Here is a 57,671-nt window from a genome sequence, read left to right on the forward strand (position 1 = left end):
TTCTTCGTCCTTCTTGACGCCGTCGGCCACGACGAACTCCCTTGGTCATATTCAATGCGTAGGGTGGGCAAAGCGAAGCGTGCCCACCATGTCGCGCTGTGGTCGGAATGGTGGGCACGCATCAGCCTGCGCGCTTCGCGCTCAGGCCGACGCTTTGCCCACCCTACGAGACCTGCGTCAATGGCGCGGCTCGTTGGCGTATTTCTTCATCTCGAGCCGGGCGATGGCGCGGTTGTGCACCTCGTCGGGACCGTCGGCCAGACGCAGAGTGCGGATGTTGGCGTAGTCCTTGGCGAGACCCGCCTCGTCCGAGACGCCGGCGCCGCCGAACGCCTGGATCGCGTCGTCGATGATCTTCAGCGCCATGTTGGGGGCTGCGACCTTGATCATCGCGATCTCGCCCTGCGCGGTCTTGTTGCCGACCTTGTCCATCATGTCGGCGGCCTTGAGGCACAGGAGCCGGCACATCTCGATGTTGGTGCGGGCCTCGCCGATGCGCTGCTCCCACACCGAATGCTCGATGATCTTCTTGCCGAACGCCTGACGCGTCATCAGCCGGCGCACCATCTTCTCCAGCGACTCCTCGGCCTTGCCGATGGTGCGCATGCAGTGATGAATGCGGCCCGGGCCGAGCCGGCCCTGCGCGATCTCGAAGCCGCGGCCCTCGCCGAGCAGGATGTTTTCCGCAGGCACCCGGACGTTCTCGAGCAGCACCTGGGCGTGGCCGTGCGGCGCGTCGTCGAAGCCGAACACCGGCAGCATCTTCTCGACCTTGATGCCGGGGGTATCGAGCGGCACCAGGATCTGCGACTGCTGCTGATGTTTGGCGGCCGTGAGATCGGTCTTGCCCATCAGGATCGCGATCTTGCAGCGGGGATCGCCGACGCCCGACGACCACCATTTGCGGCCGTTGATGACGTAATGATCGCCGTCACGCACGATGCGGGTCTCGATGTTGGTGGCATCCGACGAGGCCACCGCCGGCTCGGTCATCAGGAACGCCGAGCGGATCTCGCCGTCCATCAGCGGGCGCAGCCATTTGCGCTTCTGCTCCTTGCTGCCGTAGCGGATGAACACCTCCATGTTGCCGGTGTCCGGCGCCGAGCAGTTGAACACCTCCGAGGCCCAGGAGATGCGGCCCATCTCCTCCGACAGCAGCGCATATTCGAGATTGGTCAGGCCGGCGCCGCGGAACTCGTCGTCCTCGTGCGGCGACGGCGGCATGAACATGTTCCACAGGCCCTCTGCTTTTGCCTTGGCCTTGAGGTCCTCCAGGATCGGGATCACCTTCCAGCGGTCGCCCTCGGCGTCCTGCTGCTTGTAGATCGGCACCGCCGGGCGGACATGCTTGGTCATGAAGCTGCGCACGCGCTCCAGCCATTCCTGCTGCTTCGCCGACATCGTGAAGTCCATGGGACTCTCCTTGAGCGTTTCCTCGAGATTGTTTTGCCGCAGTGTCGGCCCGCCGGCCGCGCCCGTGCAAGAGTGATCTTGCGCGACACGACCGCGCGAAGCGTCGCTGCAGCGCCGAAATGTCGTCCCGCGGAAGCCCGCGATTGACATTCCTGCCGTCTCAAACAATAGTTTCATACAATTGTTTGAAACGCAACCGGCAGCGAGCATGGCGACCGACCAGACCCGCAACTCGATCCTGATCGCCGCCGAGCGGCTCTATGCCGAGCGCGGCTTCTCCGACGTCACTTTGCGCGACATCGTGGCGGAGGCGAACGTCAACCTCGCCGCGGTGAACTATCATTTCGGCTCCAAGGACGAGCTCATCGCCGAATTGTTCGTGACGCGCTCGATCGCGCTCAACCGCGAGCGGCTGCGTGAACTGCGCGCCGCGGAGGATGCCGGCGGCGGCCGCGCCGACATCGGCGACATTCTGCGCGCGCTGGTCGGCCCGATCCTGCGCGGCTGCCTGGGACCGGAGAACCAGCGCTCGCCGGTGGCGCGCTTCATGATCCGCGCCTCGATCGAATCGGTGCCGCCGATCCGCCGCATCAAGACCAAGGAGATCGACCATTTGCGCAAATTCGCCGCGGCGATGAAGCGCGCGCTGCCGGACAGTTCCGAGGTCGATCTGTTCTGGGGCCTGCACTTCGCGCTCGCGATGGCGCATCACACGATCCGCGAGAGCGAACGCCTCACCAAGCTGTCCGATGGCCAATGCGACCTCGACGATGTCGAGGATGTGATCGACCGCGTGGTGCGCGGTGCCGTGCTCGGCTTGACCACGCGCGATCCGACGTCAAAGTCAGCGGCCAAGGTCGCGGCGCGCGAGGCGCGTTAGATCTCGCGCCGCGCGCGATGAGAAGGAAGTCCGCCTGATGACGCAGCCTGTGCGATTGATCATGGCCGCCGCCGCCACGGCGCTTGCGATGGTCTCGGCGAGCGAGCCGGTGCTGGCGCGCGGCGCCGCCGCCAGCATCATGAACTCCCCCGGCTATCAGCGCCGCCTGCAGGAATCCCGGCAGCAACTCGGCGCGCCGCCTGCGCCTTTCGTCGCGGAGCAGCGCTATTACCGGCCCAAGGCGAAGCGGCACCGGCATCACCACGCCCACTGATCTGAGGGTGGGCAAAGCAGCCGCCGTCAGGCGGCAGCGTGCCCACCATCCATCAGCGCGTCGCGCCGTGAGATGGTGGGCACGGCGCCACCGCGATCTCGCCTGTAGGAATAGCACGGCAGCGCCTTTGCCCACCCTACGGCAGGCGTGCGCGTGGCGCCTACACCACGCCCTGCTGCTTCAGCGCCGCGATCTTCGCCTCGTCGTAGCCGAGGCCCGACAGCACCTCCGTCGTATGCTCGCCGAGCAGCGGCGGGGCGCGATAGTCGGTGATCGGCGTGCCCGAGAAGGTCAGCGCGTTGCGGATCACCGACAGCTGCGGCTCGAATGGATGGCTGACCTTCACCTCCATGCCGCGCGAGCGGACATGCGGATCGGCGAACACATGGGCGAAATCGTTGACGGGGCCGCAGGGCACGCCGGCCTTTTCCAGCGCCTCGAGCCAATGCGCGACCGAGTTCGTCAGGAACAGGCGGGCGAAGATCGCCATGATCTCGCGGCCGTTGACGACGCGGTTGTTGTTCTTGACGAATTTCGGGTCGGTGGCGAGCTCGGGCGCGCCGAGCACGGCGCAGGTGCGCGCGAACTGCGCGTCGTTGCCGACCACCAGCATCAGCTCGCCATCGGTGCAGCGGAACACGCCGGCCGGCATGCCGCCATTGCCCCAGGTGCCGCGGCGCGGCGGCGATTGGCCGTTGATCAGGAAGATCTGCGCGTAGTGCGACAGCGAGGCGATCACGGTGTCGAACAGGCAGACGTCGACATGCTGGCCGCCGCCACCATTGACGTCGCGGTGATACAGCGCCGAGAGAATGCCGATCGAGGTGTTCATCCCGGTCATGTAGTCGACGATCGACGGGCCGACCTTCATCGGCCCCGCCCCGGGCTCGCCGTCCATGTGGCCGGTGACGCTCATCAGCCCGCCCATCGCCTGGAAGATCGCGTCATAGCCGGCGCGCGGCGCATACGGCCCGGTCTGGCCGAAACCGGTGACGGAGCAGTAGATCACGTCCGGATTGACGGCGCGGATCGCCTCATAGTCCAGGCCATAGCGCTTGAGATCGCCGACCTTGTAGTTCTCCATGAACACGTCGCAGTCCTTCGCGAGCGCGCGGATGATCTCCTGGCCCTCGGGGCTCGCGATGTTGACCGTGACCGACTGCTTGTTGCGGTTGGCGCAGATGTAGAACGAGTTGTTGTTGTTGGCCTTGCCGTCCGGGTCCTGGAGGTAGGGCGGGCCGAAGGCGCGGGCGTCGTCGCCGGTACCGGGCCGCTCGATCTTGATCACCTCGGCGCCGAGATCGGCCAGCATCTGGGCGGACAGCGGTCCGGCCAGAACGCGGGTCAGATCGAGAATCTTGATGCCAGACAGCGGCAGGGCCGACATGGATGTTCCTCCGGGAGCTTATTCCTTGTGGCGGACTGCCCTCGAGGTGCCCGCCTTGTCATCAGCGGATACACCATTTCGCGCGCCGGAGCACTGCGCTGACGACATGCCGCCCTCGCCGTCGCAGGGGCCACGTCGCCCGGGCTGTGCCGAGACGAACCCGCAAACCGACGGCAATCTGCGAACTTTCTTGCTTCGTTTTGTGTTCGGCCTGCGGCAGGACACATCCGGAAACACGCAACAAGGAGCTGTTAAGCGTTACAAATGCACCTGGACGCAGGTTTGATGTCACAACCCGGAGCACGCCATGACGTCGATCTCTGCATCCTCCATGAGCGGGTACTCGCCGCTCGACCTGCTCAAGCAGGAACTGACCAAGGAAGTCTCGGCCGGCACGGTCAGCTCGACCGATCAGACGGCGCTGTCATCGGCGCTGGACGACATCGATTCCGCCTTGAAGAGCGGCAGCAGCTCGTCGTCCTCGTCGACCTCCAGCACGCCGCCCTCGCCCGAGGAGATGCAGTCGAAGATCGACGATCTGATCCAGAGCGAGGTCGACAGCGGCAAGCTCACCTCCGACCAGGCGGCCGAATTGAAGAACGTGTTCGCCAACGCGTTCTCCGGCGGTCCTGGCGGCGCCGGCGGTCCGCCGCCCTCATCGAGCGACGACTCCAGCAGCGACACCACCTCGAGCACCTCCTCGTCGTCCTCCTCGTCGAGCACATCGTCGGAGGTCGAGGAGTTGCTGAAGAAGCTGCTCGAAGCGCTGCAGAGCTCGAACAGCAGCAAGTCCTCCTCCTACAGCGCCAACGGCACCAGCTCGTCGAGCTCGACCAGCAAATCCCTGGTGCTGGATTATTCGGCCTGATCCTTCGGCCGACGTCGCCGGGCCGAAAGGCGGCGGCGGAAGCTCATGCGGGCGGCATCGGCGTTATTCCGGCGCGTTGAACGTCCGCGCGAAGAACACCGGCGCCGCCGCCTTTTTCAGCCGATAGAGCTGCGCCGGCCGGTTCGGGCCCTTGCGCATCCTCGCGACCGGCTCGATCAGGTCGGCCGAGAGCATGCGGGTGCGGAACGCGCTCTTCTCCAGCGGACGATCGAGCACGATCTCATAGGTCCGCTGCAGCTCGGGCAAGGTGAACTCCTCCGCCATCAGATAGGCCGGCAGCGAGGTGTACTCGACCTTGTTGCGCAGCCGCCGCACGGCGGCCTGCAGGATCTCGGCATGATCAAAGGCGAGCTTTGGCGTCACGCCAGCGCCATCGAGCGGGAACCATTGCGCGTCGGCGGCAAGCGCCGCTTCCGCGGCTGAGGCCGGAATCAGCGCAAAATAGGCATGGGTCGCCGACCAGCCGCGCGGATCGCGCGTGGCGCTGCCCCAGCTGCCGAGCTGCTCCAGATACGGGCTGACGACGCCGGTCTTCTCGGCGAGCTTGCGCCGGGCGCAGGCTTCGAGATCGGCGTCACGATCGACATCGACGAAGCCGCCCGGCAGGGCGAAGGCCTCCGGGAACGGCTCCCCCGCAGCCTGGCCACGGCGCACCAGCAGCACCTGCAGCGCATCCGACCGGATCGCGAAGATGACGATGTCGACCGTCGTCAGCGGTCGCGGGAAATCGAGCCCGGCCCCCTTGGCCCCGCTCCGCGCCTTGCCCCCCGCTCCGCTGTCCGTTCCCTGCCGTCCTGCCATACCGTCCCCCCCGCCGTCCCTCTCGACGCCCCGCCGATTTTGCCGCTTGACACTAGCACGCTTAGTTGTACTGTCCAACTTACTTAGTTGGCGTGACACACTTACGCCGTCAGACATCAGGAGGCCGCCATGTTCGGCTTACGCTTCATCAAGGCCCAGCCCACCACCTATCTGCTCAAGTACCGCGCCGGGACCGTCGTCGAGGAAGGCGCCGGGCTCTCCACCTTCTATTACGGACCTGCGACCTCGCTGGTCGCGATCCCCATCGGCAGCCGCGACGCCGCCTTCATCTTCCAGCAGATCGCCCGCGACTTTCAGACGCTGACGATCCAGGGCCAGGTCACCTACCGTATCGGCGAGCCGAAGAAGGCGGCGGCGATGCTGAACTTCACCCTCAAGCGTGACGGCAAGGCCTACGAGTCCGATGACCCGGAGGAACTGCCGCAGCGTGTGCTCGGCGCGGTCGAGGTGCTGGCACAGCAGGCGGTCAAGGACATGACGCTGAAGGAGGCGCTGCGTGCCTCTGATCGCATCGCCGAAGCGATTGCGGTGGGACTGAAGCGGCGGGCCGACATCGATGCACTGGGCCTGGAAATCCTCGGCGTCGCCGTGCGCGCGGTGAAGCCGACACCGGAGACCGCCAAGGCGCTGGAGGCCGAGGCGCGCGAGGCGATCCTGAAGACCGCGGACGAGGCCATCTTCGCGCGGCGCAACTTTGCGGTCGAGCGCGAGCGGGCGATCCGCGAGAGCGAGCTCGATACCGAGATCGCGGTCGAGCAGAAGAAGCGCTCCATCCGCGAGACGCAGATGGATGCAGAGGCCAGTGTGGCCGCAAAGACCAACGAGCTGCGCGAGGCCGGGATGGTCGCCGACATCGGGCTGGAGGCCAAGCGCAAGGATTTCGTCGCGCTGAACGCGGCGAACACCCGCACGCTCGCGGATGCCGAGGCCTATCGCGTCGGCGCGCTGATGAAGATCTTCGAGGGTGTCGACACCCGCGTGATCCAGGCGCTGGCCGCGACCGGCATGCAGCCGGGACAGCTGATCGCGCAGGCGTTCTCAGGGCTGGCCGAAAAGGCCGAGAAGATCGGCCAGCTCAACGTCTCGCCGGAGCTGCTGAACAGCCTGATGCAGAAGCCCGCGGAGGCGCCCCGTGTCCGGCAATGACCGCAAGGTGGTGCTGGTCGTCCGAAAGACGCGGCTCGAGGAGCTGATCGCAAGGTTCCTCACCGCAGACCAGGCCCGCTTCTATGTCGAGCATCTCGGCGCCGACTTCTCCGACTACGAACGCGAGCACGCGGCCTACCAGGCCGCGCGCACCACGGCGACGCAGACGCTGGAGCGCTGGGGCCGCTACCAGATCGTCGACCGCAGCTTCCTGCCGAACTTCCTGTTCGGCCCGGCAGATATCGTCGCAGCGCTGGGTCCGGATGGTCTCGTCGCCAACACCATGAAATATCTCGACGGACAGCCGCTGCTCGGCCTCAACCCGGATGCTCAGCGCCATGACGGCGTGCTGCTGCCATTCACGCCGGGCGACTTCGCGAGCCTGCTGCCCGAGGTCGCCGCCGACAGGCGTGCCGCCAAGGCCGTGACCATGGCACGCGCGAGCCTGCCCGACGGCCAGGTGCTGCACGCCGTCAACGACCTCTTCATCGGCGCGCGCACCCATGTCTCGGCGCGTTACGAGATCGCGACGTGCGAGAGCCATGAGCGGCAGTCCTCCAGCGGCCTGATCGTCGCGACCGGGCTCGGCTCGACTGCCTGGTTCAAGAGCATCGTCACCGGCGCGCTGGCGATTGCCGGCAGCTATGGCAGCCACGGCGATGGCGACTACACCGCCCTGCCCTGGGACGCCCGCGCGCTTCGCTTTGCTGTGCGCGAGCCGTTCCCGAGCAAGACCTCGCAGACCTCGCTGGTCTGCGGCGGCCTGATGGGCGCGGAGACCCTGCGCCTGCGCTCACTGATGCCCGAGAACGGCGTCATCTTCTCCGACGGCATCGAGGCCGATCATCTGGATTTCAATGCGGGGACGGAGGCAGTGATCGGGATCGCGGAGCGGCAGGGGCGGCTGATCGTGTAGTACGGCTCTAAGGGCACCCTGCCGTAGGGTGGGCAAAGCGGCCGCCGAAGGCGGCAGCGTGCCCACCGTCCACCCGCGAACTCATCAGCAAAGACGGCGGGCACGGCGCCATGACGACCTCGTGCGTAGAGAGAGCACCGCTGCGCCTCTTTGCATACCCTCGACTAGTTAGCTCAGCGACTGTCACGCTGCATGATACAGCACCCTCTCCCCTTGTGGGAGAGGGCATCGCCGGCCCATCCACGCACGCGGTCGGGTGAGGGGTATCTCTCCGCAGACAACGCTCGTGGAGGCAGACCCCTCACCCGACCGAGCTTGCTGCGCTGTCCTACATGCCCTCTCCCACAAGGGGAGAGGGCGCTCTCACCGGCACCGCATGCCATGCGTTCAGTGGCTTCTGCGTTCATCACGCCCTTGCGAACACCAGCACGCCGTTCGCCGGGATCGTCACCATCGCCGAACTCGGCTGGCCGTGCAGCGCCGGGCCGGTTGCGGTCACCGCGCCGTTATTGCCGACGACATCGGGATTGACCCAGTTGTCGTAGACGTCGCTGTTGAACACTTCTTTCCACTGTCCGGTTGCCGGAAAGCCGATCGCGTAGTCGCGCCAGGGCGTTTCGTTCAGGCTCGCGATGACGATGACGTCGTCACCCGCGCCGTCCCAGCGATGGAAGGCGAGCACGCGGTTGCCGTCATGGGCGTGGACGATGGCGCAGCCCTCGGCGGTGAGCGCCGGATGGGTGCGGCGGATCGCGATCAGCTCTGACGTGAAGCGCACGGCGTCGGCGGTGATCTTGTCCTCGCCGTCGAGCAGCGGCCATTGGATCGTGGTGTCCGGGTTCGGCGTGTCGCTCCACGGCCGGTCCTCGAACAGCTCCTGGCCCATGAACAGCATCGGGATGCCCGGTGCGGTCAGCAGCAGCCCGGTGGCGACGCGGCTGCGGCTGCGCGCATACCAGCAGCGGCTGTCGACGGGATCGGCGAGGCGCGGAATGCGCGGCTCGCGCCCAGCATAGACGATGTCGTGGTTCTCGATCGAGTTGACCCCGCGCCAGCGCTTGTCGAGGCTGAGATCGGCGATCGCAGCGGCAATCGGCTGCATCGCCACGGCAGCGCCCGCGCCACCGGCTGCGCTGGCGATGGCGCCGCGCACGGCGAGCCGCAAGCCGTCGCTCCAGGTCGCATCGAAGCCGGCGCCGCCCTTGGCGATGTCCTTCACCACCCAGGGATTGACGGGCCAGTATTCGGCGATCTGGACCGCGTCGGGCTTTTCCGCGCGCAGCGCCTCGGTGAGCTGCTGGCACGTCGCCCAGCCGCCGAAGCGATCCATCACGCTGACCTCGTCGAAGCGCAGGCCGTCGGCGTGATATTCGCGATAGAACATGATGGCGTTGTCGACGAGATATTGCCGCACGTCGGCGTTCCAATAGGCGAACACCTGGCCGCCGGCCCAGCCCTGGTCGGTGAAATACAGGCTGCGGTTGGGATCACCGTAAGGCTGGCGATCGAAGAACCAGATGCTGTTCTCGTCGAAGCCGCCGCCGGCATGGTTGTAGACGACATCGAACAGCACGGCGATGCCATGGACATGGCAGACGTCGATCAGCGCGCGCAGCTGGTCGTCGCAATGGCGCAGGGTGTCGAGATCAGCGTAGGGTGCAGCGCCCGCAGCGACGAGGATCTCGTTGGTGCGCGCGACATAGGCTGCGAGCTTGTCGGGCTCGGCCTCGCCATAGTCGGTCTCCGGGCTGAACAGGTCGGTGCCGTTGTAGCCCATGCTGAACATGGACGGGAATTCCTGCACCGGCAGCAGCTCGATGGCGTTGATGCCGAGCTTTTTCAGATGCGGCACGCGCTCGATGACGTCGAAGAAGCAGCCGTCGGGATTGCCCGCCTTCATGTCGAAGGTGCCGACATGGAGCTGGTAGATCACGAGCTCGTTCCACGGCGGCGGCGTGAAATCGGTCTCGTGCCAGGGAAACGCGCCTGGATTGCGCAGCACCGAATGCGATTGCGGAAACGGCGGGTCGACGGTGAGCAGCCGCGCATGCGGATCGCGCTTGTAGCCCGAGGAGGCCTCGCCCTCTACGAAATACATATAGGCATCGCCGTCCTTCAGGCCGGGCATGAAGATCGCCCAATGGCCGTTGCCGATCGGCGCCAGACGGCAGCTCGCATCCTGCGCCCAGCCGTTGAACGGGCCGGAGACGTAGACCGTCTTGGCGTGCGGCGCGAACACGCGGAACGTGGCGCCGCCGGTGACGAGCGTGCCGCCCATGGGAGCCTGGAGAAGATGCATCTGCCTGAGTGAGATCCGTAATCCTTCCGGAAACGGCGGCAGCGTAACAGGTTCGAGCAGCATATCCATGGTCTCACCCGCGCTCAGAACAGCCGCGCGCCATTGGGCACGGCCTTGTCCGGCTGGAACAGCACGACGTTGCCGGCCTCGTCCGGGAAGCCGAGCGTCAGCACCTCGGACATGAACTTGCCGATCTGGCGCGGCGGGAAGTTGACGACGCCGGCCACCTGGCGGCCGACCAGCGTGGCCGGATCGTACAGCGTCGCGATCTGCGCGCTGGAGCGCTTGGTACCGATCCCCGGGCCGAAGTCGATCGTCAGCTTCAGCGACGGCTTCCGCGCCTCCGGATAGGGCTCGGCGGCGACGACGGTGCCGATTCGGATATCGACCGCCAGGAACTGGTCGAAGCTGATCGAGGCCGCCGCCGGTGCCGTCGGATCGTGGGAGAGATGCATGGCGGCCTCATCGAACGCGGGACTTGCGGCGCGGTGGTGGTTCCCGGCACCGCTTGGACTTGAGATTCCTCAACGGATCGGTTTCTAGTCGCCAAGCCGGGCGGTGACAATGCACCGTCCTGGGGGATGTCGAGTCACCGGGCGATTGCCAAGGCTGGTGTGGCCGATGGGTCGCAGGCGTGCCACGCGCTCGGCCGACATCCCCGCCTCGTCCCTGCAGAGCCTCCCACTCCCCGCCCACTCCGCTGTCGTCCTGCGCACGCAGGGACCCATAACCATAGGATGAACCGCGCAACGAAAGAGCCAACCGCCATATATGCTGTTGACCGGTCACACCCGCTAAGATTGAATCGCGCCGGCGGGGTTCGTACCAGATAATCGTCCAGCCTAGTTGTCGCGTTCATTGCCCGAGCATTCGGCGCATCGATGCGTTGCAAGTAAGGACCTGCTCTGCCGCTATTTTCAGGAGAACCTCATGAGTTCGAGCGCCGATCCACTGGATGTTGGCATCCTTGAAAAATCGGTAAACGAATCTGCCGCCAGCGTATCAGCCCTATGGGTTACTTACCTACTGTTTGGCCTGTATCTCGCCCTGACCGCCGGCAGCGTCACGCACAGACAGCTCTTGCTCGTTACACCAATAAAGCTTCCAGTCTTGAACGTTGATCTACCTATGACTGGCTTCTTCCTGCTATCTCCGATACTTTTCGTCATCCTGCATCTTTACGTCCTGATGCAAGCAGCGATACTTTCTCGCACCGCAGCGACGTACAATGAGGCACTCGAAAAAAATATACACTTCCGGTCTGATCGCGAGAAGCTCCGACTTCGTCTCTCAAACAATCTATTCGCTCAAATATTTGCTGGCGCGCTTCGAAAGGGCGAGAGCTTAGTTGGGTGGCTATTCAGGCAAATCGCATGGATAACTCTGGCCGCCGCTCCGCTCCTTGTGATTGCCATATTTCAATACAAATTCCTACCTTACCACAGCAGGTCAATAACCTGGACGCATAGGGGCCTGGCACTACTCGAAGGTCTATCAATAATAGTCTTTTGGGTCGACCTGTTGAACAACAGCCACCGCTCCGCGGCTCGCGCAAAACTCAGCGCAATAGCAATTCTTGGCTTTGGTCTATGCACGATCTTGATCGTCTTTGGCATTCTTCTCAGCTTTCCAGGCGAGCCACAAGCTCGGGTGGGGCGGCATTCCCTGGCGGAGAGACGCCCTGGCATTGAGGAATGCCGCACCGTCAGTTGGATTGAATCGCTATTTGAAAAAGACTTTGATCGGATTTCGGTATCAGCTGAAATAATCATCGATCGCTCGAAGCTAAAGGAGCTCGAAACTCTTTCGTCCAACTCGGGACTTCCAGCCTTTCTGGGCGAGCGAACAGTCGACTTTAGCAACCGAGATTTTCGATGCGCGAATTTTGATTCCGCAGATCTCCGTAGAGCGGACTTCAGATACACAGACTTGTCGGGTAGCAGTTTCATATCGTCAAAAATCGAGGGCGCCACATTTGACCGCGCGACTCTCGACAGATCCGATTTTACTTCCAGCGAAGCAAACAACACCTCCTTCGGCCTCGCCCATCTGCCATTTACACGATTCACACGATCTCAGCTGAACGGCACGAATTATCAAGGCGCGCTACTAGAACATGCAGAGTTTGGCGGCGCATCCGTAAAAAAATCGGACTTTTCTGCGTCGATACTCCGGGATTCGATCTTCTTGAACGCGGATATTAGCGCCGCTAGATTCGTCAACGCACAATTGCAGGGAAGTTACTTTCAAAACGCCAACTCCAGAGCCACAAATTTTTCCGGCGCATGGCTGCAAGGCGCAAGCTTTGCAGTGACAGATCTCCGGGGAAGCATAATGCGCGACGTAAACGCGCAAGGAACAAACTTCCTACTGACAGACCTCCAAGGAGCAGACTTCAGGCAAGCCAAACTTCAAGGCGCTTCATTTGTTCGGGCACTGCTTCAGGCGACCAGTTTTCGCGGCTCCGACCTTCATGGCACCGTCTTTTCGCAGGCTCAGCTACAACTGGCGGATTTCAAATACTCCTCCGTGGAATTAACATATCTGTCGCAGTCACTATTTTGGAGAACCGATATTATTCGATGTGAGGGCGCTGCGACCAGAGACGCGCAATGGGATGAAATCTTCGCGATAAAATTTCCACCTTTTGGAAGAGGAGAAAGGATTTTAGCGACGCCGGATGCTATTGACGGCTACATAAAGGAATTGCGCGACACAATGCCTGAAAGCACCAGCGATTCCTATGAGAAGGTTTTTCGCCAAAGACTCGCAACTAACCCACCTATAGATAACCGTGAAATATGGAACGCGTGTTCACTCAATTTGCAGAATGACGTAAGTCTCTTTGAAGCCAAAATGTCTCGTTATTTAAGCTCCTTGACTTGCGATAACGCGGTTGAATTGAGACCATACATCGCAAGAGGGATACTAAAGACGTGGACCTCCGAGTTCCTTTCATCAAGTCACGTAACTCGTGAAGTTGCGCGCTCCTTTAATGACCCGGACAAGATTTCTTGTCCCCGCCCTGGGCCATAACATAATCGAAAATTTGGCGAGCCTCAAAAGTGCTACACATTCTCCAGATGGCACGCCACCCACTGGTCCTCGCCCTTGAGCCGGAGCTCCGGGGCCTCGCTGCGGCAGCGGTCGAAGACATAGGGGCAACGGGTGTTGAAGCGGCAGCCCTTCGGCGGGTTGACCGGGCTCGGGACGTCGCCCTTGAGGATGATCGGCCTGCGTGTCGCGTCCGGCTCGGGCACCGGCACGGCTGACAGCAGCGCCTTGGTGTAGGGATGGCCTGGCGAGGCGAAGATCTGCTGGCGTGGTGCCATCTCGACGATCTTGCCGAGATACATCACGGCAACGCGGTGGGTCATGTGCTCGACGATGGCGAGGTCGTGGCTGATGAAGAGGAGCGCGAGGCCGAACTCGCGCTGCAGGTCCTGCAGGAGATTGACGATCTGCGCCTTGACGGAGACGTCGAGCGCCGACACCGCCTCGTCGCAGACGATGAGATCGGGCTTGGCGGCGAGCGCGCGCGCAATGCCGATGCGCTGGCGCTGGCCGCCGGAGAATTCGTGCGGCCGACGGTTCACCGCGTCGCGCGGCAGCCGGACGATGTCCATCAATTCGGCGATGCGCGCATCGCGCTCGGCCGCGGTCTTGGCGAGGCCGAAATTGTTGATCGGCTCGGCGAGGATGTCGCGAATCCGCATCCGCGGATTGAGGCTGGAGAACGGATCCTGGAACACGACCTGGACGCGGCGGCGCATCTCGCGCAGGCGGTGCGGGCCGAGATCGTCGATGCGCAGACCGTCGAGCACGATCTGGCCGGCGGTGATGTCGAACAGCCGCAGGATGGCGCGGCCGACCGTGGACTTGCCGCAGCCGGATTCGCCGACCAGCGACAAGGTCTCGCCCTTCGCGATCTCGAACGACACGCCGTCGACGGCGTGCACGCGGCTCTTGCTGCGGCCGAACAGGCCGCTTCGAATCGGAAAATGCTTCTTGAGGTCGTTGACCTGGAGCAGCGGCATGGTCATGCGGCGGCCTGCTCCTTGGCGGCGAAATGGCAGGCAGCGACGTGGCGCGGCGCCTTCTGCTCCAGCCCCGGCGCGTATTGGCGGCAGAGATCGGTGGCGAGCGCGCAGCGGCCGGCGAACACGCAGCCCTCGATGCGCTGCTTGAGGTCCGGCACCTGGCCGGGAATTTCTGCAAGGCGTTTGGTCTCGCCCGACAGCGACGAGCCGAGCTTGGGCAGCGCGCCGAGCAGGCCCTGCGTGTAGGGATGGCGCGGCGAACGGAACAGCTCCCTGACCGGCGCCTCCTCGACCTTGCGGCCGGCATACATCACCATCACGCGCTCGGCGACCTCGGCCACGACGCCGAGATCGTGCGTGATCAGGATGATCGCAGCGCCGACACGCTGCTTCAGCTCCAGCATCAGCTTGAGGATCTGCGCCTGGATGGTGACGTCGAGCGCGGTGGTCGGCTCGTCGGCGATCAATAGTTTTGGATTGCAGGCCAGCGCCATCGCGATCATCACGCGCTGGCGCATGCCGCCGGAGAGCTGGTGCGGATATTCGCGCACGCGCCGCGCGGGCTCGGGAATGCCGACCAGGGTCAGCATCTCGACCGCACGCGCCTCGGCCTGCGCCTGGTCGAGCCCCTGATGTAGCCGCAGGGTCTCGCCGATCTGGCGGCCGACCGTCAGCACCGGATTGAGGCTGGTCATCGGCTCCTGGAAGATCATCGAGATGTCGTTGCCGCGAAGCGCGCGCATCTCGCGGTCGGACAGCGTCAGGATGTCCCGGCCCTCGAGCTTGATGGACCCGGCGATCTTGCCGGGCGGCTCCGGAATCAGCCGCATCATCGACATCGAGGTGACGGACTTGCCGCAGCCGGATTCGCCGACGATCGCCAGCGTCTCGCCGGGGTCGACGTGAAAGGAAACGCCGTCGACGGCGCGGTTGATGCCGGTGGGCGTGCGGAAATGCACCTGGAGGTTCTCGACCTCGAGCAATGGCATCAGTTCAGCTCCTGGCGAGAGATCGGTGTCTGGTGCGGTGAGATCGGGGCCTCATGGTTCGAGATGCGCGGCGCGCGAGACGCTCTCCATCCCTTGATCAATTGGGGCGCGCAGCGCTCCTCACCATGAGGGGCAAAAGCCGAGGCACTGCACACCGGACCATGAACACGCCGAGAGGCGTGTTCATGGAGAGGGTTGAGGACCGAAACCGCCGCTGCACCTCGGCCATGAGCAGCGTCGCCACGGAGAAAGCTCTCACCCCTCACCCTGAGGAGCTCGCCGAAGGCGGGCGTCTCGAAGGGCGAGGCCCCTGCTCGGGCCACATCGTTTGTCATCACCCCGCTCATGGGCTCTTCGCCATGCGCGGATCGAGCGCGTCGCGGAGGCCGTCGCCGACGAGGTTGACGGCGAGCACGGTCACCGACAGGAACGCCGCCGGGAAGAACACGATGTAGGGCTTGACCTGCCACAGCGCACGGCCCTCGGCCATGATATTGCCCCAGGAGGGAATGGTCGGCGGCGTACCGGCGCCGATGAAGGAGAGGATCGCCTCGGTGATCATGGCGCTGGCGCAGATGTAGGTGGCCTGCACCAGCATCGGCGCCATGGTGTTGGGCAGGATGTGGCGCAGGATCACCATCGGCGTGCGGGTGCCCGCGGCCACCGCGCCATCGACATACGGCTGCTCGCGCAGGGACAGCACGACGCCGCGTACGAGCCGCGCGACGCGCGGGATCTCGGCGATGGTGATGGCGAGGATGACGTTGCCGACGCTGCCGCGCGTGAGCGCCATCAGCGCCACAGCGAGCAGAATCGGCGGGATCGACATCAACCCGTCCATGCAGCGCATCAGGACGCCATCTGCCCAACGCACGAAACCGGCGACGAGGCCGATGGTAAGCCCGATCAGCGAGGCCGCCAGCGCCACTGCGAGGCCGACCGTGAGCGAAACCCGGGTGCCGTACAGCACGCGCGAATAGATGTCGCGGCCGAGCGCATCGGTGCCGAACCAGAAATCGGCCGACGGCAGCCGCGTGCGCTTGGCCGGCGCGATCGCGGTGGGGTCGACGGTGAACAAAAACGGCGCGAACACGCCGATGATGACGAGCAGCAGCAGCAGCGCGCCGCCGATCGCGACCGTCGGATGGTTGCGCAGGAAGCCGATCGCGCCGCGCCGGATTTTTGGCGCCGCCATAAGGTCCGGCAGGCGAGGTGCGATGGCGAGGCCGGGCGGCGGAGAGGTGGTGGTCGTGGCGGTCAATAGCGGATCCTCGGGTCGACCAGGGTATAGGTGATGTCGATCAGGAGATTGACGAGCACGTAGACGAAGCTGAACAGCAGAACGATGCCCTGGATCACCGGATAGTCACGGCGCAGGATGGCATCGATGGTGAGCCGGCCGAGGCCGGGAATTGCGAACACGCTTTCCGTCACCACCGCGCCGCCGATCAGCAGCGCAATGCCGATGCCGACCACGGTGACGATCGGCACCGCGGCATTCTTCAGCGCATGGATGAACAGGATGCCGCCCTGCCCCAGCCCCTTGGCGCGGGCGGTGCGGATATAGTCCTGCTGCAGCACCTCGAGCATCGCAGCGCGCGTGATGCGCGCGATCAGCGCGATGTAGACGCAGCCGAGCGCGACCGACGGCAGGATCAAATTCTGCAGCCACGGCCAGACGCCTTGCGACAGTGGCGTATAGCCCTGCACCGGCAGCCAATCGAACTTCAGTGCGAACACATAGGCCAGGATGTAGCCGACGACGAACACCGGCACCGAGAAGCCGAACACGGCGAACGCCATGATGGTGCGGTCGATCCAGGTGCCCGCCTTCCAGGCCGCGAGGACGCCGAGCGGCACTGCGATGGTGATGGTGAGGAACAAGGTCACCATCATCAGCGAGAGGGTCGGCTCGATGCGCTGGGCGATCATCGCCGCCACCGGCAGATTGGTGAAGATCGAGGTGCCGAGATCAAAGTGCAGCAGACGCCACACCCAGCTGCCGAACTGGACCAGGAAGGGCTGGTCCAGTCCGAGATTGGCGCGGATGCGCTCGACATCGGCCGGGCTCGCCTGGTCACCTGCGATCACCGCGGCCGGATCGCCGGGCGCGATGTACAGCAGGCTGAAGACGAACAGCGCGACGAACGCCATCACCGGCAAGGTCGACAGCACGCGTCGGAGCGCATAAGCGAGCATGAGATGTCAGCGCCCTATGCGGTCTTCGATACGCCCCAGAACAGCGGGATCGGCCCCTTGGTCACGCCCGCGACGTTCTTGCGCCACGCGGTGTAGCCGAGGAAGAAGCCGGTCGGCCCGAACACGACGTCGTCGATCGCGGCCTTGTTGATGCGGCCGGCGATCACCTTCTCCTCGTCGAGCGACTTGGCGGCGAACCAGTTGGTGATCTCCTTCTCGACCTCCGGGCTGTCCGGCCAGCCGAACCAGGCCTTGTCGCCATTGGCGCGCAGCGCATTGTAGGCGGCCGGGTTGATGCAATCCGCACCCGCATGCCAGGTGTGGAACATGTGCCAGCCACCTTGCGCGGGCGGCGTCTTCTGGGCGCGGCGGGCGCCGACCGTGCCCCAATCGGTGGCGACGAAGTCGACGTTCATGCCGAGCTTCTTGAGGAGATCCGCGGTGACGTCGCCGAACGCCTTGGTGATCGGCTGGTCCTGCGCGACCACGCAGGTGATCGGCTCGCCCTTGTAGCCCGCCTCCTCCAAGAGCTTCTTGGCGCCGGCGATGTCGCGCTTGCCCTTCAGGATGTCGCCGCCCTCTTCCGTGTAGAGCGGCGTGCCGGGCGTGAACACGCCAGGCAGCGGCTTCCACAGCGAGTTGTCGTCGCCGACCAGCGCGCGCATGTAGTCCTCCTGGCTCAGCGCCATGAGGATCGCGCGGCGCGCCTTCACGTTGTTGAAGGGCGGATGCAGATGGTTGATGCGGAACGCACCGACATTGCCGAGGGGATCGCCGATGTCGACGCCGATGTTCTTGTTGCTCTTCAGAACCGGCACGAGATCGGTGATCGGATTCTCCCACCAGTCGACCTCGCCGTTCTGCAGCGCGGCCGCCGCCGTCGCGGGATCGGGCATGATGACCCATTCAACGCGATCGACCAGCACCTGCTTGCCGCCGGCGAGCCACACCGGCTTCTCCTGGCGCGGCACGTAGTCGGTGAACTTCTCGAACACGGCCTTGGCGCCGGGCACCCATTCGCTCTTGGCGAATTTGAACGGGCCGGAGCCGACATATTCGGTCATCTGCTTGAACGGATCGGTCTGCGCGATGCGTTCCGGCATGATGAAGGCGCAGGGCGCATTGCCCTTGCCGAGCGCGAACAGCATCTTCGGATAGGGCTGCTTCAGCACCCATTTGAAGGTCTTGTCGTCGACCGCGGTCAGCTCGTTCTGCAGCGCCTTGAGCATCAGGCCCATCGGATCGCGCGCCGACCAGCGCGTCAGGCTGGCGACGACATCCTTGGCCAGCACCGGCGTGCCGTCGTGGAATTTCAGGCCGGGACGCAGCTTGAAGGTCCAGGTCAGGCCGTCGGAGGAGACCTCCTCCGACTCGACCATCTGGCGCTGCGGCACGAACTGGTCGTCGATGCCGTACAGCGTGTCCCACACCATCGCGGCGGCGTTGCGCACGACGTATTGCGTGCCCCAGATCGGATCGAAATTGGCGAGATTGGCCTGCGGCACGAAGCGCAGCGTCCGTGCGGCCGCGCCCTGCGCGATCGCCGGCGCCGCAAAACCCGTCAGCGCCAGACCACTCGCGCCCGCCAATCCCTTCAATACCGTTCTGCGATCCATGTTCTCTCCTGATGCAACGTGCCTGAGTTCAATTGCCGAAATTGTAAGCAAGGCCCATGCCATGCGCGCGACGGGGATTCATTTGAACGCAAATGAGGCACGGTGCGCAAGACCGATGGTGCCGTCGGGTGGGCAAAGGCGATGCGATCATCTCTCCACGTCTGAGGTCACCATGGCGCCGAGCCCACCATCGCGCCGCACACTCCGCCGCAAGACGGTGGGCACGGCGCCATTGCGATCTCGCATTTGGGAACAGCACAGCAACGCCTTTTGCCCACCCTACGTTTTCTGCACGCGTGAACCATCGGCCATCAGCGTCTCGCCCTTGCGTTGGACGATCATGCCGTAAGCTCCGGGCTGGCGATGGACGTCGAAATTGAAGATCGTCTGCTTGTAGGACTTGCACAGATCGAGGTCGCAGCGCGCCAGCGCGATCTCGTCGCCCTTGGTGGCGCAGGCCGCGACGATCTCGCCGGAGGGCGCGATGATGCAGCTGCCGGCGATGTGATCGACGCCCTCCTCGATGCCGCCCTTGGCGACGCCGATGACCCAGGTGCCGTTCTGATAGGCACCGGACTGCATCACGAGGCGGTTGTGGAACGACGACAGGTCGTCATGCTCCGGCGCGGGCGGATTGTGCACCGGCGTATTGTAGCCGATCAGCACCATCTCGACGCCCTGCAGCCCCATGACGCGATAGGTTTCCGGCCAACGGCGGTCGTTGCAGATCGCCATGCCAATGACGCCGCCGAACGCATCGGTCACGCCGAAGCTCTTGCCGGGCTCGAAATAGCGCTTTTCCAGATGCTGGAACTTGCGCCATGGCTCGTGCTCGGCGTGCCCCGGCAGATGCACCTTGCGATATTTCGAGACGATGCGGGCGTCCTTGTCGACGAGAATGGCGGTGTTGTAGCGGTGCACGACGCCGTCCTCGACCGCGAGCTCGGCATAGCCGAGCGAGAAGCCGATGCGCAGCTCCTTCGCGAGTGCGAACAGCGCCTGCGTCTCCGGCCCCGGCATCTCGCGCTCGAAATAAGTGTCGATCTCGGCCTGCTCGGCCATGTACCAGCGCGGGAAGAACGTCGTCAGCGCGAGCTCGGGATAGACGATCAGGTCGCAGCCGTTGGCATGGGCCTGGCGCATCAGCGCCATCAGTCGCGCGATCACGGCGGGCCGCGCCTCGCTCTTGGCGATGGGGCCGAGCTGACCGATGGCGACGTTGACGAAGCGCGGCATGATCTGTTCCTTTTTCCGGAACCCTGTTGTCGGTTCTGGGCGCGCAGCTCTTGCAGCGATCATGCCATGTGGGCCGATCCGTGCAAGCATCTCACTCGCGCAGGCCCGGCGCATAGCCGAACGCCACCGCGGGCTCGGCCGCGGTCTCGACCCACACGCTCTTCACCTGCGTGTATTCGTACAGCGCCTCGACGCCGGAGGAACGGCCATGGCCGCTGTTGTTGTAGCCACCGAACGGCGAGGCGACGTTGATCGTCTTGTAGGAGTTGATCCAGAATGTGCCCGCCTTGACGTTCGCGGCAACGCGATGGGCGCGCGCGACATCCCCGGTCCACACCGCGCCGGCAAGGCCGAACTCGCTGTCGTTGGCAATCGCGATCGCCTCCTCCTCGGTCTCGAAGCGGATCGCGGCGACCACCGGGCCGAACACTTCCTTGCGCGCGATGCCCATGGCGTTGGTGACGTTCTTGAGTACGGTCGGCTCGACGAAATAGCCGCCATCCCGTGCTGCGCCGTGCGCGCCGGTGACGATCTCGGCGCCCTCTTCCGCACCTTCGCGGATCAGCGACAGCACGTGATCATATTGCCTGGCGTTGTTGATCGGACCGATCTCGGTGTCCGCCGACAGCGGATCGCCGCATCGGATCTTCGCCGCGCCCTGCGCGACGAGATCGACGAAGCGGTCATAGACCGCGCTCTGCACCAAGAGCCTGGAGCCCGCGACGCAGCTCTGCCCGGCGCCGCCAAAGATTGCGGCCTGCGCGCCGATGGCGGCGCGTTCGAGATCGGCATCGGCGAACACGATGTTGGCCGACTTGCCGCCGAGCTCGAGCACCGACGGCACCAGCCTCCGCGCCGCGGCCTCGCCGATGAGCCGCCCGGTCGGCACGGAGCCGACGAACACCACCTTCTTCACCGCTGGCTGGCTCAGCGCCGCCTGCCCCGTGGTATGGCCGAAACCCGCGAGCACGTTGACGACGCCCGTCGGCAGGCCCGCGCCCTCGGCGATGACGGCCAGCGCCAGCGAGGTCAGCGGCGTCAGTTCCGACGGTTTGAGCAACACCGCATTGCCCATGCTGATCGCGGGCGCGATCTGCCAGCCTGCCGTGAACACCGGCGCATTCCACGGCGTGATCTGCAGCACCACCCCCATCGGCTCGCGGCGCGTGTAGTTGAGATGGCTCGACGGCACCGGGATGACGTCGCCGTGGAATTTGTCGGCCCATCCGCCGTAGTACTCGAACATCTCCGCGACCTTGGCGACCTCGCCTCTTGTGTCGCGGATCGGCTTGCCGGCGGACAGCGATTCCAGCTGCGCCAGTTGCTCGGCGGATGCGAGGACAGCGCGCGCCACCGCCTGCATCACGCGGCCACGGCCCGCGGCCGTGAACCGCGCCCACTCCGCCTGCCCTGCGACGGCAGCCACCGCGGCCTTGGCCGCGACGTCGGCGCCCGCATCGGCGTAGGTGAAGAGAACTGTGCCGGTCGCGGGATCATTCACCGACACCGTCGCGCCACTGCCGATGATGCGCTCGCCGCCGACATGCGAGCCGATGCTGTCGGCATCAGGCCAGAACGGCAGCATCGCTGCGCGCAGGCGGGGATCGATGAAATGGGTCATGGCGTCCCTCTTACGGCTTCGACTGGGGGCCGAGCTGCAGCTCGACGATGCGATTGAAATCCTCGGCGTCGGCGATGCTGGCGGCGCTGTCAGCCCAGATGCGCGCAGTGTCGGCGGCCATGGGCAGCGCGAGGCCGAGTTCGCCGATGAACTGCGCGGCGAGCCTGACATCCTTGCGCATCAGCTGCATGGTGAAGCCGGAATCGAACGCGCCGTTGAGAATCCAGTTGGGCACATTGACCAGCGTGACGCCGGATCGCCCCGAGCCGGCGTTGAGCCCTTCGAGCAGCCGCCCTGCATCGACGCCGGCAGCATCGGCGATGCGCAGCGCTTCCGCTGCCGTGAGCAGATGCGCGGCGCACAGCAGGTTGTTGACGATCTTGGCGACGTTGCCGGCGCCGACGCCGCCGACATGCACGCGCTTGGCGCTCATCCGCTCCAGCACCGGCATGACGCGGGCAAGATCGGCATCATCAGCGCCGATCACCATGGTCATGGTGCCCGTCGCCGCGCCCTTCGGCCCGCCGCTGACGGGCGCATCGATGAAGCCCATGCCGCGCGCCTTGAGGAGAGCTGCGAGCCGGCGCGAGGTCTCGGGATGCGAGGTCGAGGTATCGACAATGACGACGCCGGGCCGGGCATGCGCCAGGATGCCGCCTGCCCCTTCCACGACGCGCTCGACGATCTCAGCCGTCGGCAGCGACAGGATCACGATGTCGGCGACAGCGACGACCGCGCCGATGTCGACGGCGATCGCGATGCCCTCGGCGGCCAGCGCCGCGCGCGTCGCCTGCGATACGTCGGTGCCGGTGACGGCAAAGCCCGCGCCCTTGAGCGTCAGGGCCATGCCCCGTCCCATGTTGCCAAGTCCGATGATGCCGACCGCGGTCACGAGGCCTCCTGTCGCTATTGCCCAGGAAACGTACCCGCCTCGATTTACGGCAGACATCAGCAGACCGTGCGGCTAGTGTTGACTTCAGGTCAACACGTTCAGAGCCCTTCGATGTCCGCCACCCTGCTCGATCATCACCGGCTGCATTATCTCCATGAGGCCATCAGACTGGGCTCGGTGCGCGCCGCGGCCGAGGCGCTCGACATCAATCCGTCGGTGATCAGCCGGCAGATTGCGCTGCTGGAGAAGGAGCTCGGGCTCACGCTGGTCGAGCGGCTCAGCCGCGGCATCCGCGCCACCGAGGCCGGCGCGTTGCTGGTCGAGCGCTTCCGGCACTGGCGGTCCGATCAGGCCGACACGATCGCCAAGCTGCGCGAGCTTGTGGGCCTCGAGCGCGGCCACGTCGACATCGTGCTCGGCGAGGGTTTCGTCAGCGACCTGATGTCGGGCCCGCTCAACCGCTTCTGGCAGCGGCATTCCGCGCTGACGATGTCGTTCGATCTCGCCGGCACCAACGAGGTCGTCAACGCGGTGGCCGAGGATCGCTATCACATCGGGCTGGTGTTCAACCCATCAGCCGATCCGCGCATTCGCGTCGCCACCGCGAGCCGCCAGCCGCTCTGCGCCATTCTGCCGCCGGATCACGCGCTGACGCGGCTCAGCCGTCCCCTACGCCTGCGCGAACTCGCCGACCATCCGCTGGGCCTGATGCATCCGAGCTACGGCACGCGGCAGATCGTGGCGATGGCGGAGGCCGCCGAGCACATCGCGCTAGCGCCGAAGCTCACCACCAGTTCGATCAGCGTGCTCCGCCATTTCGTCAAGAGCGGCCTCGGTCTGACGCTGCTGCCGGCCTTCGCCGTCGCCGCTGATCTGGCCGACGGCTCGCTCGCCGCGGTGCCGATCGACAACCGCCTGCTGGCGTCGAGCGAGGCCTGCGTCATCACCCGCCGCGGCCGCGAGCTGCCGCACGCGGCAGGCCATCTGCTGCGCTTCCTCAGCGGCCAGATGCGGGCGTTCCGTGTGGGGGACGCGGCGGGCAAGACCACGACGCGCGCCGCCGGACGTTGACGGGCCGGCATTGGCGGTCATTTCTGTTGCAGACGCGCGCGGGTTGCGATTGGATCCCGCAGCACCGGGAGAAGCCTCATGCGCAAACTGTTCGCCACCGCATTCAGCCTGTGGGCAGCAACGGCGGCCCAGGCCGAGAACTGCCAGATCATCGGCAACCAGACTCTGTGCGACGACGGCGTGTCCGGCCAGCGTATCGGCAACACCACCTATTGGAACGACGGCTCCTCGTCGCAGCAGGTCGGCCGCTTCACCTACAACAGTGACGGCACGAGCTCGCAGCAGATCGGCAATCACACCTATTACAGCGACGGCACGTCGTCCCAGACGATCGGCACGACGACCTACTTCAGCGATGGCCGGTCCTGCCGGCGGATCGGCAATCAGATCTCTTGCGACTAGCCGGCCGGACCGGGTGCAAGCAGGTGACGACGGTCTGGGCCGTCCTGTGCCTGAGCTCGACAGGCCACTCTGATTGAACCACAATTGCCGATCTGACAATTTACGAACCCGTTTCAGAATGGATCCACTGAGCGACGTCATTGCGCTGCTACGGCCGAGCACCGCGATCTCCAAGCCCATCACCGGGCGCGGCCGCTGGGGCGTGCGTTATGCGGCCCATGACGAGCCGGGCTTCACTCTCATTCTGAAAGGCGCGTGCTGGATCACCTTTGCCGGCGACGCGCCGGTCAAACTGGAGAAAGGCCACTTCTTGCTTCTGCCGTCGACGCCGGCGTTCACGCTGGGCAGCCACACGGGTGTCCGCTGTGAGCCGCGCGATCCGACGGACATGCCCGTCCGCCATGGCGAGCAGGACGGCGTGGCGGATTTCGCGGCGCTCGGCGGCACGTTCCGTATCGAGCCGGTGAATGCTCCTCTGCTGCTCGCATTGCTGCCGCGCATGATTCATATCCCTGCCTCAGCGGGGCGCACGGACAGGCTGAGCCGTATGATCGAGCTGATCGTGGACGAGTGCATGAACGAAGAGCCCGGCAAGGAGATGGTGCTGCAGCGCATGCTCGAGGTCCTGCTTATCGAGGCGCTGCGCTGGCAGGACATCGCAACCGGCGTCGATGCCGGCCTGCTCTACGGCCTGCGCGATCCGGCGCTGGCCCGCGTGCTTCGCGCCATGCATGCGGATGTGCGGGCCGCCTGGACGGTGGCGGCCCTTGCGAAGATCGCTGGGCTCTCCCGCTCGGCGTTCGCGGCGCGCTTTGCCGAGGTCATCGGCTGCGGCCCGATCGAGTATCTCGCGCGCTGGCGCATGGCGCTGGCCAAGCACGCGTTGATCGGCGGCAGCAAGACGCTCGACACCATCGCCGACGAGATCGGCTATGAATCGGCGAGCGCGTTCAGCACGGCGTTCCGCAAGCGTCTGGGCTGTTCGCCCGGCAGCTTTGCCAGGAGCGGCGGCGCGGTCGGGGCAGCTTGAATTAGTCCGGATCGCACCGACGTGGCGCGGCGGCCCGCAGCGTGCAGGCCGGTGGCGCCGACCGGCAGCATGTCGCGACGTGTCCGACGACGATCGAACCATCCGATGCACGTTCGAGAAGATCGTCCCATCCATGTCGAGCAGAACGGCCTCGATCGGCCGCATCGGCAAGGTCGTCGCAGCCGGCGCATATCGGACCACGCGCCGGCGATTTGGACGGTTGGACATGATTCCTGGACTTGCGAGCATGGGACGTCCGGCCGTTCGAGTCTAACAGGGGGATTATCCGAAACAGTTTGAGGTCCTCATGCAGACGATCCTGATCACCGGCACATCCTCGGGTTACGGCCAGGAGACCGCCCGCCATTTCCTGGCCCGCGGCTGGAACGTCATTGCCACCATGCGCAATCCCGACCAGGAGCTGCTGCCACGCGCAAGCAGGCTGCGCATCCTGCAGCTCGACGTCACCAACGCGCACAGCATTGCCGCCGCGGTCGAAGCCGCCGGGCCGATCGATGCGCTGGTCAACAATGCCGGCATCGGCACCGTCGGCGCCTTCGAGGCCACGCCGATGTCGCACATTCGCAGCGTGTTCGAGACCAATACGTTCGGGATGATGGCGATGTGCCAAGCGGTGATTCCGCAGATGCGCGAGCGCCGTACCGGCGTCATCGTGAACGTCACCTCCAGCGTCACGCTCGTGGCGATGCCGCTGGCAGCCGCCTATACCGCGAGCAAGCAGGCGATCGAAGGCTTTACGGGCTCGCTCGCCCACGAACTCGGCCATTTCGGCATCCGCGCCAAACTGGTCGAGCCCGGCTATGGCCCCACGACCCGTTTCGCCCAGAACACCACCGTCCGCATCGAAGACCTGATCCCCGCCTCCTACGCCGATTTCGCGGCCCCGATCTTCGCGAGCTTCGCCGAGCCGGCGCTGACGACCAGGGAAACCGACGTCGCGGAGGCGATATGGACTGCCGTCAACGACCCGTCGGACCGGCTTCGCTTTCCCGCCGGCGCCGACGCCACCGCGCTGTCGACGGCGCACGGCCTCACCTGACGATGCCGGGCGCAGGCGACGGGCTGGTGCAACGAGAGGGATGGCTCGGAAAAAAGCTGGAGCGGGTGAAGGGAATCGAACCCTCGTATTCAGCTTGGAAGGCTGCTGCTCTACCATTGAGCTACACCCGCGTCGCGGCGTTCCCTAACATGGTCCGCGGCGGGTCTCAACCTCTTCGGGGGAGTTCGGAAGGCGGCCCGAGGTGTGCGTTCCGGACTGCCGGAACGGCGTCCGGACGGCGGTGCGGCCCGCAATGCAGCATGCGGCGGCCGCGATGGAGAGTTCCGTAATTTGGCCCCCTACCACCCCGGCGCGATCCGGCCTATATTGACGTTGTCATCAACAACGAAAGGAGGTGATCCAGTGTCTTTCACCAAGCGCTGTCACCTCGCTGGGATCGCCCGCTGAGCGGCTCTCGATGAGCGTCGTTCGATGAGCGCTTGATTCGTCAGCGCCATCGCGGCTCGGCAACGGGGCGGTCTCGGCCCTGGACCAGCGAGTTCAAGACGTTAAGGCGCGGCGGGTCTGACGGCCCGCCGCGTTTTTTGTTGCTCAGGACAGCTCATCGGCCGCCTTCGCCGGCTCTGCCCCGACGAACCGCCGCACCAGGAAGCCGCCGAAGCCGAGCATCCAGAAAAACTGCACGTACTCCGGTGCGAGCGCCGCGATCGCGATGCCCGGCACGAACACGATGACGGGAAAGATCGCGCCGACGATCTCGGCATAGCGGCCGCGCGGAACCGCAAGCCACCACAACGCAGCGTTCAGCGACGCAATGATCGTCAGATGCAGGCCGTAGAGAACGGCCACCGCGCTGCTCAGCCTGTAGCTGCCGTAAAGCCCGTTGGTCACGGGCAGCAGGACGATCGACAACAGGAAGAACAGATTCAGGATCACCACCGGCCGGCCGGCGAACGGTTGCCGCGCCAGTCGGCGGTGATGGCTGATCCAGAACACGCCGGCGATGATGAAGCTGAGCACCAGCCCGGCGAGTCGGCCGGAATAGGTATGGAGCAGATCGACCCAGCCGGGCATATGCGCAAAATTGGCCTTCGGCAGGTCATAGGCCAGAAGCGTCATCGCCACACCGAAGATGGTGTTGGACAGCGATTCCAGCCGGCGCATCTCGAACAGGTCGGATTGAGGTTCGGTCATTTCGGATCGGAGGCAGCGCACGCATGCGGGTGACGTCGGTTCCGACCTATAGCAGGTCTTTGATGCCGCCGCCCGGCCCGGACAGCGGCGGCGCCCTGTGCGCCGTCACGTCGCGTTCGCGGGGCGCCCCCGCCCTCCTCACCGGCAGAAATAGATGTGGCCGTCGAAGCCGCGATAGCTGCGGGTGCTCGGATTATAGCTGCGGAACTGCATGCAGGCCGGCATCCCTGCGGTGCGCTGCCGCGGCCTGTCCTCGGCTTGCGTCCTGCCCACCACCGGCAAGCCGGTGTTGGCGGGCTTGGCCATCACGACCATCGACCTGACCGGCATCGCGGCGGGCTTGCCGGCCACAGCTTTCACTGCGGTCTTGGCCGGCGACGGTTTGTCGGACGCAGCCGTGGTCGAGGCCGGTGGGCGCGTTCGTCTGGTCGCCGCAGGCTTCCCGGAAGGATTGCTTGTCGGGGACGTGCCGAGCGAAGGCCTGGGGGCTGCTGCGGGATCGAGAACGGCATCCTTGCGCACCGGCTCGGGCTTCTCGACGGCCGCGGCCTGCTTCGGCTCGGCGGGCGCGGGAGACGCGACGGCAGCCGCCTCGTTCGCCGCCGGCTTGGCCTCAACAGAGGCGGCCTGGCCCGCGGCGTCCGTCGAAGCGGTCTTGTCGTCGCCCGCGGCCTTGTCCGCGGCGACGGGCGCTTCGGCCGGCTTCTTGATCAGCTTCTTGCATTCGAGCGGAAACACCAGTTCGCCGGATGCGGTCAGACCGATCGGTTCGCACCCGCCGAACGGTCCGCCGTCCTTGGGCGCTTCCTTGGCGACCTCGGCCGCCGGCGCTGCTGCACCGCCCGCCTCTGCTCCCTGCGCCAGAGGGGCGGCTAATACAACTTGAAATAGAATGCAGCCGTACAACAAGCCGGCTTGGCCGGCCCTCCGCCCCAATGCACGCATGACACACTCGCTGGACGCACAAACTGCAGCGAAGCCACCACGCCATTAAGGCAAGTCTGTGAACGCAAGCCGGAGAGGCCGTCGGCGGGATCAATTCAATGGCATTGTGTCATGTCTGCACGGCGCCGGGCGAGTCCAACCGGTGTCCCGCGTTGCGGCTGCAATCAGCACGTGTCAGAATCGTGCCGCACGCTGGCCCTACGGCAGGCTGCCACAGCCGCCCGCGCCCCCTTTCGGACAGTTATCTTGAGTTCAACCGAATATCGGCCCGACATCGACTGCCTGCGCGCCTTCGCGGTCATTTCGGTGATCGCGTTCCACTATGACATCTCGCCGTTCCGCAGCGGCTATGTCGGCGTCGACGTCTTCTTCGTCATCTCCGGCTTCCTGATCACGCGCATCATCCACGACGAAGCCCGCGCCGGAACGTTCTCGTTCGCGGCATTTTACCGCCGGCGCGCCAGGCGCATCCTGCCGGCCGCCTTTGCCATGCTCTGCGCCACCCTGCTCGGCGCCTGCATGATCCTGCTGCCGCAGGGAACGGTCTCCGCCGCGCAGCAGGCGCTGTGCGTCCTCGCTTTCTGCTCCAACATTCTGTTCTGGTCGCAGCAGGGCTATTTCGATGCCGCCGCCATCACCAAGCCGCTGCTCCACACCTGGTCGCTCGGCGTGGAGGAGCAGTATTATCTGCTATTCCCTGCCCTGGCGCTGACCTTCTTTGCGCTGCGGCGCCCACTGATGCTCGCGAGCCTGATCGCGGTCTGCGCCGTCTCGCTCCTGCTCTGCGTGGTGCAGACACAGGCGCAGCCGGCCGCCGCATTCTATCTGCTGCCGGCACGGGCGTGGCAACTGGCGCTGGGCGCGCTGCTCGCGGTCGATGCCCTGCCGGCACCGCGCCGGCAGTGGCTGCGGATCGCGGTGGCTGCGCTGGGATGGATCGCACTCGGCGCTTCCGTCAACCTGTACTCGCCGCGCACGCCCTATCCCGGCATAGCCGCGCTGCTGCCCTGCCTGGGCACCGTTGCGGTGATCTGGGGCAAGCCGGCACTCAGCAGGACCGCGCTCACACTGACGCAGCCGATGATCGCGGTCGGCCTATGGTCCTACTCTCTTTACCTCTGGCACTGGCCAATCATTTCGTTCGCGACCGCCGTCTGGGGTCCGCCGATATCCCCCACAGACAAGCTCAGCTTGCTCGGCGCGTGCACGACGCTGGCACTGGCCAGCTTCTATTTGATCGAGCAACCCGCACGGCGGGCCGAGTGGCCGACAATGGTGCGCACGCTCACGGCCGCCGGCGCAGCCGCGCTCGCGGCCAGCCTGGTCATGATCTCATGGTCCGGCTTTCCCGGCCGCTTCTCCCCGCAACAACGGGCGATCGCCGACTTCCTCGGCTACGATCACGAGCGCATCTACGAGGGCAACACGTGTTTCCTAAGCCCGGGTCAGGCCTTCGAGGCGCTGCAGCCCACCTGCCTCGCCAAGGGCACCGGCCCCAACATCCTGCTGTGGGGTGACAGCCACGCTGCACACCTCGCCTACGGTCTGAAGCGCGCGCTACCGCAGGCCACTTTGCTGCGCGCGACGATGGCGCAATGCGTTTCCTATAACGAGCCCGGCCAGTCGGAGACCTGCAGAACCTACAATGGCCGGCTGCCCGGGCTGGTGCGCGATCTCGGGCCCGACATCGTGATCCTCTCAGGCAATTGGACGCGCACGGCAATGGCGCCGGCGGCGCGCGCGAGCCTGTTGGCCATGATCCGGACGATCGTGGATGCCGGCAGCAAGATCGTCGTGATCGGGCCGAGCCCGCAATTCGACCGTCCCGTACCGCACCTCCTGATCGCGGCGCAGCGCTTCGGTGTTGCCACCGACGGCCACATGCCGCCTTGGCTCGACGAGGTCGACGCCTACCTGAGCGGGCTGCTGAAGGACATGCCACAGACGGACTATGTGTCGCTGCACGCGCTGCTCTGTCCCGAGAACCATTGCCTATTGCAGACCTCCGACGGCGCGCCGCTCGCCTGGGATGAAGGTCATTTCACCGCGCAGGGCTCCGAGCTCGCGGCCACGGGCATCGTCCGGACATCGCCGGCCTTGACCGCGTTGCTTGCACGCAAAAGCGAATGAGCGACGCGCGGCGGCCTCCCGGCTAATCATCCGCGAGGAACGACGCAAAGATCGGCGCCGCGCGCTCGCCCATGCGCTGCGCTCCCGCCACCGTGAAATGGCCGGCATCCTGGAACAGCCAGACGCCGTCCTGAACGACTGGACAGTCCTGATCGCAATACACCTCCGTAGGCCGCAGCAGCGTCACCCGGACCAACGGCCTGATCGCCTCGCCGAGAACGGCATCGATGGTGTGGTTGGCGGCAATGGCCTCGCGCTTCGGGACCGGATCGCACGGCTTGGCCGGCGCGTGCCAGGTCGGCCCCGGCAGCATGCGCAATTGATCGAAGGCGCAGTTCACGGGCCGGACCTGGCCGCCGATCACGAGGAAGTGGCGGCCCGGCCGGTCCAGCAGACGGATCGTCTCGGCGAGACGCGCGGCGACCTCGGCGTTGCGTGCCCGCGCCGCCGCCCCGTCGCCGAGGTCGAGATAGTGCTGCCACGCCTGACCGATCACGACGAAATCGGCCTGCGACTGCTGGATGCGCGGCAGCTCGCTGTCCCGCAGCTCCGCGCAGACGCGTGCGCGCGGGCCTTCTGCGGTCAGGCCGGCGAGCGTCGGGCAGCCGCTCATGGTCGAGACGTGCCCGATCATGCCGCGCATCTTCAGCGTCGCATCGAGTGCCGCGACATATTGCTGGACATAGGAATCGCCGAGCAGCTCGACGCCGCGCGTGCCGTCGAGATCGCCGAATGCACACAGGCGTCCGACCGTGCGGCCGCATTTGTTCAGGCCGAAGCCCTGCAGCTGGAACAGCGCGCGCTGATCATCCGTCAGCCGCGAGACGAAGCCATTGGCGCGGAAGGTCACGTGAGTGAGGCCGGCACCGACGACGAGCACGGTCGCAAAGCTCGCCATCTGTGCCCAGCGCGGCCAGGGCAGCCGCCGCAGCGGCTGCTCGACCAGGACGAACATCAGCGTCGCCAGCAGAGCCATCAGCGCGAGCTGGGATACGAGGCCCGCTTGTGTCCGTGCGGCGTCGCCGCAGATGAAGCCGGCAAAGAAGATGACGGGCCAATGCACGAGGTAGAGCGAGTAGGAGACGATGCCGACCGCGCGCACCGGACGGGCCGTCACGAGCGAGCTCGGCGCGTTGGCGGCAATGATGACGGTGGCGGCCATGCAGGGCACGAGCGCGGCGACACCCGCATAGTTCTGAAAGCGGCCGATGACGAGAAGGCTGCCGACCAGGATGACGTCACCCCACGCGGCCGCGACGGCCCGGGCGCGCGGCCACGCGGCGAGGCGCGCTTCGAGCGGAATGGCGAGCGCGCCGAGCGCGAATTCGAACACCCGGAACGGAGTGAGGAAGAACACGGCCTCCGAATCCCAAGGCAGCCAGATGGCGGCCGCAGCGAAGGACAACAGACCAATCGCCGCAATCGCCCTGAATGGATGCCGACCGCGCCCCGCCCACATCAGGAGCAGCGGCGCCAGCGCATAGAACTGCACCTCCAGCGACAACGACCACAGATGCAGCAACGGCAGCTGCTCCGCCGTCGGCGCGAAATAGGCACTCGCCTCGCGCCAGTACTGGATGTTGGAGATCGAGAGCAACCCGTGCGTCGCCTCCTTGGCGAGCTGGCGCAGCGCTTCGGGCGACAGGAACAGCCAGCCGGCGGCGAAGGTCGCCGCGATCGTCGTGACCAGCGCCGGCAGGATGCGCCGCGCCCGCCGCAGATAGAACTCCGACAGCGAGAACCGCCCTGCCCTGACGTCGCGCAGGATCTGTCCGGTGATGAGATAGCCCGATATCACGAAGAAGATGTCGACGCCGGCAAAGCCCGCTTCGAAGCCCGCGATCTTCAGATGGAACAGAATGACGATGACGACGGCGACCGCCCGCAGCGCATCGATGTCGGCACGATGACTGCGTTCCAATGGCGTCCACCCCTGCACATTTTTCGAGGTGGACAAGGTGCACAGAGGTGAATGGCAACAGCGGGAAACAGTGATGACGTCATCGGGCCCATCCGGTGACGCCGGGCTGGCGGTGGCGTGGCTGTGCCCAGGAAGCGGCCAAGTGTCTCGGCGGCCTGTCGTTCCGCTACGGATTGGACGTGTCGGAGAAGAACCGGGAGATCAAAGGCGCTGTGCGCTGGCCCATCAGCCGTGCGCCTGCCACGGTGAAATGGCCCGGATCGAGGAACAACCACACACCGTCGTCGCGCACGACCGGACAATCCTCGTCACAGTACAGATCGGCCGGCCGCAGCAGGATGGCGTTACGCCGCTCCGCCAAGGCGGATTCCAGCAGGCCATCGATTGCGCCAGACTCTGCGTGCGCCCTAACCAAGTCCAGCGGGGCACAGTGCGGAGGTGGCGCGTGCCACAACGGACCGGGCTGCATGCGCATGTGATCAAAGCCGCACGTCACCGGCCTCACCTGGGCGCCGATAATCAGGAAACGGCGTCCGGGCCGGTCCAGCAGGCGAAGCAGCGCCTGCAGGCCGTCGCGGACTTCGCCCGCCTTCTGCTCGTCCGGAGCTGCCATGCCATTCAAATAGAGATGCCACGCCTGCCCGATCACGACGAAATCGGCCGGCGATGTCCTGACGCGCGCCAGTTCGCGGTCCCGAAGGGTCATGCATTCGGCCGTTCGAGGCGGGCGCGGCACGAGACCCACGAGCATCGGACAGCCGCCGACCGTCGACGTCCTGCCGCGAATGCTGTTCGACTTGAGGTGATCGTCCAGGGCCGCAACGTACTGATGCACGTAGGAGTCACCGAGCAACTCCACCATGCGGGAGCCGCCGGGAGCGCCGAATTCGCAGTCATCGCCGGAACGAACGCACGGGCTCATACCGAACCGCTGCAGATCGAGCCGCGCGCGTTGCTCGGCCGGAAGCCGCCCCGCGACGCCGTCTGCCTTGAACGTCGCGTGAGTTGCGACGACACAGAGGCCGATCACCGTTGCAAAGGCGGTCGCCTGTTTCCACTGCGCGCCGCGCCAACGGCGAATCGGCTGCTCGACCAGGACGAACATCGCCGCGGTCAGCACCGCCATGACCAGCAACTGAACGATCAGGCCTGTCGCGCTGCCGGCGCGCTCCCCGAATATGAAGTTCGCGAAGGTGATCACCGGCCAGTGCACGAGATAGAGCGAGTAGGACGAACGGCCGATGGCCAGAACGCCGCGATTGGCAAACAGGCGCAGCGGCCGATTCGCCGCAATGATGGCGGCCGTGGCGATGCTCGCCGGCAGGGCACCGAGCCCGGCGTCGCGCTGGAAGCGCGCGATGACAAGAAGGCTCGAGAACAGCACGGCATAGCCGCCCCACGCCGCGAGGATCCGGACCGTCGTCCACGGTGCCATGCGCCGCTCCAACGGGATCGCCAGTGCGCCAAGCACGAATTCGAAGGCTCTAAACGGCGTCAGGAAGAATACGGCGTCGGGATCTCTGGGGAGCCAGATGATGGCCGCCAAGATCGACAACAGCCCAGCCAGCGCGATGCCCGTGAACACGTGACGAGTCCGGCTGAGGAGCACCACGACCAGTGGACTGACGAGATAGAACTGCTCCTCCGCCGACAGCGACCACAGGTGCAGCAGCCCGAGCTGATCCGCGCTCGGCGCGAAATACTGGTTGGACTCGCGCCAATATTGAATGTTGGCGATCGACAGCAGGCCGTGCGTCGCCTCTTTCGCGAGCTGTCGCAACTCGTCCGGCGGCAGCCACAACCAGCCGGCGGCGAAGGTCAGCATGATGGTGACGACGAGCGCCGGCAGGATCCGCCGCGCGCGCCGCGCATAGAACGCGGCGAACGAAAAGGCCCCGCGTTCGACATCGCGAAGGATGTGCCCGGTGATCAGATAGCCGGAGATGACGAAGAAGACATCGACGCCGGCAAAGCCACCACCAAAACCGCCAATTCTCAGGTGGAACAGAACGACAATGCAGACTGCGATCGCCCTGAGGCCATCGATGTCCGCCCGATAACCACGCTGCAACTCCGTCCACCTCACGCCTGTTTGCGGCGCACGATATGGACAGACATGAACGGCAGCAACCAGAAACAATCATGACATCGCGGCCACGATCGAGTGATCGTTAGGCCGGTGGTCGAGTTGGGAAAAGCCGACGAACGTTCAAAGCGGCTCGGCACCGATTCTGGAACGTTCGTGGGAAAGCTCAGCCGCAAGTTCGGCAATCCGTTGAAGGATCTGGCCGAATGCGGCAGTCTGGCGGCAGCGCGGGGAGCAACGGGCTGATGCTGGCAACGGATTCATCACGGCGAGAATGGCGTATTCTGCTCGGAGGACCGGCAGCGGCAGGGCTGCTCGTCGCGGCGACGGCGGCCCTGGCGCAAGCGCCGGTTGCGCCCGCAACACCTACACCTGCTCCTACTCAGACCACCGTCGAGCGCAGCGCCAAGGGCGTCGCGGGCAAGGCGATCCAGGTCGGGGTCTATCTCAACGTGCAGCCCGACTGCTCGTCCGGCCCGCTTCCTTCGATCCGGCTGGTGGCGCCTCCCGGCAACGGCACCGTGACGATCAAGCGCGGCAAGATCTCCGCGACCAACTACAAGCAATGCCTGGCCCTCGAAGTGCCCGGATTCATCGCCTTCTATCAGTCGAAGGCCGATTTCGCCGGCACCGACACGGTGACGCTCGAGGTCAAATTCCCGCAAGGGCGCACCGAGTTGCAGCGGATCACGATCGATGTCGGCGTCGGCTCCGCGGGACAGAAGATCTGACACGCAGCACCGGCGTCGCGCTTGAGTTGGCTTCGCCAATCGTCCACCACGAAAAAAGGGCCGCCCTCGGGCGGCCCTTTCATGTCTCTTGCCGGTGCCGTCCCGATCAGACGTGGACCTGCATCTGCGTCTGGCTGTTGTCGATGATCATCTTGATGACGTCGTCACCTCCCGTGAGGTTGGTGCCGGTGTCCTTGATCGTGGCAACGCTGGTCCAGCCCGAGCCGGTGTTGACCTGCAGCGTCAGGTCGCCGTTGTTCAGCACGCCGCTGCCGTTCGCCGAGGCGAGGCTGGAATGGCCGCCGCTGTCGACGAAGCGCACCGCATCGGCATGGTTGCCGGACACGCTGGCCAGCAGTCCGGAGAGGTCGATGACGTCGCCGCCCGCGCCGCTCTCGAAGTCGACGAGGATATCGAGCCCGCCGCCGGAGAGATCGCCGGACTGCCATGTGAACGTGTCGGAGCCGGCGCCGCCGACCAGGAGGTCGGAGCCCTTGCCGCCAATCAGAACGTCATTTCCACCATTGCCGAACAGCAGGTCGTTGCCCGTCCCGCCGTTCAGGGTCTCGCTGCCATGGGTGCCGGCGATGATGTCGTTGCCGCCCGATCCCGTGGCCCCCGAGGCGATGGTGTAGTCGGCGCTGCCGAGGCTGAAGCCCTGATAGCTTCCCCCGTCATCCAGCTTGAAGTTCTCGATGCGTCCACCGCTGAACTCGTCGAGCACTGTCACGCTGCGGCTGCCGCCGGACACTGACCAGCTGATTTCCAGATTGTTGTCCGTGTGCAGGAAATCGAGGTCGGTGAAGACGGTCGAGCTGGAGGTGTTCAGCAGCACGCGATCGCTACCGCCGCCGCCGTCACTGATCGACAGATGCTGATCTGCCACCGTCGACGTCGTCAAGGCATAGCCGGCGTTGTCCGGATAGGTCGTCGAGCTCGAGCTCGACGACGACACGTCGGTGTAGTTCGTGGTCGACAGGTCCAGCGTCATCGTGTTCGGCGACTGATCCGTGTCGACGTTGGAGCCGCCGTGGCCGCCGTCATCGATCACCTGGAATGTGAAGGAGGCATCGCCGGCATTGCCATAGACATTGTCCTTGGGCGCATAGCTGAGCATGCCCGCCGCGATGTCGGCGGCAGAGATGATCTGTCCGGCCGTCACCGCCTGGTTGCCGTAAAGCAACTGACCGTCGGCCGAGGCCGGCAAGGTGGTGATGAGCACGCCGCTGAAATGGTCGCCGTCGGCGGCGTCGGTGAAGCCGAAATCATCGGTCTTGAACGCGTAAGAGACGTCCTCGACCATCGAGATGGTCTTGTTGGCCCCGCTCGGCGCGTCGTTCACCGCCGCCACGTTGAACGTCACCGTCGCCGTCGACGACAGGCCGTGGCTGTCCGTGATGGTATAGGTGAAGCTCGCAGCACCATTGTAGTTGGCCGTGGGCGTGAAGGTGATGGTCTGGTGGTCGGAGCTCAGCGACACCGTGCCATGGCTCGCGCCCTGGACCGAGGTGATGCTGAAGGTGTCACCCGAATCCGGATCGGAATCGTTGGCGAGCAAGCTCGCCGCCGAGATCGTGATGGCCTTGTCCTCGGTCGGGGCGGTCTCCGTGCCACCCCACTCCGCGACGTAGCCGGCGTAGTCCCAATCATGGCCCGGCACGGCCGACGTCCCATCGGCATCGTTCCATCCGCCGCCGAAAATGCGGGTGAACAGCGCGTAGTCCTCGCCGCCCCAGTCGTTCGGCTCGCCGATATTCCAGTTGCCATAGGTGACGATCTGCCCGGCCTCCGGGCCCGTCACCCAGCGCCAGGTGCCCTCCTGGGCAGCATCGGAGGCGCCGATCCAGGAATACTGGTAGTACAGCGGCGCCAGGTTCTGGACGAAAGCGTTCTCCGAGGCGCTGGTGATGGTGACGAGGTAGGCGCCATCAGCCTCCCCGGCGGCCGCGGCAACGGCCTCCGAGAAGGAGAAGTTGCCGTAGACGGCCTTGTAGTAGTGGCCGTTGTCGGCATTGTAGACCCAGCCGTCGCCCGTCGGCGGGGTTCCGGTCGCTGCTCCCGTATAGACGTCGTCATGTGCGACGGGCGCATGGTTTGAGCTGATCACGGGGGCGCTCTGAGCGACGGTGGCCGTGGTGCTCGCAAAGCCCTGGCCGTCGACATAGGTCGCATAGACCGAGATGGTGTGGCCGACCTCGGCCGAGGTCAGCGTGTAGGACGCCCCCGTCGCGCCGTTGATCGTGTTGCCGTCGCTCATCCAGTGGTAGACGACGTTCGAGCCGGCGCCATCCGGATCGACGCCCAGCGTCGCCTGCAGCACGTCGCCGACCTTGGACGCGGTCGCGGTCTGGGTCGTGTCGACGAGCGTCAGCCCGGCAGTGCCGTCGTTCACCGGCGTCACCGTGACGGCGAAGCTGCCGGAGGCCGGCGTCGCACCGTTCTCGCCGCCGTCGGCCAGCGTGAAGCCGAAGCCGGCCGATGCGCCTTCGGAGCCGTCGTGCCGGAACGAGACCTGGCCATCGATCACGTTCTGAGCCGTGAAGCTCGTCGCCGCCTGGCCATTGAGCAGGATCGTGCCATGGTTCAGCGAGGACACCGTGTAGGTCAGCCCGGTGCCGGAATCGTCCGGATCGGCCTCGCCGAGCTCGGCCACGGTGATCACATGCGTACCGCCCTCGGCGACCGTGGTGGACAGCGTGCCGGCGATGACCGGCGCGTCGTTCACGGCGTTGACCGTGATCGAGGCCGTCGCCGCCGCGCTGCTCGCCAGGCCGCGATCGTCGATCGCCGTGTAGGTGAACGACGTCCCGCCGTTCCAGTCCGCCGCGGGCTTGAAGTAGACGGTGGCGCCGTTTCCGGTCGCGGTGACCAGATCGTTGGCAGCCAGAGCATGCGTCAGACCGATGTCCGAATACAGCGTGCCATGGGCCGCGAGGCTTGCGATCTTGAAGCTGGCGACGCTGCCGTCGACATCGGCGCCGGACAGCGAGATGGCGATCACGGTGTCCTCGTTGCCGCCCGCCGACACGCCCGACACCGTCGGCTTGTCGTTCACTTCGCTGACGTGGATCAGCGACGTCGTCGTGTTCGAATTCATATCGCCGTCGTTGACGGTGACCGTGACGATGCGATCGACGGTCGACGGCTTCTCGCTGCTGCTGTCGAAGCCGATCGTCTTCAGCACCGTGGCGTAGTCGGCAGACGTCGCCGAGCCCGACAGCGCCACCGCGATGGCGCCGCCGGCGGTCGATACCGTGTAGTGGATGGTTCCGCTGGCGGTCGTGACATCCCCGGCCGCGCCTTGCGCCAGCTGCTGACTGCCGATCCAGAGCCGGTCGCCCGCCTGCGCATTGGTCAGCGTCAAGGTCGCCGACTCCATCCGGGTATCGTCGACGTCGCTGATCGCTAGATTCGGCAGAACCAGCTTCTGCGCCGCGTTCTCGGTGTAGCTCACCGAGGGTGTCAGCGTGTAGGCGACGTTGAGGTTGTCGATGTTGATCAGATCGATCGAGCCGTCGTAGGGCTGCTGTTGTCCGAGGTAATCGAGGCCGGCGGTCGCGACGAACCGGATGGTGGTGTTTTCCGACGCGTAGCCCGAGATGTTGAACGAGATGGTGTAGAAGTTCGCGCTGTCGTAGTTGCCGCCGCCCAGCTGTCCGATCGTGACGAAATTGACGCCGTCGGACGACACCTGCACCAGAACCACGTCGTCGGCCTGCTCGAGGCCGCGGAGCTGATAGTCGAAGCTCAGCGTCGCCGACGTCGCGCCCTTCAGATTCAGCGACCGCTGCACGTAGGCGTCGGTGTTGTCGTAATCGCTGAACGACAGGTAGGTGTTGCCGGTGCCGGACTCGGTCTTCACCCGGATGTCGCCGTCGTTCGACGGCGTCGACGAGGCCTGGTCGCCGCCCTCGGTCCAATCCGTGGTCCAGAGCTTCGGGCTGCCGTTCCAGGAACTGTAGCCCGCAAACGTGCTGTCACCGATATTGCCGGACGTGCCGGCGATCGCCACGACCGGGGCATCGTCGGTGCCGGTGACGGTGATCTGCAGCGTCGCGGTGTTCGACACCGCGCCCGACGGATCCTTGTCGGTGTAGGTGAAGGTATCGACCGCGGTCGCTCCGGCCGCCAGCGCCGCCGCCTTGTCCGCGACGTAGCTGTAGGAGCCGTCCGCGTTCAGCGTCAGATGGCCATATGTCCCTTCGATCGAGGTGCCGACCCCTGCCCCCTGTGTCACCGGCACGCTGCCGGCAACCACACCGGAGACCACCAGCGACGACGTTGCATCATCCACGTCGCTGTCCGCGACGGCGCCGCCGGTCGAGCCCCGGATCACGCCGTCGACCGCCGAGACGAACACGGTGCCATCCTCCAGCACTGTCTTGGTGTCGGAGTTCGCGACCGGCGCGTCGTTGACCGGGGTCACGGTGACGTCGATCGTCTGCAGATCGGTCGTGGCGACGTCCTTGTGGACGTGGCCATCCGACAGCGTCGCCTGGTCGGTGACCTCCACGGAGACCGACAGCGTGAACGCTCCGTTGTAGTTCGCGGGCGGCGTCACCTGCAGCGGCTGGGTGCCGAACGCGGCGATGGCGGCCTGATCCTCGATCACCCACTTGCCGGCGTCAGCGCCGGTGCCGGCATGGCCGACCGAGAAGGTCGCGCCGTCCGGATAGCCCGTAATCAGCATCCGCAGCGTTTCGGAGCCGTCGGTGTCGCTGACCCCGGCCTGCATCACCTTGAGGGCGATGACGCCGTCCTCGGCGCCCGTCGCGGGCCCGACCTCGAAGAAGCCCACGACCGGGGAATCCGCCTTTGGCGCGACGTCAACCGTGACATGCGCGGTCGCGATGCCGCCGTTGCCGTCGCTGACCGTATAGTCGAAGCCGGCGACGCCGGAAAAATTCTTGTCCGGCGTGAACACCGGGTTGCCGTTCGTGAGTGTGACGGTGCCGTGCGTTGCGTTGGCCACGCCGGTGACGGTCAGCGTGTTGTTGTCGACATCGGTGTCGTTATTGAGCAGGCTCAGCAGGGCATTGAGGGAGAGCGGATTGTCCTCGCTCGCCTGCACCGTGTCGTCGTGGGCCACCGGCGGCGTGTTGAAGACGCCGGTCAGGGTGCGAGTGCCGTCGGTGAAGACGAAGCTCTCGTAATTGGTGAACGTATCGGTCACACCATTGTGGGTGACCTGGATGCCGATCAGCGTCGTGCCATCCGCTGCGAACACCTTGGTGTAGGTCGCGTCGGCAAATTTGAAGCCGAACTTGACGGTGTCGTTGTCGGCGCCGCCGTCCGAGACCACGCTGGTGTTGCCGGCAAACCGGATCAGATCGAGGGTATCGTTGCCGGAGCCGCCGTTGAAGACGATCGTCGCAGGCGCGATCGCCGTTCCGGTGATGTCGGTGATCGTCAGCGTGTCGCTGGCGCTGCCGCCGGTGATGGTGACGCGCTCGATCTCGTCGGCACGAATGGTCGCCCCGTTCGGGCCGTCATAGCGCACCAGAATATCGGTGGCGTTGGCACCCCCGTCATTGACGGTCGGGTTGATGTCGGTGCCGGTCGTCGCCTTACCGATGGTGAAATTGCGCGCATTGGCATCGCCCGAAATCGCGAGCACGTCGTAGTTCGGATCGGTCGAGCCGGTCTCCGAACCGCCGTCGATGACGTCGCCGCCATCGCCGACCGTGTAGAGGAAGGTGTCGTTGCCGGCACCGCCGAACAGCCGGTCGTCGCCCGCCCCGCCCCTGATGACGTCGTTGCCGGCGCCGCCATACAGCGCATCAGCCCCGCTGCTGCCGACCAGGATGTCGTCACCGCCCGAACCGTGGGCCTCGGTCACGCCACCGAGCCTGTCGGTGCCGACGACCTTGTCGGTCACCGAGGCCCGGTCGGTCACGCTGTGGGCTCCGACCGTCTCGCCGAGCACGGTTTGCGAGCTGTCACTCAGATTGACGAACACCGGCGAGTTCGGCGCGTCATAGCGCGTCGTCGTCGCCGTGCCGGCGGCATCGACCCGGACGGTGAAGTTGTTGCCGAAGGTGTCGTGATCGCGATCCTCGACCGCAAACGAGAAATTGAGGTCGAGATACTGGTCGGCGGCGCTCGACGTCCCGATCGGCGCCGGATGGTCGAGCGGCTGCAGCAAGGTGAAATTGTAGGAGCCGGTGCCGCCCTCCGACAGCGTCACGACGAACACCGCGGCGTCGGCGGCATTGCCCGTCACCTGGCCATTCTGGCCGATGTAGCTGCCGCCGCTCATGCGATAGGCGGTCAGCGTGGTGTGATCCGCCGAAAGCACATAGGTCAGGCCGAAGCCGAGCGAGGTCAGCCCCGACATCTGGTGATGGGCGGCGTCGTAGACCCGCACCGGCGACGCGCCGGAGAAGGTCACCGACGGTCCGGAGCTGTCGCCATCGGCCCCGTAGGTATTGCGCAGATCGACGGCGCCGGTCGAGACGTTGCCGGCCGCTTCCGAGATCGTCACGGTGGCGACGTCCCGCGACTGCGGGCTGTCGTCGTTGACGGTGATGATGATCTGATCGTGCAGTGCGACGGAATCTCCGTCGGAATCGGTGGCGGTCACGGCCGTCGACAGATCGAGCGTCAGCGCGTCGTCGTGACCAGTGCCGACGTGGTCGAGGGCGCCCTTCAGACGGAACGAATACTGGCCGGTGGTGGCGTCGACCTGGAATTCGAAGATGGTGACGCTGCCGGCCTTGGCGACCAGCATGTTGTTGGCGGTGTCGATGCTGTAGGTCAGCGCCACGCCGCCCGAGGTCAGCGACAGCAGCTCGGGTGCGAGGTTGATCTTCTCGACCGTGAACGTGCCGAGCTTGTCGGCGCCGAACGACACCAGCGACGTCAGATTGCCAGTGAAGTAGGAATCGTTGCCGTTGCCGTCGCCATTGAGGTCGCCGCCATACGAGCCGGTGATGGTCTTCACCGATCCATTCGGCAGTTCGCTCTCTTCAACCACGGCGCAGAGCACGGTCGCGGTCGCCACCGGGCTGTCGTCATTGATCGTCACCGCAAAGGACGAGTTGGTGCTATCGCCATCGGCGTCCGTGGCGGTGAAACCGAAGGTCAGCTTGACGTCGTTCTCGCCCTGGCCCGCCGGATGATCGACGTGCTTGAGCAAGGTGAAGCTGTAGCTGCCGGCCCCGCTGTCATCGAGCGTAATCTTGAACACCTGGTTGGCCGCCGCAGGCGCAGTGTTGCCGTTGGGCGGGTTGCTTCCGGTGTAGCCATAGAGCGTGTTGCCGACCACCCAGTACTTGACCTGCGCACCATCGACCGTGAGCAGGCCCGCGTCCGAGGACGCGCTCTGGCCGTTGGTGATGCCTGAGAAGCCGACCGCGCGGTTGACCGAGCCGGAATTGTTGTCGTCGGCGCCCCAGGAGATCGCGAGCGACCCGGTTGCGGCGACATTGGCGCCGGCGACGTCGCCGGGCGCGGCCGCGGTGTTGCCGCCGGACAGCCCGTCCTCGTCGACGGTGCCGGCGACCGGCGTGCCGATCGAAGGCCGGCCGTTGTCGTCATTGATGGTGACGGTGAAATTTCCGGTCGCCGCATCGCCGTCGGCATCGACAGCGGTGAAGCCGAGCTTCAGCGCCAGCGCGCTGGTCTGGCCGGAGCCTGTGTGATCGACATTGTCGAGCAACTGGACCGTGTAGCTGCCCGTGCCGCTGTCCGACAGCGTGATCTTGAACACCACGCGGTCGGCCGTGGTGAGCTGGCCGCCATTGTCGTTGGCGACGCCCCAGATCTCGGTGTCGGAGACGCGGATGAACTGCACCGCCGTGCCGTTCGAGGTCAGCGTCGGGCTGCCCGAGCCGGTGGTCTTGACATAGTCGCCGCTGTGGATCGCGGAATCGAAGGCAACGCCACGGTTGGCTGCGCCCGAATTGCCGTCGTCGGCCCCCCAATTGATGTTGAGCGCGACATTCGCGGCGGTCTGGGTCTGGAACACCTCCGCGCCGGCAACGCCGGTGGTGTTCTCGGTCAGCGTCGTACCTGCGGACGTGCCGATCACCGGCACGTCGTCCTTGACCGACACCGTGAAATGGTTGCTCGAGGTGTCGCCGTCGCCGTCCGTTGCGGTGTAGCTGAAGGTGAGATTGACGACGTTCTCGCCCGATCCAGCGGGATGATCGAGATTGCCGAGCAGCTTGAAAGTGTAGGAGCCGTCGTTCTGGTCGCTCAGCGACACTTCGAACACGTGATTCACGGACGAATCGCTGCCCGTGTAGCCGACCAGCACGCCGTTCAGAAGCGCGTATTTGACGGTCTGGCCGTCCGAGGTCAGCGTGATGTTCTGGCCGCTGCTGGTCTCGGCATCGACATTGGCCGAGGCGGTCGAAGAGCTGAACGCGACGGAACGGTCGCCGGTGCCGCCGCCGGCGGTCTTGTTGTTGTCGTCGGCGCCCCAGCTGATGTTGAGATCACCGCTGACGGTGGTCGACTCCTTGGACGCGTCGGTGCCGTTGGCCAGATCGTCCTCGTCGACGGTCTTGGCATCCCCCTTGCCCGCCACCGGCGCGGTGTCGAGCACGGTGACCTTGAAGCTGCCGGTCGCGCTGTCGCCGTCGGAATCCGTGGCCTTGAAGCCGAAGGTGAGCGCCAGGCTGTCGTCGGAGGCGCCCGACGCCGGATGGTCGATGTTGTCGAGCAGCGTGACCTTGTAGCTGCCGTCGCCGCTATCCGAGAGCTGGATCGTGAAGATGGTACGGCCGTCGGCGCTGGAGGCCGTCAGCAAGGTGCCGTCGCCCGAGATCGCGTACGAGATCGGCGACCCATCCGAGGTCAGCCCGGTCGCGCCGGCTCCGGTGGTGAACACCACCGAGCGGTTGTGGCCGGTGCCGGTGTTGTTGTCGTCGGCGCCCCAGGAAATATCGAGATCGCCGGTCTGCACCGTCGAATTCGACGCATCCGGATGGCTGGTGTCATAGCCGTCGGTCGGCAGGTAGGCCTCGCTGACGGACTCGTTCTCGACGTTGCCGATGACGGGCACATCGTCCTTGACCGACACGGTGAAGCTGGAGGTGGCGCTGTCGCCGTCGGAGTCGGTCGCCCTGTAGCCGAAGGAGAGCGTCAGGCTGTCGGCACCGGCGCTGCCATGGTCGATGTTGTCGAGCAGCGTGAACTTGTAGCTGCCGTCGCCGTCATCCGAGAGCGTGACGGTGAAGACGGTGCGATGATCGTTGGTGACCGCCAACAGCGTGGTACCGTCGGCCGAGATCATATAGCTGATGGCATAGCCGTTGGAGGTCAGGCCCTGCGGCGCGGTGGTGTTGTTGAACGCCACGGAACGGTTGGCGGCGCCGGAATCATTGTCGTCGGCGCCCCAGGAGATGGCGAGGCCGCCGGTCTGCACCGTCGAATACGTGCTGTCGGGATGGCTGAGGTCGTAGCCATCGGTCGGCAGGTTGGCTTCGCTGACCGTCTCGTTGTCGGCGTGGCCGATGGTCGGGACGTCGTCCACCACGGTGACGGTGAAGGTGCTGCTGCTCGCATCGCCGTCGGAATCGACCGCGGTGTAGTCGAAGGTCAGCTTGACGACGTTCTCGCCCTGCCCGGCCGGATGATCGAGATTGCCGAGCAGCGTGAAGGTGTAGGAGCCGGTGCCGTCGTCGTCGAGCGACACTTCGAACACGCGCTGCCCATAGGCGAGGCTGCTGCCGGTGTAGCCGACGAGCACGCCGTGGTCGAAGGCGTATTTTACGGTCTGGCCATCCGACGTCAGGCCGCTGATCGCCATGTCGCTGCCGTTGGTCACATGGACGTCGGCCGCGGCATTGGAGCCGTTGGTGAAGCCGACCGAGCGGTTCGCTGTGCCGCTGTCGTTGTTGTCGGCGCCCCATTTGATGTTGAGCGCACCGGTGACGGAGGCGTCACCGCCGCCATGGCCGCCGCCGCCATGGTCGCCGCCGAAATCGGATCCGGCGAAGTCGGGGCCGCAATCGCCGCCGGCCGTGATGTCGGCCTCGCTGATGCTCTTGGCGGTGCCGGTGTGCGCCTCCGGGCTGTCGTCGTTGACGTTGACCTTGAAGCTGCCGGAGACCTGGTCGCCGTCGGAATCGGTCGCGACGTATTTCAACGTCAGCGCGATGTTGTCCTCGGTGTTGGCGACCTGATGATCGAGATTGTCGAGCAGCGTGAAGGTGTAGGAGCCGGACTCAGCATCCGACAGCTTGACCGTGAACACGGCCGCATTGGCCTTGTTGCTGGTCCAGTTGCCGTTGGCGTCGATGTAATGCTGGCCGTCGAAGCGATAGGCCGTGATCAGCGTGCCGCCTTCGCTCAGCGCATAGCTCAGCGCGATCCCGTTCGAGGTCAGGTGCTGCGCAGCGAGCGTGGTGGTGGCGTCGGACGCGAAGGTGACGGCGCGGTCGCCGGTGACAGGAGACGCACCAGTGATCCCGACATTGCCGAGAGTGTTGGCCGAGTCGGCGCCCCAGGAGATCCCGAGCGCACCGGTCGCAACCGTCGCCTGGCCGGCGACGTCGCCGGGCCCGCCCGGAAGGCCGGTGGAGAGGCCGTCCTCGTCGACCACGCCGGTGGCGATCTCACGATTCAGCACCGGGGCGTCGTCGTTGAGCTTGATCTTGAAGGTGTCACTGATCGCATCGCCGTCGGAATCGGTGGCGACGAAGCCGAGGGTGAGCGTGATGCTGTCCTCGGTGTTGCGGATCGGGTGATCGATATTGTCGATCAGCGTGAAGGTATAGGACCCCTGGCCCTGGTCGGACAGCGACACCGTGAACACGGCGGCGCTGGCCTGATCGGACGTCGCGTTGCCGCTGGCGTCGACATAGGTGTGGTGCGCCGCGTCGTAGCGATAGGCCGCGAGCTGCGTGCCGTCTGCCGACACGACATAGGTCAGCGCGACCCCGTTCGAGGTCAGGTGCTGGGCCGCGAGGGTTGCGACCACATCAGACGCGAAGGTGACGGCGCGGTCGCCATTGACGGCGCCGCCGTTGATGCCGCCATCGACATGGCTGTTGGCGTCGTCGGCGCCCCAGCGGATGCCGAGATAGTCCTTGACCTGGAGCGCGGCGCCGTAGGCGTCGTTGCTGTCGGCATAGCTGTTGCCGGCATTGCCGAGGCCGTCCTCGTCGACGGTCGAATAGGACACGCGCTCGCCGAAAACAGGCGCGTCGTCATTGACCTTGACCGTGAAGCTCGAGGTCACGGCGTCGCCGTCGGAATCGGTGGCGACCACGCCGAAATCGAGCGTCAGGTCGTCCTCCGCACCCTTCGTCGGGTGATCGAGGCTGCCGGTCAACGTGAAAGTGTAGGACCCCTGGCCCTGGTCGGACAGCGTCACCGTGAACACCTGGGCCGCCGCCGGGTCCGACGTAACGTGGCCGGAGGCGTCGATGTAGCTCTCGACGTCGTAGCGGTAGGCGGTCAGCACGGTGCCGTCCTCCGACAGCACGTAGTGCAGCGCGTAGCCGTCGGAAGTGAGATTCCGGGCGTCGAGCGCAGCGATCACGTCGGCCGCGAAGGTCACGGCGCGGTCGCCGTTGACCGCCGCGCCGTCGATGCCGCCGTCGACATGGCTGTTGGCGCTGTCGGCACCCCACTGGATTCCGAGCGAGTCGGTGACGGTCAGGTCTTCGCCATCAGCGTCATTGCCGCCTTTGTAGCTGTCGCCGGCATTGCCGAGGCCGTTCTCGTCGACCACCGAATAGCTCGGCTTCTCGCCGAAGACAGGCGCGTCGTCGTTGACCTTCACGGTGAAGGTGTCGGTGACCGCGTCGCCGTCGGAATCGGTGGCGACGAAGCCGAGATTCAGCGTGATGTCGTCCTCGCCGCCATGGGCCGGGTGATCGAGGTTGCCGGACAGGGTGAAGGTGTAGGAGCCCAGGCCCTGATCGGACAGCGAGACCGTGAATACCGCGGCGCTTTCCGGACTTTCGGTCGGCTTGCCGTCGGCATCGACATAGGTTTCGTTGGCGGAGTCATAGCGGTACGCCGTCAGCAACGTGCCGTTCTCGGACACGACGTAGGTCAGCGCGATTCCGTTCGACGTGAGATTCTGGGCGTCGAGCGTCGCGACCACGTCGGCCGCGAAGGTCACGGCACGGTCGCCGTTGACCGGCGCCTCGCCGAGGCCGCCATCGACATGGCTGTTGGCGCTGTCGGCCCCCCAGCGGATTCCGAGCGAGTCGGTGACGGTCAGGTCTTCGCCATAGGCGTCATTGCCGCCTATGTAGCTGTCGCCGGCATTGCCGAGACCGTCCTCGTCGACCACCGAATAGCTCGGTTTCTCGCCGAAGGTCGGCGCGTCGTCGTTGACCTTGACGGTGAAGGTGTCGGTGATGGCATCGCCGTCGGAATCGGTGGCGACGAATCCGAGGTTCAGCGTGATGTCGTCTTCGGTGCCGTGGACCGGGTGATCGAGATTGCCCGTGAGCCTGAAGGTGTAGGAGCCCAAGCCCTGGTCCGACAGCGACACCGTGAACACCAGCGCCGCGTGCGGATCGTCGGTGATATGGCCGTCGGCGTCGATATAGCTCTCGCCATCGGTGCGGTAGGCCGTCAGCACGGTGCCGTTGCCCGACACGTCGTAATGCAGCGCGAAGCCGTTCGAGGTCAGATTCTGGGCGTCGAGGGTCGCGACCACGTCGGCCGCGAAGGTCACGGCGCGGTCGCCATTGACCGGCGCCCCCGAGATGCCGCCGTCGACATTGTGGTTGGCGTCGTCGGAGCCCCAGCGGATGCCGAGCGTGTCGGTGATGGTCAGGTCTTCGCCGTCAGCGTCATTGCCGTCGTCATAGCTGTTGCCGGCATTGCCGAGGCCGTCCTCGTCGACCACCGAATAGCTCGGCTTTTCGCCGAAGGTCGGGCCATCGTCGCCGACATTGACGGTGAAAGAGGTGTCGACGGGATCGCCGTCGGCATCGGTCGCGACCACATGGAAGGTCAGCGGCAGCGAGGCGTCATTGGCGCCGTTATGATCGACATTGTCCGACAGCGTGAAGGTCGCGCTGCCCGAGCCGGTGTCGGACAGCGACACCGTGAAGATGGTGCGGACGGACTCGCCCTCGCCTGCGGTGGCGACGATCGAGGTGCCGTCGCCCGACAGCGTGTAGGAGATGGCCTCGCCGTTGGAAGTCAGGCCGAGCGCTTCGAGCTCGGCGATCTCGGAGGACGCGAACACCAGCGAGCGGTCGCCGACGACCACCGTGCCGCTGGTGCCGCCATCGACGCTGCTGTTGCCGCTGTCGGCGCCCCAGCCGATGTGCAGGTCCACCGATGCGGTGGTCGGCTGGAAGCCGTCGCCGCTTTCGAGCTTCAGGCTGCTCGGCCCGTCTTCGCTGCCGCCCGACTCGCCGCCGGAGCCGGTATGCTCGGCGACGTTGATCGCCTCCACCGTGCCCGCCACCGGCGAGTCGTCGTTGATGCCGATCTGCAGCGTGAACGGCGCGGTGTCGCCGCTGCCGTCGATCGCGATGATGTTGAGGGTCAGGTTCAGCGTATCTTCGGTGCCGGACACCGAATGATCCAGCGGCCGCAGCAGCGTCACCGTATAGGTGCCGTCGATGGTCGAATCGGCGTCGAGCGTGATCGTGAAGACATGGTTGGCGGCGATCGACGGATCGCTGCCGATATAGCCGATCAGTTCGGGCTGGCCGTTGACGGTGGTGATGGTGAAATGCACCTCCTGCCCGCCAGAGGTCAGGCCGGCGAGGCCCGGCTGCGCGGCCGCGAACTGGAAGGCGCGGCCGACCACGTCGGTGCCGAAATCGACATGCAGCGAGCCGGTGAAGCTGGTGGCGAGGCCGCCGACGTCGCCAAGGCCGCCAGGCTGTCCCTCGGACAGGCCGTCCTCGTTGATCAGAGCGGCATCAGCGCCACCGGGGATCGGCGTCCCGTTCGCCGGCGTCACCGGATTGTCACCGAAATTGCCGGAGCCATCCTCGCCGCCAAGCAGCGCCAGCGGCGTGCCGCCGTTCAGCGCATCAACCCTGTAAGTGCCGAAATTGGCGCCGGCCGGCACGCCCGGCGCACCCGGCGTACCGGCGGCCGGCAGCACCGACTGGTCGGTCGTCATCGGAAACAGTTCGGCGAACTGATCGCCATTGATGATTCGATCGGGGCCGACTTCGAAACTGACCTCCTTCAGCGGCGCGCCGTTGGCGTCGAACACCGGGTCGATCGAGACCGTCGACTGGTTGTCGAACAGGATGATCAGGCGGTTGCCGATTTTGACGAAAGTCAGCTTCTCGCTGGCGATGTCGCTGAGATCGATCTGGCTCTGACCGTCGAGATGAACCGTAACGGCCTGGCTGCCCTGAGGTTTCCCGATCTTGAGGTGCTTGGCCGAGGCGCTGGATGGCTGCGAGGACGTGCCGGTCAACTGGGCCAGCAGGACAGGAGCATTCATGCGCCAAAATCTCCAAAAGCGGGGCGCCTTAATGGCGCTCCCATTGCTGCGATTAAACTATTATTAGTGTTTAATTCGGGTCAATAATACCGAAGTGTCTTAACCGGACTTTAGGGACTTTGGGTAAATGCAGTCAAGTGCAGCCGCGTTACCAAGGTAAACGGGCTGGCGGGAATGCTTGGCGATCGCGCGGGAGCTGGGGACGGATTCAAGAATAGATCGGCGCTATTCTGTATAAATAGACCCGTCTCGGCAGGTATTCGGCTTGCCTATACTGTCGAGGAACGATGCGCGGGCCAGGCAAATGAGGCGAGCGCGCCTCAAAATCGACGAAATGCGACCCGCCCCCCCGCAAATTATTTGCGGGTGACGGGTGCTAATCTTCTGAAACTCTGAAATATGGCCGAGCGGTCAGATTCGACTGACGACGCAGGGGATCGGCTGATATTTGCTCAGGTACAACAATGCCTGATCGTTGATGCCGTCGAGCCACACACCACGTCCGGCATAGCGGTAGCCATCGCCCATCGGGACCAGGCGCACCGGAATGGCGTGACGCGGACTGAGACGCAGCTCCGCCGTGACGATTTGCCCGGGCGCGAGCACGGGACGGGAGCGCAGCACGTAGCTGCCGCCATTGTCACAGGCGATGGCGAAGGCGGCGCCGGGCAGCATGAGATCATGCGCCTTTGCGCTGCCGATGAATCCACCGAGCGTCGACAGGGCCAATGCCCCGCAAACCATGACTTGCTTGATATTCACTGTCGTCCCTCTGCTTGCCAGCGTCCCCGCGCACATTAAGACCGCAAATCGCATCGGCCACAAGTCGCTGGGCTGCGACATTCAGAGCAGCAACGGCCGGCCCGGATCGCGGCCGCCACCGATGTCGGCCTCGGCCGCCGGCGCGAGGTCGCTCTCGCTTTCATGGTGCGGCCGCTCGGCATAGGGCGCCGCGAACAGGTTGACGCCGCGGTGATCGATCGCAAACAGCGGCATGAAGGACTGCAGATCACGACCTTCCAGCAGCGTGGCCCGGCGGTTGTCGAGCACGAACCATTTGCCGTCGATCCGCACCGCGAGAACCGCGTGATCCTGCCGCACGGCGAGGTCGCGCACCAACAGCAGCTTCAGATCGGTCTCTGCCGTGCCTGCGGCCAGCAGCAGGGCATATTTGGCGATGGCGTAGTCCTCGCAGTCTCCCAATCCGGTGCGCAAGGTCTGCAGCGGCGGGCTCCAGACGTCCGGCAGGCCGTGCTGCTGATCGTCGCCCACATAGCGCACGGATTGATTGACGGCGCGGTTGACGATCTCCGCGCGCGTGCGCTCATCCGCGGCGGCAGCGGCGAGGCGTTTCATCGCGACGAAGCTGCGCTCCGGCGCCGAACAGCGCGCGTCATCCTCGTTGCAACGCGTGATCGACGTCCGCTCGCTCGCCATCGCGCCCTGGATGCCGCGCCATTTCACCCACAACAGACCTTCGGGCGCACGGAACGTCATCAGGCCGAACGGCTCGTCGGATGGCGTTGCGACCGCAGGCCCCTGCGGCGCATCGCTGCCGATCTCCGGGCGCGTCGCCGCGCCGGTCGATGCGATCTCGACCGGGCCGGCCGCGGTCCGACGCAGGCCGTCATGCTTGGCGAGCACCGCATTGATGGTGAAGAAGCGGACCGGCGGCGGCACCGAGGACGCGCCGGCCGCGTTGTCCCGCTGATATCTGCTCGATGTCTCCGCAGCAGCGGCGCAAGCCCAACAGGCCGCCACCGACAAGGCAAGCACAAACCCCAGCGCACGCGGGACTCCCCGCGGCCGATCAACCCGCAACATCACTGACGCCCCGTATGCTCCGGGACATCGGCCGACGTCGTGGTGTCGATCCCTGTCCCGGTCGTTATGGGACCAGGGATAGGACGGCTGCTGCTTCGGGCCGGTTAAACCACGGGGATGTTCGCGGCCTAGCTGCGAACGGGACTAATCGCAGCCGACCAAAATATGCAGCATTTGATCGATTCAGGATCTGCTAAAGCTGGTGCCGCCGCTCAGCGCTCGCGCAGCGCCTCGTCGCGCAGCATGCGGGCGGGCCTGACCAGATAGTCCAGCACCGACTTCTTGCCGGTGAGGATCTCGACGGTCGCGACCATGCCGGGGATGATCGGGAGCGGCTGCTCGGCGGTGCCGAGATGGTTCTTCTCGGTGCGGACCATGACGCGATAGAAGGTCTCGCCGCGCTCGTTCTTGTCGCCCTTGTCGTCGGTGATGGTATCGGCGCTGATCCGCTCGACGCGGCCGTGCAGCGAGCCGTACACCGAGGAATCATAGGCGCTGAGCTTGACCACCGCCTCGTGGTTGGGACGGATGAAGGCGATGTCCTGCGGCCGGATGCGGCCTTCGACCAGCAGCGTGTCGTCGAGCGGCGTGATCTCCATCAGGCTGGCGCCCGGCGCGACCACCGCGCCGATGGTGGTGACGTTGAGCCTGTTGACGATGCCGCGCGCTGGCGCGCGCAATTCGGTACGGCGCACCCGATCCTGGGCCGATTTGATGTTCTCGTCGAGCACGGCGAGATCGCCGCGCGACTTGGCGAGATCGTCCTCGGCCTGGGCGCGAAACGCGGTGACGAGGTTGAGCCGGCGCGCGCGCGCCTCCTGCACCGCGGATTCGGTCTTGACGATGCTCGCCTGCACCACCGCGAGCTGCCCGCGCATGTCGGTGGCCTGGCGGTCGGCGCGCAGCATCTCGATCTCCGGCACCACCTTCTGATCGTAGAGCTTGCGGGTCAGTGCCAGTTCGCGATTGAGCAGCGCCAGCGTTTCCGAGAACCGCTTCTCGGTGGCCCGAAGCTCATCGATCTCCTTGCTCTTCTGCTGCTCCTGCTGCTGCACGACGTCGATGTCCTGCGTCAGCTTGCGCACATGCGCGTCGAACACCGAGCGCTCGCTCTGCACCGCGCGCGGCGCGACCGCGACGAGCTCCTCGGGAAATTCGACCGGGCTGCGGCCCTCGGTCTCCGCCGCAAGCCGGATCACCCGCGCCGCCATCGCGCCGCGGCGCTCGCGGATCTCGCCGAACTGCGAGGCGAAATTGGTGTCCTCGATGCGCGCCAGCGGCTGATCCTTTTCGACGATCGCGCCCTCCTGCACCAGCAGATCGGCGATGATGCCGCCTTCCAGCGACTGCACCACCTGGGTCTGGCGCGACGGCACGACCTTGCCGTTGCCGCGCTTGACCTCGTCGAGCACGGCGAAATGCGCCCAGATCAGGAAAACGAAGAACAGGCCGAGCGAGGCGAACAGCAGCATGCGCGCCGTCTTCGGCGTGCGCAGTTCGACGGCCGCCCGGATGTCGTTCGAGAACGCGAAATCACTTTGCGCCATGTTGCCCTGTCCCTTGGACCGTCTTCACGGCTGGGCTCGCACCCGGCGCCGCCGCGGGCGGCTGCGGACGCAGCATGGTGAGGATCTGCGCGGTCGGCCCGTCGGCCACCAGCTTGCCGGAGTCGAACACCAGGATGCGGTCGACCAGCGACAACAGCGAAGGCCGGTGGGTCGAGACGATGATCGACATCTCCCCCGCTTTGTCCCCCTTGGCCAGGATCTTCAGCCGCTCGAGAAACTCGCCCTCGCTGCGCACGTCGAAATGCGCGGTCGGCTCGTCAAGGAACAGCACCCGCGGCTTGCGGATCAGGACGCGGGCGAGCCCGATGGCCTGCTTCTGCCCACCCGACAGGCTGCGGCCGCCTTCGGCGATCATCATCTCGTAGCCCTGCGGGTGGCCCGCGATGAACGTCTCGACACCCGCGAGCCGTGCCGCTTCCAGCACCTCTTCGTCGGTCGCGGCGGGATGACCGAGCGTGATGTTGTCGCGCAGCTTGCCGTAGAACAGGTCGGTATCCTGCAGCACGAAGCCGATGCCGGCGCGCAGATCGGCCGGGTCGTACTGCTGAATGTCGATGCCGTCGATCAGGATGCTGCCCTCGGTCGGCGGATAGAAGGCCGTGGTGAGGCGGCCGACCGTGGTCTTGCCCGATCCGACGCGGCCGATGATGCCGATCTTCTCGCCGGGCTTGATGTCGAAGGAGACGTTGTCGAGCGCCTTCGCCTGGCTACCCGGATAGGCGAAGCTGACATTCTTGAACTGGATGCGGCCTTGCTTGATCTCGCGCGCGACGTAGATCTTTTCCGGCGGACGCTCGCGATCCAAGGACATCAGCCGGTCGATCGAGCGCAGCGCCGACGTCGTCTGGGTGAAGCGCGTCATCAGACCGGCGATGCCGGCGATCGGTCCGAGCACGCGGCCGGACAGCATGTTGGCCGCGACCAGCGCACCGACCGAGAGCTTGCCGTCGAGGATCAGGAACACGCCGACCACGACCAGCAGCAGGCTGCAGAACTGGCTGGCGACGCTCGCCGCAGTCATGGCCATCGACGCCCAGAACTGGACGTCCTCGCTGGAGCGCGCCTGCGCCGCCACCGAGCGCTCCCACACCGTCTGCACCCGGCTCTCGCCGGCCACCGCACGGACCGTCTCCATCCCGTTCAGCGATTCCACCAGAATACCGTGGCGCGCCGACGACTGCGCCTGCATCCGCCGCATCGCCCGGTCCAGCGGCCGCTGGATCAGGAGCCCGAGCGCGATCATCACCGGCAGCATCAGCAGCGGAATCCAGGCGATGGGGCCCGCGATGACGAACAGCACGATGATGAACACGACCGCGAACAGCATGTCGGTCGCCGACACCACGGTGCCGGAGGTGAAGAACTCGCGCACGGAATCGAAGTCGCGCATCTGATTGGCGAGGATGCCGACCGAGGGCGGTCGCTTGTCCATCTTCAGCGCCATCACGTGCTCGAAGATGTTGGCGGCGAGCACCACGTCGATCTTCTTGCCGGTCATGTCGATGATGCGGCTGCGCACCACCTTGAGCAGGAAGTCGAAGCCGATCGCCAGCGCCAGGCCGATTCCGAGCGCGACCAGCGACGGGATCGCGCCGTTCGGGATCACGCGATCGTAGACGCTCATCGTGAACAGCGGCGCCGCCAGCGCCAGGATGTTGACGATGAACGCCGCGATCGCGACATGGCTGTAATTGGCGCCGAAGCGGCTGACGACGGACCAGAACCAGTGCGCCTTCGGCAACTCGCCTGCCGCGTCGACACGCGCCTCGGCGACCGCGGCCGGCCGCACCAGATAGGCAAAGCCGACGTAGCGTGCAGCAACCCCTTCGACGCGCTCGATCGCCGGCGCCTCGCGGCGCGAGGGATCGACGATGGTGACGCAGCCCGCGGCCTCGTCGACCGTCAGCAGAATACGCGTCGTGCCGTCGTGAAACATCAGCACGCAGGGCAGCACCAGGGCCGGAATCTCGCTCAGCGGCCGTTCGACGAGCTGTGCCTCGAGCCCTGCGCGCCGCGCGGCGCGGTCATAGAGAGCGATGCTGAGCACGCCGCTCTCGAGCGGCAAGCCCGACAGCAGCGCGCTGCGGCTCAGGGCGCGGCCGTGATGGGCTGCAAGGTAGAGCAGACTGTCACTGAGCGGATCCGGCGCCGATACGGCCGCGGTCACCGGCGGCATGATGCATGGCGCCTCTTCCAGCTCGAACCTGGTCGGACGAATATTCAATGACGCCTCGAAAATTTAACGGGCCGGCCACGCAACGCGGGGCCGGTAACGAGCGCAATTTTCTATTAATTTCGTTTAACCCACTTCTGTGGCGGTTACCCGCATTTTTCGGGTTTTTTGCAGACAACGGGCAAATAATATCGACGCAAAGTAAATGCGGAGACGGAAAAGCTGGCGCAATGATGCGCCAGCTTTGATCCGTCGAACTACTTAGGTGTTTGGCTACCGCCAAAGCCGCCATATTTTCCGGACGCGACGAAAAGTGTCGTATCCGCAGGATCGCTCGAGGCCCAGCGATCGCCGAAGGTGATCGGCGTGGGCTGTTTGGACGCCCCGTCATCGAAGCCGAACAGCGGCACCGGACGAGCGGCACTCAGCGGCTCCGGTCCCGGAGATGGCGCGCTCAGCCGGATCGGCGGCAGCCTGAAGCCGACGAAGCCACCTACGACGTCGAGCGGCTCCGTTTCCGGAGGATGCCCGGTCTTGAGATAGTTCAGCATCTGGCCCATCGCGGCGAGCAGCTGATAGTCGGCGAACACCACGACCCCGCGCGCCGACACCAACGACACGTTGGCGTTGAAGTACTGGTTCTGGGAGTTCAGGAGGTCGATCAGCGTGCGCTGGCCGAGTTCGTACTCCTTGTTGTAGGCGATGAATGTACGGCGGGCGGCTTCGACGTCGCGGACGAGCGCCGCGACACGGTCGGCCGTGATGATCCGCGCTGACCAAGCCTTGTCGATCGATTCCAGCGCATCGCGCTGCAGCCGAGCGTGCTTCTGCTGCTCCTGGATCATCCGCTGCGCGGCTTCCTCACGGCGCCAGCTGTTCTGGCCGCCGTTGAAGATATCCCAGGAAGCCACCACCTTGCCGCTCACCTCGTCATAGCGATTGGTGTAGGTGACCGACTCCTTGCCGGTCGTCGCGCGGCCTTCCAGCGACAGCGTCGGCAGGAAAGTGCCGGTCGTCGCGTCGAAACCACGCTTGGCGGCGGTCACATCGGCTGCGGCCGCCCGCAGTGTCGGATTGAACTTGTAGGCGATGTCGAGCGACTCCGCCTTGTCCCGCGGCAGATCCGGCAGCCGGCCCGGGAAACGCAGGTTGTACGGCTCCAGGCCCACGACCTTGCGGTATTTCGCCCGAGCGACTTCCAGACTGAGACGGAATTCTTCCAGCGCCGCCTGGGCTGCTGCGACGCGCTCCTCGGCCTGCTGCGTATCGCCCTCGCCGGCTCGTCCCCCCTGGAAGCGCGCCAGCACGTTGCGGCGCAATTCGAGATGGACGGCGACGTTCTTCTCGGCCAGTCCGACCAGCCTGGTGTAGCGCATCACGTCGACATAGGCCTCGGCGGCATCGAGTCCGATCAGCTCGGTCCGCTCCAGCACGCGAAACGCAGCCGCATCCACGCGGGCCGCCTGACGCCACACTTCATTGATCGAGGAGAAGCCGTCGAACAACAACTGACGGACAACCACGCTGGCCTCGCGGCCACGCAGATAGCGGCCATTATTGGCCGGCGCGGGCGAGACATATTGCTTGAGCATTTCAGGCCCGGCACTTGCGTCGAGCCGGACCTGTGGCAGGAGCGTCCCCTGGGACTGGCGAAGCTCAGCTTCGGTCGCGCGGCGGTTCGCCGCCGCCTCCCCGACGCCTGGATTAGTCTTCACCGCCTGGTTAATGGCGTCCTGAATCGTGAAAGGTTCTGCCCCGAATGCCGGGCTAAAGCCCATTCCCACGACACAAATGAAACCGAGTGAATGTATGATCTTTAACATAAGTATACCGGTAACAAAGCCGCGATCAGCCCGCAATGTACCTCGCCACACTTCCGGCAAAAAATCGACCCGATGTTGCAGAATGGCGACTCCGGCGCATATTCCGGAAAGTGAAATTGCTGGATTTTCAACAGTATTGCGGTAGTGCGACCGCTGCGCGAATTTTTAAAGTCGGAGCGCGGCTGGTTTAATTCCTCGACAACAAAACCCGGCGGCAAATCTGGATCCGGCATTTTCGGGTTTATCTTCAGTATTCCATGCGCGTCTCCGACATTCAGCCCAACGCGACCAAACCGCGAAAACCATTCCCGGTCATCCCGATCGGCAAAGCGGCCACTGGGCAAGACGCGGACCGGATGTGAGCTCGATCGGCCCAGGCTTCGCACCGATCGTGGCGACGGCGGCAGGCACGGCCGTGCGAATGACGACGCTCCCGATAAGGCCACGCGCCATCGCCATCAGCTTCCTCGGGCCATCCTCCTGCGTGCCGGCGCGCCCGCCGGTAAATCTCCGGCCGAGCTCAGTCGCGCGGGCCGAAGGCTGCGAATTAGAGTGCAGAATTCAGAAGGACACGTTCGGAGGGGGTGCGGTTGCCGAGCGTCCGCACGCCAAGGGTCAGGCGAACGCTCGAGATGCGGGAAGGAGATATTCGTGTCGTGCAGGCAAAGGATGGTGGGGGAGGCAGGACTCGAACCTGCGAAGCCATGAGGCGGCTGATTTACAGTCAGCTCCCTTTGCCAC

General features: G+C 65.4%; 38 protein-coding genes and 2 tRNA genes (2 of these 40 running past the window's edge). 14 read left to right on the plus strand and 26 right to left on the minus strand.

Annotated features, from left to right (window positions below; all coding sequences use genetic code 11):
- Together ACQR1B_RS09630 and ACQR1B_RS09635 are read right to left on the minus strand one after the other, a co-directional pair.
- A protein-coding gene (locus tag ACQR1B_RS09630; RefSeq protein ID WP_434831159.1) for a phosphotransferase family protein crosses the window boundary here: on the minus strand, positions 1 to 30 show its 5' end (the start). It extends 1,029 nt beyond the left edge of the window; only the first 30 of its 1,059 coding nucleotides appear in the window; it begins with the start codon at positions 28 to 30; its stop codon lies beyond the left edge, outside the window.
- Positions 31 to 177: 147 nt separating this feature from the next.
- Positions 178 to 1,413 carry an acyl-CoA dehydrogenase family protein gene (locus ACQR1B_RS09635; RefSeq protein ID WP_434831158.1) on the minus strand — a complete coding sequence of 412 codons (1,236 nt, stop codon included), beginning with the start codon at positions 1,411 to 1,413 and terminating at the stop codon, positions 178 to 180.
- Positions 1,414 to 1,621: 208 nt separating this feature from the next.
- Between ACQR1B_RS09635 and ACQR1B_RS09640 the strand changes: the two genes are divergently transcribed.
- Both ACQR1B_RS09640 and ACQR1B_RS09645 read left to right on the plus strand, forming a co-directional pair.
- The gene (locus ACQR1B_RS09640; protein ID WP_434831157.1) at positions 1,622 to 2,293 is read left to right on the plus strand and encodes a TetR/AcrR family transcriptional regulator; all 672 of its coding nucleotides are present in this window, start codon (positions 1,622 to 1,624) and stop codon (positions 2,291 to 2,293) included.
- A gap of 37 nt (positions 2,294 to 2,330) precedes the next feature.
- Positions 2,331 to 2,567, plus strand: coding sequence for a hypothetical protein (locus tag ACQR1B_RS09645; protein ID WP_434831156.1), 237 nt, complete (start codon positions 2,331 to 2,333; stop codon positions 2,565 to 2,567).
- Between the two features lie 160 nt (positions 2,568 to 2,727).
- Here the strand turns inward: ACQR1B_RS09645 and ACQR1B_RS09650 are convergent, their stop codons facing one another.
- Positions 2,728 to 3,954: a CaiB/BaiF CoA transferase family protein gene (locus tag ACQR1B_RS09650; protein ID WP_434831155.1), complete on the minus strand. Its 1,227-nt coding sequence runs from the start codon at positions 3,952 to 3,954 to the stop codon at positions 2,728 to 2,730.
- Between the two features lie 307 nt (positions 3,955 to 4,261).
- Between ACQR1B_RS09650 and ACQR1B_RS09655 the strand changes: the two genes are divergently transcribed.
- A complete protein-coding gene (locus tag ACQR1B_RS09655; protein WP_434831154.1) occupies positions 4,262 to 4,822 on the plus strand; it encodes a hypothetical protein in 561 nt (186 codons plus the stop codon).
- 63 nt (positions 4,823 to 4,885) lie between these two features.
- On the opposite strand, the gene ACQR1B_RS09660 is transcribed toward ACQR1B_RS09655, so the two are convergent.
- Positions 4,886 to 5,644, minus strand: coding sequence for an NUDIX hydrolase (locus ACQR1B_RS09660; RefSeq protein WP_434831153.1), 759 nt, complete (start codon positions 5,642 to 5,644; stop codon positions 4,886 to 4,888).
- 129 nt (positions 5,645 to 5,773) lie between these two features.
- Here ACQR1B_RS09660 and ACQR1B_RS09665 point away from each other — a divergent pair, with 129 nt between their 5' ends.
- Both ACQR1B_RS09665 and ACQR1B_RS09670 read left to right on the plus strand, forming a co-directional pair.
- Positions 5,774 to 6,811: an SPFH domain-containing protein gene (locus ACQR1B_RS09665; protein WP_434831152.1), complete on the plus strand. Its 1,038-nt coding sequence runs from the start codon at positions 5,774 to 5,776 to the stop codon at positions 6,809 to 6,811.
- The gene (locus tag ACQR1B_RS09670; RefSeq protein ID WP_434831151.1) at positions 6,798 to 7,727 is read left to right on the plus strand and encodes a sugar kinase; all 930 of its coding nucleotides are present in this window, start codon (positions 6,798 to 6,800) and stop codon (positions 7,725 to 7,727) included. The genes ACQR1B_RS09665 and ACQR1B_RS09670 overlap by 14 nt, the downstream gene beginning before the upstream one ends.
- A 406-nt stretch (positions 7,728 to 8,133) precedes the next feature.
- Here ACQR1B_RS09670 and ACQR1B_RS09675 read toward each other — a convergent pair whose 3' ends face one another.
- Positions 8,134 to 10,095: an alpha amylase C-terminal domain-containing protein gene (locus ACQR1B_RS09675; protein ID WP_434831150.1), complete on the minus strand. Its 1,962-nt coding sequence runs from the start codon at positions 10,093 to 10,095 to the stop codon at positions 8,134 to 8,136.
- Positions 10,096 to 10,109: 14 nt separating this feature from the next.
- Positions 10,110 to 10,481 carry a tRNA-binding protein gene (locus ACQR1B_RS09680; protein ID WP_434831149.1) on the minus strand — a complete coding sequence of 124 codons (372 nt, stop codon included), beginning with the start codon at positions 10,479 to 10,481 and terminating at the stop codon, positions 10,110 to 10,112.
- 475 nt (positions 10,482 to 10,956) lie between these two features.
- On the opposite strand from ACQR1B_RS09680, the gene ACQR1B_RS09685 reads away from it, so the two are divergent.
- The gene (locus tag ACQR1B_RS09685; protein ID WP_434831148.1) at positions 10,957 to 13,062 is read left to right on the plus strand and encodes a pentapeptide repeat-containing protein; all 2,106 of its coding nucleotides are present in this window, start codon (positions 10,957 to 10,959) and stop codon (positions 13,060 to 13,062) included.
- A gap of 32 nt (positions 13,063 to 13,094) precedes the next feature.
- Here ACQR1B_RS09685 and ACQR1B_RS09690 read toward each other — a convergent pair whose 3' ends face one another.
- From ACQR1B_RS09690 to ACQR1B_RS09725, 8 genes are all read right to left on the minus strand, one after another.
- Positions 13,095 to 14,069, minus strand: coding sequence for an ABC transporter ATP-binding protein (locus ACQR1B_RS09690; protein WP_434831147.1), 975 nt, complete (start codon positions 14,067 to 14,069; stop codon positions 13,095 to 13,097).
- Entirely contained in the window at positions 14,066 to 15,055 is a 990-nt protein-coding gene (locus tag ACQR1B_RS09695; RefSeq protein WP_434831146.1) for an ABC transporter ATP-binding protein, read from the minus strand. The genes ACQR1B_RS09690 and ACQR1B_RS09695 overlap by 4 nt, the downstream gene beginning before the upstream one ends.
- Positions 15,056 to 15,398: 343 nt before the next feature.
- Positions 15,399 to 16,316 (minus strand): ABC transporter permease, encoded by a 918-nt coding sequence (locus ACQR1B_RS09700; protein ID WP_434831145.1) that lies wholly within the window; start codon positions 16,314 to 16,316, stop codon positions 15,399 to 15,401.
- Positions 16,313 to 17,254 (minus strand): ABC transporter permease, encoded by a 942-nt coding sequence (locus ACQR1B_RS09705; protein WP_434831144.1) that lies wholly within the window; start codon positions 17,252 to 17,254, stop codon positions 16,313 to 16,315. Before ACQR1B_RS09705 ends, ACQR1B_RS09700 begins: the two co-directional genes overlap by 4 nt.
- 14 nt (positions 17,255 to 17,268) lie before the next feature.
- Complete coding sequence (locus ACQR1B_RS09710) at positions 17,269 to 18,870, minus strand: ABC transporter substrate-binding protein (protein ID WP_434831143.1); 1,602 nt, start codon at positions 18,868 to 18,870, stop codon at positions 17,269 to 17,271.
- A 279-nt stretch (positions 18,871 to 19,149) separates the two neighbouring features.
- Positions 19,150 to 20,106: an N-carbamoyl-D-amino-acid hydrolase gene (locus ACQR1B_RS09715; RefSeq protein WP_434831142.1), complete on the minus strand. Its 957-nt coding sequence runs from the start codon at positions 20,104 to 20,106 to the stop codon at positions 19,150 to 19,152.
- 91 nt (positions 20,107 to 20,197) lie between these two features.
- Positions 20,198 to 21,727, minus strand: a complete 1,530-nt coding sequence (locus tag ACQR1B_RS09720) for an aldehyde dehydrogenase family protein (protein ID WP_434831141.1) — start codon at positions 21,725 to 21,727, stop codon at positions 20,198 to 20,200.
- Positions 21,728 to 21,737: 10 nt separating this feature from the next.
- Positions 21,738 to 22,619 carry an NAD(P)-dependent oxidoreductase gene (locus tag ACQR1B_RS09725; protein WP_434831140.1) on the minus strand — a complete coding sequence of 294 codons (882 nt, stop codon included), beginning with the start codon at positions 22,617 to 22,619 and terminating at the stop codon, positions 21,738 to 21,740.
- A gap of 111 nt (positions 22,620 to 22,730) precedes the next feature.
- On the opposite strand from ACQR1B_RS09725, the gene ACQR1B_RS09730 reads away from it, so the two are divergent.
- From ACQR1B_RS09730 to ACQR1B_RS09745, 4 genes are all read left to right on the plus strand, one after another.
- Positions 22,731 to 23,690 carry a LysR family transcriptional regulator gene (locus ACQR1B_RS09730; protein ID WP_434831139.1) on the plus strand — a complete coding sequence of 320 codons (960 nt, stop codon included), beginning with the start codon at positions 22,731 to 22,733 and terminating at the stop codon, positions 23,688 to 23,690.
- Between the two features lie 78 nt (positions 23,691 to 23,768).
- Positions 23,769 to 24,092, plus strand: coding sequence for a hypothetical protein (locus ACQR1B_RS09735; protein ID WP_434831138.1), 324 nt, complete (start codon positions 23,769 to 23,771; stop codon positions 24,090 to 24,092).
- Positions 24,093 to 24,210: 118 nt separating this feature from the next.
- Positions 24,211 to 25,122, plus strand: coding sequence for an AraC family transcriptional regulator (locus ACQR1B_RS09740; protein WP_434831217.1), 912 nt, complete (start codon positions 24,211 to 24,213; stop codon positions 25,120 to 25,122).
- Positions 25,123 to 25,429: 307 nt separating this feature from the next.
- A complete protein-coding gene (locus ACQR1B_RS09745) occupies positions 25,430 to 26,182 on the plus strand; it encodes an SDR family oxidoreductase (protein ID WP_434831137.1) in 753 nt (250 codons plus the stop codon).
- A gap of 57 nt (positions 26,183 to 26,239) precedes the next feature.
- On the opposite strand, the gene ACQR1B_RS09750 is transcribed toward ACQR1B_RS09745, so the two are convergent.
- From ACQR1B_RS09750 to ACQR1B_RS09760, 3 genes are all read right to left on the minus strand, one after another.
- Positions 26,240 to 26,313 (minus strand) — tRNA-Gly (locus ACQR1B_RS09750).
- Positions 26,314 to 26,734: 421 nt separating this feature from the next.
- Positions 26,735 to 27,337, minus strand: a complete 603-nt coding sequence (locus ACQR1B_RS09755) for a TMEM175 family protein (RefSeq protein ID WP_434831136.1) — start codon at positions 27,335 to 27,337, stop codon at positions 26,735 to 26,737.
- A gap of 138 nt (positions 27,338 to 27,475) precedes the next feature.
- Complete coding sequence (locus ACQR1B_RS09760; RefSeq protein WP_434831135.1) at positions 27,476 to 28,282, minus strand: hypothetical protein; 807 nt, start codon at positions 28,280 to 28,282, stop codon at positions 27,476 to 27,478.
- Between the two features lie 246 nt (positions 28,283 to 28,528).
- On the opposite strand from ACQR1B_RS09760, the gene ACQR1B_RS09765 reads away from it, so the two are divergent.
- Positions 28,529 to 30,412: an acyltransferase family protein gene (locus ACQR1B_RS09765; RefSeq protein ID WP_434831134.1), complete on the plus strand. Its 1,884-nt coding sequence runs from the start codon at positions 28,529 to 28,531 to the stop codon at positions 30,410 to 30,412.
- Positions 30,413 to 30,434: 22 nt separating this feature from the next.
- Here ACQR1B_RS09765 and ACQR1B_RS09770 read toward each other — a convergent pair whose 3' ends face one another.
- Together ACQR1B_RS09770 and ACQR1B_RS09775 are read right to left on the minus strand one after the other, a co-directional pair.
- On the minus strand, positions 30,435 to 32,333 hold the full coding sequence (locus ACQR1B_RS09770; protein WP_434831133.1) for an acyltransferase family protein: 1,899 nt from the start codon (positions 32,331 to 32,333) through the stop codon (positions 30,435 to 30,437).
- A gap of 166 nt (positions 32,334 to 32,499) precedes the next feature.
- Entirely contained in the window at positions 32,500 to 34,362 is a 1,863-nt protein-coding gene (locus tag ACQR1B_RS09775; RefSeq protein WP_434831216.1) for an acyltransferase family protein, read from the minus strand.
- Here ACQR1B_RS09775 and ACQR1B_RS09780 point away from each other — a divergent pair.
- The 3 genes from ACQR1B_RS09780 to ACQR1B_RS09790 are packed head-to-tail and all read left to right on the plus strand — an operon-like array spanning position 34,252 to position 35,150.
- Positions 34,252 to 34,479 (plus strand): hypothetical protein, encoded by a 228-nt coding sequence (locus ACQR1B_RS09780; protein ID WP_434831220.1) that lies wholly within the window; start codon positions 34,252 to 34,254, stop codon positions 34,477 to 34,479. The genes ACQR1B_RS09775 and ACQR1B_RS09780 overlap by 111 nt on opposite strands.
- A 42-nt stretch (positions 34,480 to 34,521) precedes the next feature.
- On the plus strand, positions 34,522 to 34,665 hold the full coding sequence (locus tag ACQR1B_RS09785) for a hypothetical protein (protein WP_434831132.1): 144 nt from the start codon (positions 34,522 to 34,524) through the stop codon (positions 34,663 to 34,665).
- Entirely contained in the window at positions 34,665 to 35,150 is a 486-nt protein-coding gene (locus ACQR1B_RS09790) for a hypothetical protein (protein WP_434831131.1), read from the plus strand. The genes ACQR1B_RS09785 and ACQR1B_RS09790 overlap by 1 nt, the downstream gene beginning before the upstream one ends.
- Before the next feature lie 106 nt (positions 35,151 to 35,256).
- Here the strand turns inward: ACQR1B_RS09790 and ACQR1B_RS09795 are convergent, their stop codons facing one another.
- From ACQR1B_RS09795 to ACQR1B_RS09825, 7 genes are all read right to left on the minus strand, one after another.
- Entirely contained in the window at positions 35,257 to 49,542 is a 14,286-nt protein-coding gene (locus ACQR1B_RS09795) for a tandem-95 repeat protein (RefSeq protein WP_434831130.1), read from the minus strand.
- A 411-nt stretch (positions 49,543 to 49,953) separates the two neighbouring features.
- Entirely contained in the window at positions 49,954 to 50,385 is a 432-nt protein-coding gene (locus ACQR1B_RS09800; RefSeq protein ID WP_434831129.1) for a hypothetical protein, read from the minus strand.
- The gene (locus tag ACQR1B_RS09805) at positions 50,386 to 51,222 is read right to left on the minus strand and encodes a transglutaminase-like cysteine peptidase (protein ID WP_434831128.1); all 837 of its coding nucleotides are present in this window, start codon (positions 51,220 to 51,222) and stop codon (positions 50,386 to 50,388) included.
- A 356-nt stretch (positions 51,223 to 51,578) separates the two neighbouring features.
- Complete coding sequence (locus ACQR1B_RS09810) at positions 51,579 to 52,913, minus strand: HlyD family type I secretion periplasmic adaptor subunit (protein ID WP_434831127.1); 1,335 nt, start codon at positions 52,911 to 52,913, stop codon at positions 51,579 to 51,581.
- Positions 52,900 to 55,110, minus strand: a complete 2,211-nt coding sequence (locus ACQR1B_RS09815) for a type I secretion system permease/ATPase (protein ID WP_434831215.1) — start codon at positions 55,108 to 55,110, stop codon at positions 52,900 to 52,902. The genes ACQR1B_RS09810 and ACQR1B_RS09815 overlap by 14 nt, the downstream gene beginning before the upstream one ends.
- A gap of 254 nt (positions 55,111 to 55,364) precedes the next feature.
- The gene (locus ACQR1B_RS09820; RefSeq protein ID WP_434831214.1) at positions 55,365 to 56,930 is read right to left on the minus strand and encodes a TolC family outer membrane protein; all 1,566 of its coding nucleotides are present in this window, start codon (positions 56,928 to 56,930) and stop codon (positions 55,365 to 55,367) included.
- A gap of 670 nt (positions 56,931 to 57,600) precedes the next feature.
- A tRNA-Tyr gene (locus tag ACQR1B_RS09825) sits at positions 57,601 to 57,671 on the minus strand; it runs 15 nt beyond the window's last position.

This window comes from Bradyrhizobium oligotrophicum, assembly GCF_051168495.1.
GTDB classification, from domain to species: Bacteria; Pseudomonadota; Alphaproteobacteria; order Rhizobiales; family Xanthobacteraceae; genus Bradyrhizobium; species Bradyrhizobium oligotrophicum_A.

Bases quoted from the DNA above. Each gene is read 5' to 3' on its own strand.
- ACQR1B_RS09685 (WP_434831148.1), top strand. From the start codon at position 10,957: ATGAGTTCGAGCGCCGATCCACTGGATGTTGGCATCCTTGAAAAATCG.
- ACQR1B_RS09655 (WP_434831154.1), top strand. From the start codon at position 4,262: ATGACGTCGATCTCTGCATCCTCCATGAGCGGGTACTCGCCGCTCGAC.
- ACQR1B_RS09640 (WP_434831157.1), top strand. From the start codon at position 1,622: ATGGCGACCGACCAGACCCGCAACTCGATCCTGATCGCCGCCGAGCGG.
- ACQR1B_RS09635 (WP_434831158.1), bottom strand. From the start codon at position 1,413: ATGGACTTCACGATGTCGGCGAAGCAGCAGGAATGGCTGGAGCGCGTG.
- ACQR1B_RS09715 (WP_434831142.1), bottom strand. From the start codon at position 20,106: ATGCCGCGCTTCGTCAACGTCGCCATCGGTCAGCTCGGCCCCATCGCC.
- ACQR1B_RS09735 (WP_434831138.1), top strand. From the start codon at position 23,769: ATGCGCAAACTGTTCGCCACCGCATTCAGCCTGTGGGCAGCAACGGCG.
- ACQR1B_RS09800 (WP_434831129.1), bottom strand. From the start codon at position 50,385: ATGTCGCAGCCCAGCGACTTGTGGCCGATGCGATTTGCGGTCTTAATG.
- ACQR1B_RS09650 (WP_434831155.1), bottom strand. From the start codon at position 3,954: ATGTCGGCCCTGCCGCTGTCTGGCATCAAGATTCTCGATCTGACCCGC.
- ACQR1B_RS09680 (WP_434831149.1), bottom strand. From the start codon at position 10,481: ATGCATCTCTCCCACGATCCGACGGCACCGGCGGCGGCCTCGATCAGC.
- ACQR1B_RS09820 (WP_434831214.1), bottom strand. From the start codon at position 56,930: ATGTTAAAGATCATACATTCACTCGGTTTCATTTGTGTCGTGGGAATG.
- ACQR1B_RS09690 (WP_434831147.1), bottom strand. From the start codon at position 14,069: ATGACCATGCCGCTGCTCCAGGTCAACGACCTCAAGAAGCATTTTCCG.
- ACQR1B_RS09730 (WP_434831139.1), top strand. From the start codon at position 22,731: ATGTCCGCCACCCTGCTCGATCATCACCGGCTGCATTATCTCCATGAG.
- ACQR1B_RS09720 (WP_434831141.1), bottom strand. From the start codon at position 21,727: ATGACCCATTTCATCGATCCCCGCCTGCGCGCAGCGATGCTGCCGTTC.
- ACQR1B_RS09695 (WP_434831146.1), bottom strand. From the start codon at position 15,055: ATGCCATTGCTCGAGGTCGAGAACCTCCAGGTGCATTTCCGCACGCCC.
- ACQR1B_RS09660 (WP_434831153.1), bottom strand. From the start codon at position 5,644: ATGGCAGGACGGCAGGGAACGGACAGCGGAGCGGGGGGCAAGGCGCGG.
- ACQR1B_RS09705 (WP_434831144.1), bottom strand. From the start codon at position 17,254: ATGCTCGCTTATGCGCTCCGACGCGTGCTGTCGACCTTGCCGGTGATG.
- ACQR1B_RS09675 (WP_434831150.1), bottom strand. From the start codon at position 10,095: ATGGATATGCTGCTCGAACCTGTTACGCTGCCGCCGTTTCCGGAAGGA.
- ACQR1B_RS09755 (WP_434831136.1), bottom strand. From the start codon at position 27,337: ATGACCGAACCTCAATCCGACCTGTTCGAGATGCGCCGGCTGGAATCG.
- ACQR1B_RS09710 (WP_434831143.1), bottom strand. From the start codon at position 18,870: ATGGATCGCAGAACGGTATTGAAGGGATTGGCGGGCGCGAGTGGTCTG.
- ACQR1B_RS09645 (WP_434831156.1), top strand. From the start codon at position 2,331: ATGACGCAGCCTGTGCGATTGATCATGGCCGCCGCCGCCACGGCGCTT.
- ACQR1B_RS09760 (WP_434831135.1), bottom strand. From the start codon at position 28,282: ATGCGTGCATTGGGGCGGAGGGCCGGCCAAGCCGGCTTGTTGTACGGC.
- ACQR1B_RS09790 (WP_434831131.1), top strand. From the start codon at position 34,665: ATGCTGGCAACGGATTCATCACGGCGAGAATGGCGTATTCTGCTCGGA.
- ACQR1B_RS09665 (WP_434831152.1), top strand. From the start codon at position 5,774: ATGTTCGGCTTACGCTTCATCAAGGCCCAGCCCACCACCTATCTGCTC.
- ACQR1B_RS09815 (WP_434831215.1), bottom strand. From the start codon at position 55,110: ATGCCGCCGGTGACCGCGGCCGTATCGGCGCCGGATCCGCTCAGTGAC.
- ACQR1B_RS09810 (WP_434831127.1), bottom strand. From the start codon at position 52,913: ATGGCGCAAAGTGATTTCGCGTTCTCGAACGACATCCGGGCGGCCGTC.
- ACQR1B_RS09795 (WP_434831130.1), bottom strand. From the start codon at position 49,542: ATGAATGCTCCTGTCCTGCTGGCCCAGTTGACCGGCACGTCCTCGCAG.
- ACQR1B_RS09745 (WP_434831137.1), top strand. From the start codon at position 25,430: ATGCAGACGATCCTGATCACCGGCACATCCTCGGGTTACGGCCAGGAG.
- ACQR1B_RS09740 (WP_434831217.1), top strand. From the start codon at position 24,211: ATGGATCCACTGAGCGACGTCATTGCGCTGCTACGGCCGAGCACCGCG.